General features: G+C 60.6%; 45 protein-coding genes and 2 pseudogenes. 29 read left to right on the top strand and 18 right to left on the bottom strand.

Going from position 1 to position 52,881, the window contains the following annotated elements:
• Both M729_RS1000000138590 and M729_RS0128235 read right to left on the bottom strand, forming a co-directional pair.
• A partial coding sequence (locus M729_RS1000000138590; RefSeq protein WP_156949348.1) for a DUF4347 domain-containing protein occupies window positions 1-1,280 on the bottom strand: 1,280 nt, incomplete at its 3' end.
• An 81-nt stretch (window positions 1,281-1,361) separates the two neighbouring features.
• The gene (locus M729_RS0128235; RefSeq protein WP_024505825.1) at window positions 1,362-1,676 is read right to left on the bottom strand and encodes a hypothetical protein; all 315 of its coding nucleotides are present in this window, start codon (window positions 1,674-1,676) and stop codon (window positions 1,362-1,364) included.
• A 1,078-nt stretch (window positions 1,677-2,754) separates the two neighbouring features.
• On the opposite strand from M729_RS0128235, the gene M729_RS0128225 reads away from it, so the two are divergent.
• The 3 genes from M729_RS0128225 (at window position 2,755) to M729_RS01000000135925 (ending at window position 7,842) form a co-directional block, all read left to right on the top strand.
• Window positions 2,755-5,556: a glycosyltransferase family 25 protein gene (locus tag M729_RS0128225; RefSeq protein ID WP_027163547.1), complete on the top strand. Its 2,802-nt coding sequence runs from the start codon at window positions 2,755-2,757 to the stop codon at window positions 5,554-5,556.
• A gap of 204 nt (window positions 5,557-5,760) precedes the next feature.
• Window positions 5,761-7,197, top strand: a complete 1,437-nt coding sequence (locus M729_RS1000000136660) for a glycosyltransferase family 1 protein (protein ID WP_050596365.1) — start codon at window positions 5,761-5,763, stop codon at window positions 7,195-7,197.
• A gap of 6 nt (window positions 7,198-7,203) precedes the next feature.
• Window positions 7,204-7,842 (top strand): class I SAM-dependent methyltransferase, encoded by a 639-nt coding sequence (locus tag M729_RS01000000135925; protein ID WP_050596364.1) that lies wholly within the window; start codon window positions 7,204-7,206, stop codon window positions 7,840-7,842.
• A 431-nt stretch (window positions 7,843-8,273) separates the two neighbouring features.
• Here M729_RS01000000135925 and M729_RS0128210 read toward each other — a convergent pair whose 3' ends face one another.
• Entirely contained in the window at window positions 8,274-9,062 is a 789-nt protein-coding gene (locus M729_RS0128210; RefSeq protein WP_027163546.1) for a TylF/MycF/NovP-related O-methyltransferase, read from the bottom strand.
• Between the two features lie 331 nt (window positions 9,063-9,393).
• Here M729_RS0128210 and M729_RS01000000135920 point away from each other — a divergent pair, with 331 nt between their 5' ends.
• The 14 genes and pseudogenes from M729_RS01000000135920 (at window position 9,394) to M729_RS0128150 (ending at window position 22,074) form a co-directional block, all read left to right on the top strand.
• Window positions 9,394-10,209: a hypothetical protein gene (locus M729_RS01000000135920; protein WP_032809479.1), complete on the top strand. Its 816-nt coding sequence runs from the start codon at window positions 9,394-9,396 to the stop codon at window positions 10,207-10,209.
• A gap of 376 nt (window positions 10,210-10,585) precedes the next feature.
• The gene (locus M729_RS1000000137825) at window positions 10,586-10,753 is read left to right on the top strand and encodes a DUF3606 domain-containing protein (protein WP_082827599.1); all 168 of its coding nucleotides are present in this window, start codon (window positions 10,586-10,588) and stop codon (window positions 10,751-10,753) included.
• 20 nt (window positions 10,754-10,773) lie between these two features.
• Entirely contained in the window at window positions 10,774-11,559 is a 786-nt protein-coding gene (gene xth, locus M729_RS0128195) for an exodeoxyribonuclease III (RefSeq protein ID WP_027163545.1), read from the top strand.
• A 268-nt stretch (window positions 11,560-11,827) separates the two neighbouring features.
• Window positions 11,828-11,935, top strand: a pseudogene (locus M729_RS1000000139425) (pyridoxamine 5'-phosphate oxidase family protein); the annotation flags it as partial.
• Between the two features lie 138 nt (window positions 11,936-12,073).
• Window positions 12,074-12,427: a hypothetical protein gene (locus M729_RS1000000139420; protein WP_245267643.1), complete on the top strand. Its 354-nt coding sequence runs from the start codon at window positions 12,074-12,076 to the stop codon at window positions 12,425-12,427.
• A 35-nt stretch (window positions 12,428-12,462) separates the two neighbouring features.
• Window positions 12,463-12,714 (top strand): type II toxin-antitoxin system Phd/YefM family antitoxin, encoded by a 252-nt coding sequence (locus tag M729_RS0128190; RefSeq protein ID WP_027163544.1) that lies wholly within the window; start codon window positions 12,463-12,465, stop codon window positions 12,712-12,714.
• A gap of 11 nt (window positions 12,715-12,725) precedes the next feature.
• Window positions 12,726-13,160: a type II toxin-antitoxin system VapC family toxin gene (locus M729_RS0128185; RefSeq protein ID WP_348626683.1), complete on the top strand. Its 435-nt coding sequence runs from the start codon at window positions 12,726-12,728 to the stop codon at window positions 13,158-13,160.
• A 513-nt stretch (window positions 13,161-13,673) separates the two neighbouring features.
• Window positions 13,674-15,311 (top strand): methyl-accepting chemotaxis protein, encoded by a 1,638-nt coding sequence (locus M729_RS0128180; protein ID WP_027163542.1) that lies wholly within the window; start codon window positions 13,674-13,676, stop codon window positions 15,309-15,311.
• 23 nt (window positions 15,312-15,334) lie between these two features.
• Window positions 15,335-15,802: a chemotaxis protein CheW gene (locus M729_RS0128175; protein WP_032809478.1), complete on the top strand. Its 468-nt coding sequence runs from the start codon at window positions 15,335-15,337 to the stop codon at window positions 15,800-15,802.
• Window positions 15,799-17,040: a protein-glutamate O-methyltransferase CheR gene (locus M729_RS0128170; RefSeq protein ID WP_013525367.1), complete on the top strand. Its 1,242-nt coding sequence runs from the start codon at window positions 15,799-15,801 to the stop codon at window positions 17,038-17,040. The genes M729_RS0128175 and M729_RS0128170 overlap by 4 nt, the downstream gene beginning before the upstream one ends.
• Entirely contained in the window at window positions 17,040-17,744 is a 705-nt protein-coding gene (locus tag M729_RS0128165) for a chemotaxis protein CheW (protein ID WP_027163540.1), read from the top strand. The genes M729_RS0128170 and M729_RS0128165 overlap by 1 nt, the downstream gene beginning before the upstream one ends.
• Window positions 17,741-20,014 carry a hybrid sensor histidine kinase/response regulator gene (locus M729_RS0128160; RefSeq protein ID WP_027163539.1) on the top strand — a complete coding sequence of 758 codons (2,274 nt, stop codon included), beginning with the start codon at window positions 17,741-17,743 and terminating at the stop codon, window positions 20,012-20,014. Before M729_RS0128165 ends, M729_RS0128160 begins: the two co-directional genes overlap by 4 nt.
• Window positions 20,015-20,036: 22 nt before the next feature.
• Window positions 20,037-21,056: a chemotaxis response regulator protein-glutamate methylesterase gene (locus M729_RS0128155; protein WP_013525364.1), complete on the top strand. Its 1,020-nt coding sequence runs from the start codon at window positions 20,037-20,039 to the stop codon at window positions 21,054-21,056.
• 64 nt (window positions 21,057-21,120) lie between these two features.
• Complete coding sequence (locus M729_RS0128150) at window positions 21,121-22,074, top strand: PleD family two-component system response regulator (RefSeq protein ID WP_275954888.1); 954 nt, start codon at window positions 21,121-21,123, stop codon at window positions 22,072-22,074.
• A 286-nt stretch (window positions 22,075-22,360) separates the two neighbouring features.
• Here the strand turns inward: M729_RS0128150 and M729_RS0128145 are convergent, their stop codons facing one another.
• A complete protein-coding gene (locus M729_RS0128145; protein ID WP_245267644.1) occupies window positions 22,361-23,365 on the bottom strand; it encodes a helix-turn-helix domain-containing protein in 1,005 nt (334 codons plus the stop codon).
• Between the two features lie 113 nt (window positions 23,366-23,478).
• Between M729_RS0128145 and M729_RS0128140 the strand changes: the two genes are divergently transcribed.
• Both M729_RS0128140 and M729_RS1000000139415 read left to right on the top strand, forming a co-directional pair.
• Entirely contained in the window at window positions 23,479-24,885 is a 1,407-nt protein-coding gene (locus tag M729_RS0128140) for an FAD-binding oxidoreductase (protein WP_013525361.1), read from the top strand.
• A gap of 178 nt (window positions 24,886-25,063) precedes the next feature.
• Complete coding sequence (locus M729_RS1000000139415; protein ID WP_027163536.1) at window positions 25,064-25,258, top strand: winged helix-turn-helix domain-containing protein; 195 nt, start codon at window positions 25,064-25,066, stop codon at window positions 25,256-25,258.
• A gap of 345 nt (window positions 25,259-25,603) precedes the next feature.
• Here the strand turns inward: M729_RS1000000139415 and M729_RS1000000139410 are convergent, their stop codons facing one another.
• Window positions 25,604-25,861 (bottom strand): hypothetical protein, encoded by a 258-nt coding sequence (locus tag M729_RS1000000139410; RefSeq protein WP_013525360.1) that lies wholly within the window; start codon window positions 25,859-25,861, stop codon window positions 25,604-25,606.
• A 122-nt stretch (window positions 25,862-25,983) separates the two neighbouring features.
• Between M729_RS1000000139410 and M729_RS0128125 the strand changes: the two genes are divergently transcribed.
• The gene (locus tag M729_RS0128125; RefSeq protein ID WP_013525359.1) at window positions 25,984-27,483 is read left to right on the top strand and encodes a winged helix-turn-helix domain-containing tetratricopeptide repeat protein; all 1,500 of its coding nucleotides are present in this window, start codon (window positions 25,984-25,986) and stop codon (window positions 27,481-27,483) included.
• A gap of 738 nt (window positions 27,484-28,221) precedes the next feature.
• On the opposite strand, the gene M729_RS0128120 is transcribed toward M729_RS0128125, so the two are convergent.
• Entirely contained in the window at window positions 28,222-28,620 is a 399-nt protein-coding gene (locus tag M729_RS0128120; RefSeq protein WP_027163535.1) for a M24 family metallopeptidase, read from the bottom strand.
• 186 nt (window positions 28,621-28,806) lie between these two features.
• On the opposite strand from M729_RS0128120, the gene asnB reads away from it, so the two are divergent.
• Genes asnB through nadE form a run of 4 tightly spaced genes read left to right on the top strand, consistent with a single transcriptional unit; the run spans window position 28,807 to window position 33,609 of the window.
• The gene (gene asnB / locus M729_RS0128115; RefSeq protein ID WP_013525357.1) at window positions 28,807-30,744 is read left to right on the top strand and encodes an asparagine synthase (glutamine-hydrolyzing); all 1,938 of its coding nucleotides are present in this window, start codon (window positions 28,807-28,809) and stop codon (window positions 30,742-30,744) included.
• A gap of 23 nt (window positions 30,745-30,767) precedes the next feature.
• Window positions 30,768-31,034, top strand: a complete 267-nt coding sequence (locus tag M729_RS0128110; protein WP_027163534.1) for an acyl carrier protein — start codon at window positions 30,768-30,770, stop codon at window positions 31,032-31,034.
• Between the two features lie 26 nt (window positions 31,035-31,060).
• Window positions 31,061-32,605 (top strand): class I adenylate-forming enzyme family protein, encoded by a 1,545-nt coding sequence (locus tag M729_RS0128105; RefSeq protein ID WP_013525355.1) that lies wholly within the window; start codon window positions 31,061-31,063, stop codon window positions 32,603-32,605.
• Window positions 32,602-33,609 carry an NAD(+) synthase gene (gene nadE / locus M729_RS0128100; RefSeq protein ID WP_013525354.1) on the top strand — a complete coding sequence of 336 codons (1,008 nt, stop codon included), beginning with the start codon at window positions 32,602-32,604 and terminating at the stop codon, window positions 33,607-33,609. The genes M729_RS0128105 and nadE overlap by 4 nt, the downstream gene beginning before the upstream one ends.
• 48 nt (window positions 33,610-33,657) lie before the next feature.
• On the opposite strand, the gene M729_RS0128095 is transcribed toward nadE, so the two are convergent.
• A complete protein-coding gene (locus tag M729_RS0128095; protein ID WP_013525353.1) occupies window positions 33,658-34,773 on the bottom strand; it encodes a hypothetical protein in 1,116 nt (371 codons plus the stop codon).
• Complete coding sequence (locus tag M729_RS0128090) at window positions 34,770-35,495, bottom strand: HemK/PrmC family methyltransferase (RefSeq protein ID WP_013525352.1); 726 nt, start codon at window positions 35,493-35,495, stop codon at window positions 34,770-34,772. The genes M729_RS0128095 and M729_RS0128090 overlap by 4 nt, the downstream gene beginning before the upstream one ends.
• Window positions 35,496-35,888: 393 nt before the next feature.
• Here M729_RS0128090 and M729_RS1000000138585 point away from each other — a divergent pair.
• A pseudogene (locus M729_RS1000000138585) lies at window positions 35,889-36,194 on the top strand (nucleotidyltransferase); the annotation flags it as partial.
• A 205-nt stretch (window positions 36,195-36,399) separates the two neighbouring features.
• Window positions 36,400-36,684 carry an Hpt domain-containing protein gene (locus M729_RS0128085; RefSeq protein ID WP_013525351.1) on the top strand — a complete coding sequence of 95 codons (285 nt, stop codon included), beginning with the start codon at window positions 36,400-36,402 and terminating at the stop codon, window positions 36,682-36,684.
• Between the two features lie 15 nt (window positions 36,685-36,699).
• Here the strand turns inward: M729_RS0128085 and M729_RS0128080 are convergent, their stop codons facing one another.
• The 8 genes from M729_RS0128080 to M729_RS0128040 form a co-directional block, all read right to left on the bottom strand.
• Window positions 36,700-38,124: a glycosyltransferase family 2 protein gene (locus tag M729_RS0128080; protein ID WP_013525350.1), complete on the bottom strand. Its 1,425-nt coding sequence runs from the start codon at window positions 38,122-38,124 to the stop codon at window positions 36,700-36,702.
• On the bottom strand, window positions 38,124-39,161 hold the full coding sequence (locus M729_RS0128075) for a HEAT repeat domain-containing protein (protein ID WP_013525349.1): 1,038 nt from the start codon (window positions 39,159-39,161) through the stop codon (window positions 38,124-38,126). Before M729_RS0128075 ends, M729_RS0128080 begins: the two co-directional genes overlap by 1 nt.
• Window positions 39,162-39,163: 2 nt before the next feature.
• Window positions 39,164-40,906, bottom strand: a complete 1,743-nt coding sequence (locus M729_RS0128070; RefSeq protein WP_013525348.1) for a YaiO family outer membrane beta-barrel protein — start codon at window positions 40,904-40,906, stop codon at window positions 39,164-39,166.
• On the bottom strand, window positions 40,906-41,298 hold the full coding sequence (locus M729_RS0128065) for a response regulator (protein ID WP_013525347.1): 393 nt from the start codon (window positions 41,296-41,298) through the stop codon (window positions 40,906-40,908). Before M729_RS0128065 ends, M729_RS0128070 begins: the two co-directional genes overlap by 1 nt.
• A gap of 263 nt (window positions 41,299-41,561) precedes the next feature.
• Window positions 41,562-41,945, bottom strand: coding sequence for a response regulator (locus tag M729_RS0128060; protein WP_174299098.1), 384 nt, complete (start codon window positions 41,943-41,945; stop codon window positions 41,562-41,564).
• Window positions 41,945-44,380 (bottom strand): ATP-binding protein, encoded by a 2,436-nt coding sequence (locus M729_RS0128055; protein ID WP_027163531.1) that lies wholly within the window; start codon window positions 44,378-44,380, stop codon window positions 41,945-41,947. Before M729_RS0128055 ends, M729_RS0128060 begins: the two co-directional genes overlap by 1 nt.
• 825 nt (window positions 44,381-45,205) lie before the next feature.
• Window positions 45,206-45,877 (bottom strand): hypothetical protein, encoded by a 672-nt coding sequence (locus tag M729_RS0128045; protein WP_013525344.1) that lies wholly within the window; start codon window positions 45,875-45,877, stop codon window positions 45,206-45,208.
• 10 nt (window positions 45,878-45,887) lie between these two features.
• Complete coding sequence (locus M729_RS0128040) at window positions 45,888-46,895, bottom strand: YadA-like family protein (protein WP_224673607.1); 1,008 nt, start codon at window positions 46,893-46,895, stop codon at window positions 45,888-45,890.
• A 640-nt stretch (window positions 46,896-47,535) separates the two neighbouring features.
• Between M729_RS0128040 and M729_RS0128035 the strand changes: the two genes are divergently transcribed.
• From M729_RS0128035 to M729_RS0128025, 3 genes are all read left to right on the top strand, one after another.
• Window positions 47,536-48,678 carry a helix-turn-helix transcriptional regulator gene (locus M729_RS0128035; protein WP_013525342.1) on the top strand — a complete coding sequence of 381 codons (1,143 nt, stop codon included), beginning with the start codon at window positions 47,536-47,538 and terminating at the stop codon, window positions 48,676-48,678.
• Window positions 48,679-48,752: 74 nt separating this feature from the next.
• The gene (locus tag M729_RS0128030; RefSeq protein WP_244507013.1) at window positions 48,753-49,862 is read left to right on the top strand and encodes a helix-turn-helix transcriptional regulator; all 1,110 of its coding nucleotides are present in this window, start codon (window positions 48,753-48,755) and stop codon (window positions 49,860-49,862) included.
• Between the two features lie 131 nt (window positions 49,863-49,993).
• On the top strand, window positions 49,994-50,620 hold the full coding sequence (locus M729_RS0128025; protein ID WP_245267642.1) for a LysE family transporter: 627 nt from the start codon (window positions 49,994-49,996) through the stop codon (window positions 50,618-50,620).
• 150 nt (window positions 50,621-50,770) lie between these two features.
• On the opposite strand, the gene M729_RS0128020 is transcribed toward M729_RS0128025, so the two are convergent.
• Both M729_RS0128020 and M729_RS0128015 read right to left on the bottom strand, forming a co-directional pair.
• Window positions 50,771-51,817: a hypothetical protein gene (locus M729_RS0128020; RefSeq protein WP_013525339.1), complete on the bottom strand. Its 1,047-nt coding sequence runs from the start codon at window positions 51,815-51,817 to the stop codon at window positions 50,771-50,773.
• 74 nt (window positions 51,818-51,891) lie between these two features.
• The coding region (locus M729_RS0128015; protein ID WP_156949347.1) for an autotransporter domain-containing protein at window positions 51,892-52,881 on the bottom strand (990 nt) is incomplete at its 5' end.

The raw sequence follows: 52,881 nt of genomic DNA, 5'->3' as shown, positions 1-52,881 counted from the left end.
GTCGATCCGGTCGAGCCAGTTGCTCCGGTATTACCGGTTGCACCTGTGGCGCCGGTCGAACCTGTCGAACCTGTAGAGCCTGTTGCTCCAGTCGAGCCAGTCGAGCCTGTTGCTCCGGTATCACCGGTTGCACCTGTGGCGCCGGTCGAGCCGGTTGCTCCGGTCGAACCTGTCGAACCTGTCGAACCTGTCGAACCTGTTGCTCCAGTCGAGCCAGTCGAGCCTGTTGCTCCGGTATCACCGGTCGAGCCGGTTGCTCCAGTAGAGCCTGTTGCTCCAGTCGAGCCAGTCGAGCCGGTTGCTCCAGTAGAGCCGGTGGCACCGGTCGCGCCCGTGGCACCTGTCGAGCCCGCACCCGTGGCGCCGGTCGCGCCGGTCGCTCCGGCGGGTCCGGTCGCGCCTACTTGACCTGTGGTGGCGATAAAAGAAGCGGTATCAAAGAAATTGCCATTATCGCCATTATTAGCAAGCACGGGTGTAAAACTATAACCTCCTACAACCGGGGAAAGCGTGCCGTATAATTTGAAATTGCTGTCATAAACGAAATAAATATCAGTAGTGTTGGGGATCGTTATGGTCGCAGAGAAGTCATTTATTAAACCGCCCTGGTTTGCAGATGGTAGCTGAAAGCTACCAACGACTGTATCATCCGCACGATTAAGCGCCGGATTAGTCGGCGGAGCCACGTGAGTATCCACTACATAATACGTGTTAACAGCCGAAGAGCTGCCGCCGGCAGTTATGTCCCCACTGAGTGTGAGATCAGCCGCAAGCACCCCCGAGTAGCTGGCCACGCCAGCCGAAGTCATTGGAGGCAAGGGCGTGGACGAGCCTACGCGTGAGGATATCTCCCAGGAGCCGCCCAGGGCGGCCGCGCCAATCAGCGACCCGGACGCGAGAACGTCCGCGCCTACTGCCTCTTCCAGCGCCTCTATGAAGGCTTCGCCCGTATCCCCCGATGCCGTTTCGCAGCTCCACAGCCGCAGCTCGCCGTCCTTGGCAAGCGCACGGCCGATTGCGGCAAGATCCTCGGCCTCTTCCTGCAATGTAGTTGATGACCACTCCCCTGCTGTGAAGCCGACACGCCCAGACCCACCATGTGCGATAACGTGCACCGCATCGAGCCCTGCGTGCCCTGCGAGCGCGGCAGCGATCTGCCGCGCCGCCGGTCGGCGGCCGTTGAGCACAATCGCTTGAACCTCGGGTCGCACGCTGCCGAGAATCGCCTGGAGGTCGGAAACTGAAGGATCGACAAAAAGAACTTCAGAGGCACGGGCCATGACTGGCTCCTGTTGGCTTCGAACTCAATTCACCGGCAGCCACTCACTGGCCTAGCCGGCAAGTGCTGCGACCAAAGAGATTTACCTCCCGGACGGCCCGACGGCGCCGTGGGGACGTTCCACGACTGGCGTCTCCACGCGGAGGAAGTTGGCGACCTGGAAGTTCCCGCCTTCATCAAACGTCCCAATGGCAAGCGAGCCGGCGGTGCTTGGGACTTTGACGGTGAGGGCGACAGCGAGGCTTCGCTTGGCGGCTCTGGGAAGAACGACCTGACCGACAATAGCGCTCTTGGCCGTGTCCAGAATGAAATAATTTACATTTTCAATCGTGTCGCCGATCGGCAAAATGCCTCGAACGGTGACTTCCATAGCCGCAAATCCTGCCGTGAAGCTCATCATCTTCTCCTTGGTCGCCGGCGGCCGGGCCGCAGCTTCTCTTGGTCGTACCTTAGATTTCAATCGCTGGTTCAATGGCTGCAGAGCGCGGGCGCCCGGTGAGGCCGGTCGCGCGCATTGCCGCATTGCGGGCAGGTCTAAGAGACGGGTGCGCAAGGCTTGGCAGCCTCTGCGTGCCGCTCGATCGGATGGCGCCCCAGTTGTCTTCGCCCAGGTGAGTGAGGCGTCCAAAGGACACCGAGGAATACCCATCAATCGCTGGGTAATCCGTGCTGTTGGCCAACTGCGGGTAATTCAGGCGTTGTTCTACGCCTAAGCCTGCGTCACGGCCCCATCGACTCGTACACGGTATCACCCCAACCATGGTCACTCCCGTCACGCGTGTCGCCGATTTCTCGACGACGACTAACGAGGGAACCAACTGCTTGCGGGGGGAACATCAGATTTGGGAAAACGCCGGCCTTGAGTTCAAGGCCGTACAACGTCTTCTCTTGCACGTCACCACACACTTGCCACGCCCTCACGCACGAAGTGACTTGCTCCAGACACTCTCCTGGCTTCGCAGACGCAGCCCAACAGGCCCTCTGCCCGGTTCGCGGGAACCCTCTCAACACAAGACATTAGTAAAATCTAAAATTAGCAACTTGTAAATAACCAAGTTAACAATTTATTAATTGTGGACCATGAGTAACTACTTTCGGTCGACATCAAATGGCGCGCATGGGCCAAACGCATCGAAAAATCCGAGGCTTAAGGGTGCCCTCTGGTCCGCGTCGAACCCTCGATGTCGCGGCGGAATTTGCGCCTCAGCGATTGGGTCGACGGGAAATTCTGTTCTTAACCCTCTGGTCCCGAGCGACCGCAAGACCCTTGCTGCGACGGAAAGCGCTGGCTAAACAATGGACGGGTTGAGGCAGCACTTGGCTGTGAAGGAGCAGTCGTTCTTTGCAACAAAGGTCATGCAAATGGCCAAGGCGGCGGGGTGATGCATGAGATATAAAGCCGGACAAAGGCGCAGGAATTCCCTTCAACAATTTCCAGCAGCGTGTAACGAACGTCGCTCCGCCAAGGGATTAGCATGAGCACCATCGGCCTGTGCATGATCGTCAAGAACGAGGCAAAGGTCATCTTGCAATGCCTCGCCAGCGCCCTTCCTCTCGTTGACTACGTGCTCGTCATCGACACGGGTTCCGAGGACGGCACGCAGGACGTCATCCGTACCTTCCTGACCCTTCACAATGTCAAAGGCACAGTCATCGACGAGCCTTGGCGGGACTTTGCGTACAACCGTACCTTTGCCCTTGACCGCCTGCGTGAAGTCGAGACGGTCGACTACGCCATGATCATCGACGCCGACGACGTCGTGGTCCAAGACGCTGACTTCGATCCGATCGCGTTCAAGTCGAACATGGAACACGATCTCTACGACGTCGAGGTGTCCCATGGGGGCATTTCGTTTTATCGCCCGCAGATTTGCCGCAACCGGCTTCCCTTCTCCTTCAAGGGCGTGCTGCACGAATATCTCGAGGCCCCTCCCGGCCATCTCACACGCGAGACCGCCAAGGGTTTTCGCGTGGCGACGGGGCGTGGCGGAGCACGCAGTCAAAACCCGCGAAAGTACCAGGACGACGCGGCGGTTCTTGAAAACGCGCTTGCTACGGAGACCGACCCGTTCCTTATTTCGCGATACACCTTCTATTTGGCGCAGAGCTATAGGGATTCCGGAGAACGTGAAAAATCGCTGGCAACCTATCTGAAGCGCGCCGAGCTGGGCTTCTGGGACGAGGAAGTCTATGTCAGCCTGCTCGAAGCGGGCAATCTCATGACAGCGCTGGGACGGCCATTCGACGAGGTCGTTGCAATCTTTGAGCGTGCGACCCAAGCCGTTCCCGCCCGCGCTGAAGCTCTTCACGCCGCGAGCCTCTATTGCCGCACCCAGGGCCGGAACGCGGAGGGAGCGGAATTTGCGCGTCGAGGGCTCGACCTTGCGCAACCCCCCGGACTTTTCATACAGCCTTGGGTCTACGATTACGGATTGCTCGACGAGTTTGCCGTCAATGCCTACTGGACAGGCGCTTACCGGGAATCACTCGACGCCTGTCTGAAATTGCTCGCCAGCGAAAAATTGCCGGCGGAAATGGCGAAGCGCGTGGTGGCCAACGCGCGTTTCGCCACGGACAAGCTTCCGGTGCATGAACCGCCGAATCTCGGGGCGTTCGGGACAGAGAGCTTGATCGATCAGCACAAGCTTATCCGGCAGCGTTCGCTGCGGTCGCGCCTGAAGGGTTCGCCGCGCATCCTGATTGCAATCCTGGCAAAGCAGAAGGAGCCGGCACTGCCGCTTTACCTCGAGTGCATCGAGGCGCTCGACTACCCGAAGGCATCGATCGTCCTATACATCAGGACAAACAACAATACCGACAGGACCGAGCATATACTGCGCGAATGGGTAGAGCGCGTGGGTCACCTCTATGCGGCGGTCGAAATCGACGCCTCGGACGTCGTCGATCGTGTTGAGCAGTTTGGCGAGCACGAATGGAATGAGACGCGCTTCAGGGTGCTTGGCCGAATCCGCAACATAAGTCTGCGGAAAACGCTCGAGCACGGCTGCGATTTCTATTTCGTGGCCGACGTCGACAATTTCGTACGATCGGCCACGCTGCGAGAACTTGTCGCGCTTGATTTGCCAATCGTCGCGCCTCTGCTTCGCTCTATCTCGCCGGGCCAATATTATTCGAACTATCATGCCGAGATCGATGCCAACGGGTATTATCTGCAGTGCGATCAGTATGGTTGGGTGCTCAACCGCCACGTGCGCGGCGCCATCGAGGTGCCGCTCGTGCATTGCACATATCTTGTCCGGGCTGACGTGCTGACCGAACTGACATACGAGGACGGCACATCGCGGTACGAGTACGTTGTCTTTGCTGCCAGCGCCAGGAAGGCCGGAATCGTCCAGTATATGGATAACCGACAAGTCTATGGCTACATCACCTTTGGCGATGGCCAATACCATGTGAGTGATGGCATCGAGCGGGCTCGAGCGCTGTTGCATGGTGCGGGCGATACCTCCGCATTCACTGCCGCCACGCCCTCTGTCTCCGGGACGATGCCAGCCCGGCCTGTCGAGCCGACGGGTTCCCCGAAAATTCACCTGATAAACCTAGACCGCAGCGTCGAGCGCTGGAGCAGGTACCAAAGTAACAACTGGCATTTATTGCACAATACCGTTCGCGTATCAGCCGTTGACGGCACTTCTCTCGACAGGGAGGCGCTCATCAAGGAAGGTCTGATTACCAGTGATTGTCCGTATCCCCCGGGCACGTTGGGGTGCGCTCTATCCCATATCAGCTTGTGGCAGCTGTCGGCTTCAGAAAACAAGACAATAACGATTTTCGAAGACGACGTTCGGTCATCATTTCGGTTCTTGGAGGAATCAGATCGTATATCTCAAGAATTAACAGAATGGGACATTATACAGTGGGGGTATATATATAGTCCATTGTTTCTTTGGTTAAATTTCGGCTTCTCCAAAGCCAAGCTTGAATTTTACGACCATCGATACATCAATAAAACTGCTTTGTTCCAGGCCGAGAAATTCTCACACTCCCTCATAAAAGTGGAGCACTCTTTTGGGATTCAAGCCTACACAGTAACACCAAGAGGTGCACGAATGCTTCTTGAAAAATGTCTGCCGCTACGAAGTAGACAAATCCCCTTTCCTGGAACTGCCGTCGTCCTCGACGATACGGGTATCGATTGCGCGATGTGTGCGGCATATGGATCAATGCAAGCGTTCGTTTGCATGCCGCCGCTGGTCATCCATGATGACGAACTGCCGTCAGACCGGGCAGAGGCAGATCACCGAGAGCCGAGCTAGTTTGTCATTGGAAGCACAACAGACCACCAATGGTGTGGCGCGCATGGCGCGAGGGAAGATACTGACAAAGACCGCCTGGGCGGCACTGGGGTCTTGATGCTGTCGCACGCCGACGCGTCATAGTCCATCAGTTGCTAAGGGGCCTACTCGCCTGGGGCCACAGAAATTCTAAGGGTCATGTAAACCAGCCCTCGGGAGAACGGCGTGAAAATTGCAAATCACATCACACTTCTCGTTCACCCAGGGATGGTGAAGGTGCTCGCAAGCTTGATTCAGATGCTCGCCGATGGGCTGCATGAGATTTCCATCGAAACTGACATTGTCCATGAACTGCCTCAAGGATTTACCGGGCAGGCAATCGTACTAGGTGCCAACCTGTATGGAGAGGCCGGCTTAGCCCATCTGCCAATTAATTCTGTCATATTTAATGTCGAGAATCATACGTCTAACTGGATGTCGAACGAATACAAAAACATTCTTCGCCGATTTCCCGTTTGGGATTATAGTGAGTCAAACTCACTTTTTTTATCGAATTCGATATCTCGGCAAGTACATTATCTTAGATTGTTCTACGTGAGAAGTCTTTCCAGAATTCTTGACGAAAACGAGGACATTGACGTTCTGTTCTATGGCTCTTTTAATGACCGGCGGTCCAAAGTGCTTGATGAAATGCGCGCACGAGGGCTGCGCGTTGAAGCCGTGTATAGCGTATTCGGCGACCAGCTTGACCGACTTATCGCGCGCTCGAAAGTGATACTGAATTTGCACTTCTATGACAGCGGACAGTTTGAAATTATTAGAGTTTTCGATCTTTTGGCGAACAAGCGTACTGTAGTAAGCGAAGTAAATTCAGGCGAACTGGTGGACGCCGATTTGGCCAGCGCCTTTGTTGCAGCGAACTACGAGAACCTTGTCGATGTGACCGAGGCGCTAGTTAAGGACCCAGATCGACGTCATAAAGTAGCAGCAGCAGGCTTCGAGGCATTTCGCCAACGCAGCGCCAAAAAAATACTTCCTGAAGCGCTAGCCTGGAGTGATTCGCCACGCCTCCCGGGCGATATGGTGATTGGCAGTGGCAAGATGTACGATCCGCACCTGCTCAATATAGACATTAGAAGCCAATGGAACCCCGACATTGTCGCCGATATATCAGATCCGCAGCTATTGACCCGTGAATTTACATCAACGCGCTTTGGTGCCGTCCGCCTCCGACGCGGACTATTTACAAGTATAACTTCTGCGAACACGCTTGAGAAAGCTTCCAATCTGGTTGTCGCTATGACCAACTGCCTGAACTTACTGGCAGACGGCGGACTTCTAAAGATATCTGTTCCGCACGATCTGTCCTACGGCGCCTGGCAAGACCCTACCAACGCGCATGGCTTCAATGAACGGAGTTGGCTCTACTATTGTGAATGGTACTGGTATCTCGGCTGGACCGACGCTCGATTCGATTTGATTGAGCAGAGCTTTCACTATAGTTCCTTGGGGCACGAGTTGGCAGCACGGGGCGTTTCACATGACGAGATTTTGCGTAGCCCGCGGGCGGTAGACGAGATACATGTGGTGCTGCGCAAGCGGCAACTAACTGAGGCTGAGCGTACCCATGGGGGCCAACTGCGAGGCGACATCCGTGCGTGAAATTCGATGCAAGCTGTCGATGAGGTGCATTCGATGACGCAAAGCACGCCGGATGGTTCCCGCGAAGCCTTCGCGCGCATCTACCAAGGCAACGAGTGGGGTTCCACGGAATCGCGCTCCGGACTCGGTTCAGCGTACGCGACGACCCATCGCGTGCGAACCGTATTGCCGATGCTTTTGCGCGCACTGGATGTGACATCCATGCTTGATGCGCCCTGCGGCGACTTCAACTGGATGCGTTTCGTCGACTTGGGCAAGACGCACTACATCGGCTGCGATATCGTGCCGGAAGTCATCGACATGAATCGCTTGCGATACGCGGATCGCGAATTCCACGTGCTCGATCTGGCTGCCGAACCGCTTCCGAATGTCGACCTTGTTTTTTCGCGCGACTGCCTGCAGCATCTGACCGAGCCCGACATCTGGCGCGCGCTGCGCAACTTCAAGAAATGCGGCGCACGCTGGCTGCTCACCTCAAGCCATTCGACCTCAGCTCAGGACATTGCGTCGGAACCGGGCGGATTCGGATTTCTCAACTTACAGCAACCGCCATTCTCGTTTCCCGTACCACTCCTAGTCATGCCGGAGGAACACTACCCATCGAAGGCGATGTGTCTGTGGGACATGACGCAAATCGGTGCATGAGAACGATTATGGAGCATCGTCTGACGAATAGGCTATAGCTTGGCATACCAGCTGCCGTCTCATTGGCTACGAGTTTGGCTACGCGGGGATCATTCGCGGAAAGGCTACGCGGTCATGTCTCGAAATCTCCCTTGGCCGCCCATCGCCAACCCTCTTTACCGTCCCGTCGAGCTTGTACAGAGGCCGCATGCCTGAGAGCGCGGCTAATCAGGTCATCGAGCTCATGGGGAGCATGCATGCCTTGATGGGTCCGCCAAGAGCCCGCAACTAGACGCAGCAGTGCGGAGCGTTCCTTCACAAAGGAAGCGACAGCAAAGCCGTGTCGCTAAATCAAAGTAGTGAGCGTTTGGGCTTTCGGTTCTTGTTCGCTGGAAGCTGAACTCCGCGCCGGTATTGATTACGGCGCCGGTTTCGTCTGATGAACGACCTTGTCAATCGTGAGTTGCAGCCTCGGAAGCCCTCCACCACACCGCACAGCCGTCGATTGGAATTAATGGCGAGGTAATACCTTCTCTAGTCCGAAATTCGTTTACAGCTTGAGCGCACGGGGCGAGAAAGTAGTCGTCAACGATTACGAATCCACCATACGAAAGCTTGCGATAAAGCGAGTCAAGAGCTTGAATTGTTGATTCATACATGTCGCCGTCGAGCCTGAGAAGCGCCAATTTTTGTATCGGAGCATCAGGGAGTGTGTCCTTGAACCAGCCTTCAAGGAAGACGACTTGCTCATCAAGCAAGTCATATCTGCGAAAGTTTTCTTCTACGTCCTTCCGTGAGATCGCCAGTTGCGAATGTGTGTGGTGGGTGTCCCCAGCGTCCGCCGCATAGATTTCCGGACTTGGGGAAGGAAGGCCAGCGAAACTGTCAGCGACGAAGACGCGACGTTGAGTATCGGCGTAGGAGGCAAGAATACCTCTCATAAAAATACACGCCCCGCCGCGCCAAACTCCGGTCTCGATGAAGTCGCCTGGAACATCATCTAAGATTACAGTTTCGCATAAATGCCGTAGATTGCGCATCCTCGCTGAGCCAATCATGGTTTGCGCTAGTCCCGGCCAGTCCCGCCCAAGAGCACGCTTGTTCGGATCGTATTTTCCACCCGTCCACGGATCAATGGGCGCGTCGCCATATAAGGTTCCGGTCAGCGATGCTTCCAGGAGATTTAGGTATCTATTCCGCATCTTCATTGCGGCGATCATGAAGTCATGACTGTCATTCAACGCTCGTCTCCTTTTGGGAGCTTGACACGAACCAACGCTTCCGCGCCGAATTCGGATGACGCGAGTGCGGCTCGTTGAACGGCTACGCTGTCACCGTAGCAGATAGCTTTCGCCATCGTTTGCGAAAAGACAGCTTCCCCAGCTAATGCCATAACAGCTTCCCGGATCTTCGCCACGGTGGATTTTCGTGGTAGTTAGACTCCGGCGGTCGGACACGGGAATCAAAGTGCGACGACGGGATTTCGTTACGCTCTTGGGGCGCGCAGCGGCTGGGAGCTTTTTTCCTCCCGCATTGACCGGTCGCGACGCCCTCGCGGAGAGCTATGCAGCCATGGCGCCACCGACCACCTTGCCTTCGTCCCTCCTCACCGTGCCCATCGAGCTTGCCGGCGACTGGGGCCACATGCTTGAGGGAGCCGCTGATCAGGTCGTCGAACGCATGCGGCATGCATGCCTCGACGGTGTCCGCCTGCTGTCCGACCGCCAGCCAACGCGCCTTCGTGTCGACGAGCACACTTCCGGCGCGCCGGCAATCTGGCTACATCCAGACGGCAGCAGTATGGCCTGGATCATCGTCGATATCGGCGAACGTGACTGGTCGAAGCTCGCCTACCAGTTCGGGCACGAACTCGGACATGTGCTGTGCAACAGCTGGCAGCCGGACGCCAAGCCGGCGCCGCCTTGCCAATGGATCGAGGAAACCATGGTGGAGGCTCACTCGCTGCGTGGGCTCGCACGTCTGGCGAAAAACTGGAAGGAGGCGCCACCCTTCGCAGGCGACAATGCCTTCGGCGATGCCATCGCCCGGTACCGCCAGGACATCATCGATCGTTATGCAGCGCTGGCTGAAAGCCAGGGGCTCACGCGCGACGCCGCTGCGTGGTTCGCCGACCACCGCGGCGAGATCGAAATGCCCGCTCTTAATCCGTTCGCCCAGGCAATGTCGCTGACCATCCTCGCCGAATACGGCCGCGCGCCGGACTGCGTAGAGGCTTTGGGGGCACTCAATCGCTGGCCCGGCCGCACCAGCATGCCGATCGCCGAGTACCTCGGACACTGGGAGGCGAGTTGTGTCGAATTGCGCGCTTCGCCCAGATTGCCGATCCGCCTGCGTGATCTGCTGCATGTTCAACAGCGGGCCAAGTGAAGAGCGCTTAGGGCGGTAGGCAACGGACTGGCTTAGCCAGCGCGATGAACGTGCGTCCGGTCAAGGACATGTGGTCGTTTCCTTGCTCGCGGGCTCACACGCACATTGGCGCTATGATATGGCATCTCGGCTCGCGGCGCTTTTCGGCGCCGAGTCCGCCATCGTGAGCTTTGGCAGGACTGGTCAGGCCGCGCGACATGCAACATGGGCCGGAATCGCGACCTGAGCGCGATACCCATCGAACTTGTCGAACTCGAATTCATGGCTCGATTCAATCGTGTGCGTGGAATTCGGTTCCAAGCGGTAGTCGACAGATTGAACCGGAAGAGTCTGGCGGCGTTATTGGGTCTGGAATGGCAATCCTTTGGAGGACGAAATGGCCAGTACTGGAACAACCCGTGGACGCAATCAGGACCGCGCGAAGGTTGCTGGCGGGCAGGATAATGAAGTGAAATACGAGGCAGGAAAGACCGGCGCGAGGAAGGCTGACGTGAAATCGGTCGGCAACAGCCGCAAGAAGATTGAGGACAAGCTGAAAGAATAGGCCACCGTTCGCGTGCGCAAATGATCCGCTTAGCCACCTTCAATGTGAACGGCGTTAATGGCCGGCTGCCCGTGCTCCTTAGGTGGCTGACGACTACGAATTACGACATCGTCTGCCTGCAGGAACTGAAAACGTCCGACGAGAAGTTTCCAATTGGGGCGATCCGCGAGACGGGATACCGCGCGATCTGGCATGGCCAGAAATCCTACAACGGCGTCGCTATCCTGGCTCGCGCAGTAGACCCGATCGAGCGCCGACGCGGGCTTCCCGGCGACCCTGACGACAGCCATAGCCGCTATATCGAGGCGGAGATCGGCGGGCTGGTTGTCGGCTGTCTTTACCTGCCAAACGGAAATCCCGCGCCTGGTCACAAGTTTGACTACAAGCTGCGCTGGTTCGACCGTCTGATGCGCTACGGCCGAGCTCTTCTCCAAGAGGGCGCGCCGACCGTGCTGTGCGGCGACTATAATGTCGTCCCAACTCCGATTGATGCGGTGGTGCCGCGACGATGGATTGGCGATGCGGTTTACTTTCCCGAGAGTCGCCAATCCTATGCCGATATGCTTGAGGACGGCTGGACCGATGCGCTCAGGTGCATCCATCCGGACAAGGGTGTCTACACCTATTGGAATCACTCCTATGGGGGCGGTTACGACAGGAGTTCTGGCCTGCGAATGGACCATCTGCTGGTCAGTCCCTCGTTGTCGTCCCGGCTTCGCGATGCGGGGGTGGATGCAGAGACGCGAGGATGGGAGAAGCCGAGCGATCATGCGCCTGCATGGATAGAACTTGCTAGCCCGAGTTGAGACTTGAAATGCCGTCCGATTCTGGCTGCTCCAGACTTCGCCCCCTTTGTCTGAAATTTGTAGTCATTCTTCGGACCACGTGGCGTCGCGCATTACTTTTGCCACCGAGCGGGAATATTGTGTTTGGATCTCCATACAATCTGCACGAGCAGGTACTTGGAAACGACAGGATCGAAGGCGTGGGAACTAGCCACGTTGCGTCACGCGGGCAAACGCGTCAGTCTGTAGATTCGAGGCTTGTCTCGGCTATGTACGCAATGGACGACAGGAGCCCGGCGCCCTCAAGCCAGTCATGCCTCCGGTGTCGGACAGCGCACCCCACGTTTTCTTCCGTATCATGATCCAACAGGTGACGGGCCGTGAAGCAAGTGAATAGCTTTCTTCACTGTGGCGACCAGCGCTGGACCGATTCAGGTGGAGCGGCTCTAGGTAGTTTCCCGTAGGGACATAACCGAATTTCGCGACCCGCGGATTCGCGCGATTGCTGTGTCACGGATGAACCGGGAAAACAGCCATGCACGCCTACACCTCCTCCAGAATTTCGCTGCCGTCACGGTCTGCCCAGCCCAACTTGCCGGAGGCTTTTGAGCCCGCACTGCTGCAACCACTCAGCTTCTATCCCGCAGGCGCGGAAATCTACGCCCAGGGCGGGAAGGCCTCTCTATCTGCCGTCGGCGGTGTCAGCTGCTGCGTGTTGCTGGCTAATCGCGATTGTGTCCCGGTCGATCGCCGTACTTTCCAGATCAACGGGAAGACGTGGTTTTCCGGATTAGACGTGATGGGAGATGTCAGCCTGCCAGCTGGCGGCAGTTCGAGCGCCGTAGGCCCACCGATCCGTCCTGACTGCTTGCGAAAACTCGCTCCATAATTTATATGACCACTTTAGTCACGGGAGCAATCATGATGAAAGAGATTCAGCTCAAAGACGTCAAGGCTACGTTCTCACATGTGGTCGACGAAGCGGTTGCGGGCGCACCGACGGTCGTCACCCGTCACGGCAGAAGAGAGGCTGTCGTAATCAGCTATTCGGACTACGAACGCCTTTCCCGTGTGCCGTCGCTGGGTTGGCTGCTCACAAACTCGCCCCTGGAGGAAGCTGACCTGCCAGCGCGAAGGCGAAAGCCCGCACGGGCTCTGCGCGATCCGGCGTTCTGACATTGTACCTTTTGGACACGAATGTCGTCAGCTTGCTCGCCCCTTCGAAACGCAGGACGCCCTCCGATGAGAAACTAGCGGCCTGGATAGTCGAGCGATCGTCCGACCTTTGGCTCTCCGTAATCACCTCGGCCGAGATCGAGGACGGCATCGCGAACGCCAAGCGAACCGGTGCCACCAAGAAGGCGGGCGCGCTCGCTGAATGGTGGGGAGAAATCCGTCACTACTACAGTAGCCGAATCCTCCCTCTTGACCTCGAAACGGCAACAATAACTGGGCAACTCATAACAGTCGCTCGGGGTGCTGGCATCTCACCTGGTTTCGAGGACATCGCTATTGCTGCAACAGGCATGCAACACGATCTGATCGTGCTCACCGACAACGAGAAGGATTTCAGACCGCTCGGCATTCGGTATCAGAATCCGTTCATCGGGCTTCCAGAATAGGCGGACGGCGACCAATGGGCGCCTCCAGCATGACCATGCAATGACGTAGGCGGGGTTATGCGACGCTGGGCGAATCTGACGGCGGTGCACCGGACTTCCTGATCGACCAGCGGCCAGCGTATATTTGTGCCCCTTCAGGTTGAGGGGCCTTGTTGCCTATGGGCTGTCCAGGTTGTTTGCTTGAAAGGCCCAACGCTGACAGGGCCTTGGACGTGAGGTAAGAGCTTCATCGTCATTGAATACCTTTCTCGACGTCCAACGAGACGGTAACAATCAGTCATCCAGCCACCTTGACGCGGGCGTGCCGCCCAGCGGATGTCGGGCTGATGTGCGCCGACGGAAGGACGTGTCCTCGACCGTCACTTCTGGCGAGCGGCATCGCCATCATTAGTGATGGAACGGAAAAGAAACCATTCAGCGTCAGACTACCGCTTTTCGACGCACCTTTTTCGAACACGTCGGAACGAGCGCTTGTCGCGCAGCCCACGATGCCCCCATTGGTGAATCGGATCCATGAAGAGTCTGACAATACGCCACCGCATCCTCGTCAGTTTCGCTGCCGTTCTGGTGGTCATGTCCGTGATCGCCGTCATCGCGTACGCCTGGTTTCTTCAGGCGGGGCAGGAGGCGACTGAGGTCGAGAAGGGCATCCTTCCAGACCTCTATCACAGCACCGCGATCATGATGGGCCAGATGACGGCCCATAGTCTGCTTCAGGAATATGCCCTTCAGGACAACCCATCGGATAGAAGCACGCTTGAAAGCGCGATCACGACCAATCGCGACCAAGTGCAGCGGTCGATGGGCGACTATGAAGCAACAATCGTCTCCGACATCGACAAGCAGAATTATGCAGTCGTCAAAGAACTCGCCAACCAATTTCGTCTGGCTGAAACTGCTGTGCTGGACACAAGCCGGGCTGCCTTGTCGAAAGGTGAAACTCCCAATGAAAGCCTGGCCATCAAGAACACCGTAGAGCCGATCTTTGTAAAGTTGCAGTCCGCTCTGCAGGCCATGGTTGAGGATCACAGAGGCGAGGCAAACAGCGCGACGCAGCGGATCAGCTCGATCGTTAGAACGGCCGAAGTCGGTTTGAGCGTTGGCTTGTTGATAGCCCTCGGACTAGCCCTTCTTTTGGGTTACCAGCTGTTTCGCGCCATTACAGGTCCGCTCACTCGTTTGGTCAACGCGGTTCAATTGATGCGGCAAGGCGACTTCAGCGAACGCCTCGATCTGAGGCGCCGAGACGAATTCAGCGTGCTTGCCGACGGCTTCAACGCAATGGCGGACGATCTCACAACCCTCATTGGTCAGGTTCAAAGGTCCAGCATACAGGTCGGCACATCGATAACTGAGATCGCCGCCACCTCCAAGCAACAGCAGGCAACTGCGACTGAAATCGCAGCGACCACAACAGAAATCCGCGCGACAGCCAAGGAGATCTCCGCCACGTCAAACGAGCTCGTCCGCACGATGAACGAGGTCTCGACAGTTGCCGAGCAAACTGCTGCCGTCGCCGGCGGAGGGCAAGCGGGGCTAACCCGTATGGAAGAAACCATGCAGCAGGTCATGGAAGCGGCCGGCGCGATCAATTCCAAACTCGCGATCCTGAGCGAGAAAGCCGGCAGCATCAATCAGGTGGTGACGACCATCACCAAAGTGGCCGATCAGACGAACCTTTTGTCGCTCAACGCTTCCATAGAGGCTGAGAAGGCCGGCCAATATGGCCGGGGCTTTGCAGTGGTGGCGACGGAAATCCGAAGGCTCGCGGACCAGACGGCTGTCTCCACATACGATATCGAGCAGATGGTCAAGGACATCCAGTCGGCAGTCGCGGCCGGGGTGATGGGCATGGACAAGTTTTCCGAACAGGTCCGCCGGGGTATGCAGGAAATCCAGCAGGTCGGCGGGCAACTCTTCGAGATCATTCAGCAGGTTCAGGGGCTGGTGCCACGTTTCGAAGTCGCCAATGAAGGCATGCAAGCGCAGGCGACCGGCGCGGGGCAGATCAGCGACACGCTAACGCAGCTGAGTGAGGCAGCTCAGCAAACAGTCGAATCCCTTCAGCAATCGACGCTCGCGATCGACGAGCTCAATCAAGTCTCAGGCGGCATGCGAAGTAGCATTTCGAGGTTCAAGCTGAGAGCGTAGCGAGCCGGCAGTAGGGGGTGACAATGCTATTTCTCGCCTTCAGCATGGGTCCGGATCGCTACTTGATCGATGTCCACCAAATTGAAGAGGTGCTGCCTCGTCTCGATGTGAAGGTCCTGCCGGGTGCGCCAACCGGTGTGGTGGGTCTGGTCAGCTACAACGGAATACCCATCCCGCTGATCGATGTTACTCTTCTTGCGCTTGGCCGGCCGTCGGAGCGCCTATTGAGCACCCGGATCGTTGTGACGCGCTATCACGCGCATGATGGCGAGCAGCGCCTGCTGGGACTGATCGCGGAACGGGTGACGGATACGCTTGAGCGAGACCCTGCCGACTTCGCGCCGTTCGGACTTGAACCAGGAACCCCGCCCTATCTTGGGCCGGTGGCTTCCGATGGTTCGGAGATCATTCAGTGGGTCAAAGTGGCATCGCTGCTTTCGGAAGAGATACGTACCGCATTGCTCCGCCAGGCCGCGAAGGGTGATCAATGACCGGCGCAATTGAAAAGCTCCTGACGGAAACCATCGGACTGGACAGTGCCAGCGTTGGTCCGACAGTGGTCCGTCAGGCGGTCAGAGATCGGATGGCAGCATGCCGGATAACCAACCCTCAGACCTATAAGGAACACTTGACCGGTTCCTCGCAGGAGTTGCAGGAGTTGATCAATGCGGTGGTGATCCCGGAGACCTGGTTCTTTCGCGACCGAGAAGCGTTCACCATGCTGGCGCGGCATGCGCGCGTGCACAAGCGTGCTCAGCCGATTAAAGTCCTGAGCCTGCCATGTTCAACCGGCGAAGAGGCCTATTCGGTCGCCATGGCCATGTTCGATGCCAGCTTTGAGGCGCACGAGTTCAAGATCGATGGTGTGGACGTCAGCAGCCGCAATATCGCGACGGCTGAACGCGCGATCTATGGGCGCAATTCGTTTCGCGGCAGCCATCTCGAATTCAAGGATCGCTATTTCGAAGCGGCCGAGAGCGGGTTGCGTCCTACAGCTGCGGTGCTGAAACAGGTTCGGTTCAGGGTAGGAAACCTGTTCGGCTCTCGCGCGTCTTTCGGGCAAGAAGTCTATGACATCGTGCTTTTCCGCAATCTGCTGATCTATTTCAATCGAGAGCTGCAGGATCGCGCGTTGATCTGCCTGAAGGACCTACTGGCCAAAGACGGACTCCTCCTGGTCGGTCCGGCGGAAGCAGCTCTTCCAAGGTTGCATGGCTTTATTTCCGCTGAATGGCCATTGGCCTTTGCCTTCCTGAAATCGGAGCCCGTCAAGACCACGGCGCCGACAGTTTCGGCCGCCATCCCGGTGCCGACGCCAACCCCGAAGGTCAACAAGAGCAAGCCTCTTCTTCGGCCCCGACCGACAATTGGCAATGAAGCCCGTGGACAGGCGCCGGCCAAGCCGCTTGCACAGGCCTCGGAAAGCCTCATCGCGGTTGAACGGATCGCCAATGCAGGACGGGTAAAGGAGGCACAGGAGGTCGCCCTGGCGCATCTCAAGGAATTCGGTCCTTCCGCGCAAATCTTCTACTTGCTGGGCCTCGTCCAGGATGCGGATGGCGCAGCACCCCAAGCCGCGCAAAGCTATCGCAAGGCGCTCTATCTGGCGCCAAATCATCGAGAAGCTCTCATCCATCTGGCTTTGCTGCTTCGCAAGCAAGGCGACCATAACGGCGCCGAGGCCCTGGCTGGCCGGCTAGGCCGGGTCCAGAAAAGGAGCGGCAGCTGATGGCGGCTTCGACAGGGATCGCTCAGCCGTTGGAGCAGATTGAAATCGACGACTGCTGGCGGCAAATAGGCGTACGGGGTGACAAGTCATGTGCGCTGCTGGAGCAGCATCTCCACTGCCGGAATTGCCCGACCTATAAGAAGATTGCACGACACCTCCTCGACCGTGCGGCTCCCTCGGTATATCGCGACGAATGGCCTGGTAACGCTGGCCGAGCAGGGATCGATCCGGCCAACGACGAGGCGCTGCAGACGGCTGTTCTCTTCCGTTTGGGGGAAGAATGGCTGGCACTTCCGGTCGGTATTTTTCATGAAGTGGCTGAATCTCGCCGCGTTCATTCACTTCCACATCGCAGAAACCGTGCACTGCTCGGTATTGCGAATGTCCGTGGTGAATTGCTCGTTTGCCTGTCCCTGGCTGAATTGCTCGGGATAGACGAGCGCAAGGAGGGGGAGCAAAGCACGCGAACCAAGGTATTTCGCCGCCTGGTTGTTGTGGGCGAGCGCGACAAGCGGGTTGCCTTTACGGTTGATGAGATCCACGGCTTACATCGCTATCGGGCGCGCGACACTCTCGCTGTGCCAGCCACGATCGACAAGGCGCTGTCTGCGGCTACTAATGCCGTTCTGCCCTGGCAGGGACGGGCCGTTGGTTGTCTCGACCCAGAACAACTGCTCACGATGCTGGATCGGAGCATGGCATGACAGATGAGGACTTCAGCCAGGTTTCGATGCTCAGCCTCTTCCAGGCCGAACTGGAGACGCAGTCACAGGCACTAACGTCTGGGCTTCTGGCACTGGAACGCAATCCTGTCGCCGCCGATGCCCTGGAAGCATGCATGCGTGCCGCACATTCCCTGAAGGGAGCTGCCCGCATCATCGACCTGATGCCCGCGGTCAAAGTTGCAAATGCGATGGAAGATTGCCTGGTCGCCGCGCAACGTGGGCATCTGAGAGTGGGACGGGATCATATAGATGCGCTCCTGCAAGGCTGTGACCTTTTGAAATTGATCGCATCGGGATCATCGAGCGAGCGCGCCAACTCAGAAATCGAAAGCTTTCTCGCGAAGTTTGAGGAATTGTCGCCCCCCGAGGCGAAGCCCGGGGCCCAAAATTTTGCAGCTGATTTCGCCACTCCTGATCATGCCCAGGATCAGCTGGCGACGACCTCTTCAGCGAATCTCCTCGTTGGGACGCCACCGCAAACCCACGGCAGCATTGGCTCAGATAGAATGGTTCGGGTGACGGCAGACAGCCTGAACCGATTGCTCGGGTTGGCTGGCGAGTCGCTGATGGAAGCTCGGCGGCTCAGGCCATTCGCTGACGGGCTACTGCGACTGAAGCGACTTCAATCGGACCTCGCAAGTGCGTTCGACAACCTTCACGCAGTGCTGCCGCCGGGTTCAAATGATGCGGCCGTAGTGGAGGCGCTGGCTGAAGCCCAGCGAAAGCTTCGGTTGAGCCAAGCGTTCCTGGCGGAGCGTCTCGATGAATTGGATTCAGTGGATCGCAAAGCGACCGATCTTGCCAACAGATTGTACGACGAAACGTTGGCGAGCCGGATGCGGCCTTTCGAGGACGGCGTGAGACACTACGCAAGAACGGTCCGCGATCTCGGCCGTACCCTTGGCAAGCGGGCGCGACTGGAGATCGTAGGCGGCTCGACCGGCATCGACCGCGATATCCTCGAACAGCTCGATGCCCCTTTGGGGCATCTTTTGCGCAACGCTGTAGACCATGGGCTTGAACCGCCTGAGGAGCGCCTCGCGATGGGGAAACCCGAAGAGGGGCTGATCAGGCTCGAAGCGAGGCACAATGCCGGGCTGCTGCAGATAGCCGTGGTGGACGACGGCAGGGGGATCGAGATCTCGAAGCTGCGCGAGGCTGTCATCGCCCGACAGCTTGCGACCAGGGAAAGTGCTGACACACTCAGCGAAACCGAATTGCTCGCATTCCTGTTTCTGCCAGGCTTTTCGATGAAAGCGGGCCTTACCGACGTGTCCGGCCGTGGTGTGGGCCTCGATGCGGTGCAGGCGATGACGAAGGAGGTCCGCGGAATCACGAGCGTTTCCTCGGAATTTGGTCGTGGAACCCGGTTTCAACTGCAGCTGCCGCTGACGTTGTCAGTCCTGCGCACACTACTCGTCGAAGTCGATGGAGAGCCCTATGCGTTTCCACTCGCCGCCATCTCCAAGACAATGAGATTGCAGCGGATGCAGATCAACCTGCTGCAGGGCCGACCGCATTTTCGCTTGAACGATCGACAGATCGGGCTGGTGACCGCGCGCGAAGTGCTGGATCGAGGAGAGTCCGGATCGGAACCGGACGAACTCTCGGTCGTCGTCGTGGATGCAGGTCGGGGCGATGCATACGGCCTGATCGTTGACCGTTTTCTCGGGGAACGCGAGCTGGTGATCAGACCTCTCGATCCACGGTTTGCCAAGATCAAGGACATCAGCGCAGCGGCCCTGATGGAAGACGGTTCGCCAGTTCTGATCTTCGACGTCGATGATCTGATCCGATCGGTGGAAAAACTTGCATCGTCTAGCGGATTTAGGGCTGTTCGGCGCGCTGCGGGCGGTCCCGAACCGAGCAGACGCAAGCGCGTGCTCGTGATTGACGATTCACTCACGGTCCGCGAACTCCAGCGCAAGATGTTGGGCAATCACGGTTATGATGTCGAAGTGGCGGTCGACGGTATGGACGGATGGAATGCCGTCCGGTCTGGTCCTTTCGATCTTGTCGTCACTGACATAGATATGCCGCGCATGGATGGCATCGAGTTGGTGAGCTTGATCAGAAAGGACGCCCATCTCAAGAACACACCCATAATGATCGTTTCATACAAGGATCGGGAAGAAGATCGCTCGCGCGGGCTTGACGCCGGTGCGGACTATTATCTGACCAAGAGTACCTTTCAGGACGAGGCGCTGATCCATGCGGTCGTGGACATGATTGGCGAGGCGACTGAATGAGATCGAAATTGGAAGCCAACGAATGAGAATCGGCGTAGTCAACGACATGCCGATGGCGGTTGAGCTTCTGCGCCGGCTGGTCTTGTCGACCGGCGAACATCAGGTCGCATGGGTCGCGACCAATGGGCGTGAGGCGGTCGAGGTCTGCAGACGTGATCTGCCGGATCTGATACTCATGGATCTAGCGATGCCAGAGATGGACGGCGTGGAAGCGACGCGCAGAATCATGGCGGAAACCCCGTGCTCAATCTTGCTGGTGACCGCCAGTATCGAAGCCAACCTCGCCGGTGTCTACGAAGCAATGGGTCATGGCGCGCTTGACGCGGTCGATATTCCGTCAGTAGGCATCGAAGGTAACGCGTCCTCGCAATCCGCACGGCTTCTAACGAACAAGATTGCGACGATCGGCAAGCTGATCGGTGATGCGCCGGCCAAGACAAAAAGGCGGATGTCACGTGACGCTGAGCCGACACCTCGACGCTTAATTGCAATCGGCGCCTCCGCGGGCGGGCCGGCCGCCGTTGCCGCAGTCCTGAGTGCGTTTCCCGTTGATTTTGACGGCGCGATCGTGCTCGTCCAGCATCTCGATGCTCAGTTCGTGCCGGGGCTTACTGATTGGCTGGGACAGCATACGCCTCTCCCGATCCGTCCGGCGCGGGAAAAGGATAGTCCTCAAGCGGGCACTGTTCTCGTAGCCAGTTCTGCGGATCATCTGGTTTTCAAATCAGCTCAGCAACTTGGCTATACGCCCAGCCCCAAGGACAATGTTTATCGGCCGTCCGTGGATGTGTTCTTCGAAAGTGCGGCGCAATGGTGGCCTGGCTCGGTGATTGGTGTCCTGCTCACAGGCATGGGCAGAGATGGTGCGCGCGGGCTAAGACAGCTCCGCGACAAGGGGCATCTCACAATCGCGCAGGATAGAGCAACGAGTGCCGTCTATGGCATGCCGAAGGCCGCTGCCGACATCGGCGCGGCTGTTGATATTCTTCCTTTGAGTGCGATCGGCTCACGTATAATCGAAGCCTGCGAACGCTCCACGTGAAAGGGCTCGTCAGATGACGCAAGAACCAGAGCTGGTCCCGCCACTCGCAGATAGCTATTCATCCATGGTTCTGCTCATCGATGATCAGATCATGGTTTGCGAGGCGGTCAGGCGTGCTTTAGCCAACGAGCCCGATATTTCCTTACACTTCTGCACCGACCCGTTGAGAGCAATGACAGTCGCGGATGAGGTAAAGCCAACCGTTATCCTGCAGGATCTCGTCATGCCCGGCGTCGATGGGCTGCATCTGGTGCGAGAATACAGGAAGCATGCGTCGACGCGCGCGGTCCCAGTCATTGTGCTGTCGAGCAAGGAAGATCCAGCCACCAAGGGCGAAGCCTTCGCTGCGGGAGCGAACGACTATCTCGTCAAACTGCCGGATCGTATCGAGCTGATTGCACGTATTCGATATCACACGCGGGCTTATCTGGATCACGTCCAGCGAGACGCGGCATACCGAGCGCTGAGGGAAAGCCAGCGACAGCTGATCGGTGCAAATCTCGAGCTTGAACGTCTGACGCGGATCGATGGCCTGACGGGCCTCGGCAACAGGCGCTATTTTGATGAATATCTGGCGGCCGAATGGAAGCGCGCTTTTCGCGCACAGTCCCCATTGTCGCTGTTGATGATTGATGCCGACAACTTCAAACGATACAACGATACCTATGGCCATATGGCCGGCGATGAGGTGCTCAAGCAAATCGCCCGCGTAATCCAGAGCGGTTCCGGCCGCTCCACCGACCTAGCTGCGCGGTACGGAGGCGAAGAGTTCGTGGTCGTGCTGGTCGACACTTTACTGGAACAATCCAGTGCGATCGCAGAGCGGCTCGTCCAGGGCGTGCGGGAGTTGAACATACCCCACGGCCCGGATCGTGTGACCATCAGCGTCGGGGTTGCAACAGCGGTGCCCACCGCGGACGAGACGCCAAATGATTTCGTCAATGCTGCCGATTTGGCCCTATTTCGTGCCAAATCGGAAGGACGAAATCGTGTCGCGGTTCATATGTCCCGCAGCTAGACAAGCTGAACGTACTTCTCAGGCTAAGATGGAACTTTCTGAGCGTACGTTGAACGCGCCTGGGCTCGCCCGGGCCTTCAAGAAGCTCTATGCCGACCAGCTCGCTTACTTTGCGGCTGGAGCTCGAACCCATCGTTAATGACCGCTGGGCGTCCGGTTCTGGGTGGGAACGTGCCGGTTCGCCTGATCGCTCGAATTTCTGCTTTTGGGATTCCGCTGGGGCCAGCTCAACGGCTGACTTGAGGCGCAAAGCGGAATATCAGCATCGCGCCGCGATGGTTGAGATTCAATCGCGGCTCAATGCTCGCCGGAGAGCACCGAAGCGAATGCGATATTGCGCCGGCGTCACCCCGACCTTGCGGCGGAAGAGACGCCCGAAAAAACTCGCATCCTCATAGCCGACTTCACTCGCCACCGCTTCGACCGGGAGATCGCCGGTCTCCAGCATCTGCTTGGCTTGCTCGAGCCTGAGCGCGTGGATGTAGTCGATTGCCTTCATTTCCGTGGCCTTGGCGAAGCGGCGCACGAAGGAGCGCTCGGACAGGCCTGACAACTTGGTCATGGCGGCGACGGGCGAGGGCGTCCGGTAGTTGCCTTCGGCCCATTTCTGGCAGCGGTTGATCACCGCGTCGTCGGTCTGGCGAAAGCGCATCAGCGCGGCGAAGGGCTGTTGGCCCATGTCGTGCCACTGCAGCATGTAGACCTTGGCGACCTGCATCGCCTCCTTGAGGCTGACGAAGCGCGCGATCAGATAGAGGGCGAGATCCTCCCAGCTCGAGCCGCCCCCGGCCATGACGATGCGGTGGGCCTCGCCGGTCAGCACGAGAGACTGGCCCGGCTTCACCTTAACGCCGGGATAGTTGTTCGTGAGCGTCTCGACATAGCCCCAGTGAATGGTGGCATCGCGATTGTCGAGTAGCCCGGCCTCGCCGAGCAGCACCGCGCCCGAACAAGCGCTGGCCAGCATGGCGCCGTCGTCATGCGCTCGCTTCAGCCATGCGGCTTCGGCGTCATACTGCCCGGCGACGCTTTCTCCCGGATTGACGAAGAAATCTGGAATACAGACGATGTCGGGTGGCGGGCAATCGGCAAGGCTGTGATCTGGGCGCATCCAGATGCCGTTTGCAGCGCGAAACGGGCTGCCGTCCCCAGCAACCACATAGGGCCGCATGCGCGGCGTGCCCGCCGCACCGCTGGTTATGAACAGGAAATCCCTGCCGGGCGAGGAAAACAGGTCGAACATGCCGTAGATCGTGGAGGCGGTAGCCTCCGGAACGGCAAGGATCGCCACATTCAATGGGCCGATCTGTTCAACCCTGGCAGAAATGACCGCCTTTCAGCATTTTCGACTTTAGCGGCCCTGCCCGCGCCGCGCTAGCGTGTGTGAAACGAGGAGACCGCCACATGGCCGCCACCGCTACCCTTGCAGCATCGAGCATCGAAAGCTTCCGTTCCATCATGCGCGGCGAGGTGCTGGAGCCGTCGAGCCCATCCTATGACACGACGCGGATCGTCTGGAACGGCATGATCGACCGACGTCCCGCTCTCATCGCGCGCTGCCGGAGTTTTGCCGATGTCGAGGCGTCGGTGAATTTCGCGCGCGAAGAGCGGCTGGCGATCGCGATCCGCTCCGGAGGCCACAATGTTGCAGGCTACGCCGTCTGCGACGGCGGCCTGATGATCGACATGTCGCTGATGAATGGCGTGCGGGTCGCGCCCGGCCTCGATCGTGTCTTCGTCGAGGGCGGCGCTATTTGGGCCGATGTCGATGCGGCCACCACCCCGCTTGGTCGCGCCACGCCGGGCGGCCTGATTTCGGCGACGGGCGTTGCCGGCCTGACTCTTTCCGGCGGCATCGGCTGGCTGCGCGGCAGCCACGGCCTCAGCGTCGACAATCTGCTGGCGGCCGATCTGGTGACCGCCGATGGCCGCCTCATCCATGCCGACGCGACCCAGAACCCGGATCTCTTCTGGGCGCTGCGCGGCGGCGGCGGCAATTTCGGCGTGGTGACGAGCTTCGAGTTCAAGCTGCATCCGATCGAGCCGGAGCTGATGTTATGCGGTCCGGCCTATCCCGAAGAGCGCGCCAACGAGATCATTCCACTCTGGCGCGACTTCATGCAGACCGCACCCGATCGCCTGAGCGGCCTAGCGGAATTCTCCACGCTGCCGAACGATCCCTCGATTCCCGAGCGTGCAAGGGGCCGGCGCGTCCTGGCGCTTGCGCATGTCTATGACGGACTGGCCGACGAGGGCGAGCGGGTCGTGGCGCCCTTACGCAGTTTTGGAGCACCGATTGTCGATTTCAGCGGCCGCATGCCGTATCGCACCATCCAGTCGCTCTATGACGGCCTGTTCCCGAAAGGCCGCGACCGTTGCTACTGGAAATCCACCTACCTCTCGCGCCTCGACGACGAGGTTATCGGGGAGATCACCGCGCGGATGGCGAAGCGGCCCTCCGAAATGACCTTCGCCTCGATCTGGAAGTTCGGCGGTTTCGTCCAGCGCGTTGCAGCCGATGAGACTGCCTTCGGTGACCGGTCCATGCCCTTCATGCTCAGCCTCGACGCCATCTGGCCAGGCGCTGATGAGGACGACGCGAACATCAGCTGGGTTCGCAGCTTCTGGCAGGACGTGCAGCGCTACTCGACCGGCCGCCTCTATCTGAACTTCCCCGGCCATGGCGAAGGAGCGGACCTCGTACGCGACGCCTTGGGAGCCGAAGCCTATGGGAGGCTCGCCAAGATCAAGCACAGATACGATCCGGACAATCTGTTCCGCCTCAACCAGAACATCCTGCCAATGCACTAACGCACAATTCAAGTCGGCGTACGGTAGCGACTCTCGCCTGGGCATTTGCCAAGTCACGAACGGCTTACGATCATTCGCCGAAATCCGAGCTCCCCGCACGCGCTGGATGATGATCAGTCTTCGCAGCGCGAAACCGTGCTAGTATTGGACTGCGGCTTCGTGCTTGAGGGGAACCGGCTTGAATAGCTCGCCGCCTGCAACGTTCGTACTCAACGGCGTGACCGCCGACGTGAGTAGGGAGACCTTGCGCGACCAATTCAACAGGACAATCGCAGTTCGCCACCAGACCTTCGCGGTACTTCGCCACCTTCTGGAGAACGCTGATCGCGTCATCACCAAGGACGAGTTGATGAAGGCGGTCTGGACGGGCTAGCCGTCACCGATGACAGCCTGGTCCAATGCATTCACGAGATCCGTGCGGCGCTCACGACAGTCGCCAGGCCGTCGTGCAGACAGTGCCGACGCGCGGTTACAGGTTGGTCCTTCCCTCAAATGCCGGACCAAGAATGATTACAATTCTGGCGGCAGAATTGGCCGCCGAGGTCCGGCCGGCAGGCCAGGATGAGCGGAGCATTGCTGCACCTACCCCGGCCTACAGGCAGGTCCTTGATCGGCTACTGATAGAACATGCCGGTCGTGTCTTTGCGGCGTCGATGAGACAGTACTTGCGGAGTTTGCTGGCCCTGTGCAGACAATCGTTCACAGCTATGGATGCAAATCACGCCTTCCAGAACGGCTTTTGAAGTTCCGCCTCGACGGCAGCCAGGGTGAGACCGACGTCGTCGATCCGCTGAGGCCCATCTTCCGCCAGTCGCTTCAGTTCCTCGCGATAGTACTTGCGCTCGCGCCAGACCGCGACCAGGCCGCGCAGGGCGAAGAGTCTCGCCCAGACCGATACCGGTTCAGTCGTCCACGTCGGCTGTTCGCTCCAGAGAGACTGGTAGAGTCTTGAGGTAAGAGAAAGCTGCGTGCTCATTTGGCTCGTCCTTTCTTGGTGCTGCTAAAATCGATAACGCTACTTTGGCGGATGAGCGGACCTGCGTACTAAAGCGCGGCCGAAACTGTTCCGAAAAATTCCGAAACGTTTAATATGGCGGGATGCAACGGGTTCACCTCACCTTTGGTCCGTTCGTGCTCGACCCTGAGAAGGGGACGCTCCTGCGACATGAAATACCGATCTCCATCGGGCATCGCGGCATCACGCTGCTCGCCACGCTTGCGGCCCGGCCCGGCGACATCCTGACCAAGGCCGAGCTGATGGAAGCTGCCTGGCCGGGCCTGGCGGTCGAGGAAAGCAATCTCACCGTCCAGATTGCGACGCTGAGGAAGGCGCTCGGCCCCACCGACCAAGGTGGCGACTGGATCGCCACCGTGCCTCGCGTCGGCTACCGCTTCACCGCGCCTGTCGAGCGCGTGGAAGGTTCAGTGCAGCGACCAATCGCGCCGTCCGGCAAACCCACCATTGCCGTGCTGCCCTTCGCCAATTTGAGCGGCGATCAGGACCAGCATTATCTGAGCGACGGCATCACCGAAGATATCATCACTGAACTGGCGCGTTACCGGTCGCTCGTGGTGATCGCGCGTAATTCATCTTTTCAGTTTCGTGGGCCAGCGCCGGAGGGCGCGGAAGTCCACCGGCAACTCGGCGCGCGCTACCTCGTCGAGGGCAGCGTGCGACGGCTCGGGAGCCGTATCCGGATCACGGCGCAGCTGATCGACGGCGCCAGCGGCTTCCATTTGTGGGCTCAACGCTACGACAGGGCGCTTGAGGACATCTTTTCGGTTCAGGAGGAGGTGGCGGCCCTCGTGGCTTCAACCGTCCAAGGCGCCGCCGAGGCAGATGCGACTAGCCGCTCGCGGCGAACGCCGCCGGCCGATTGGGCCGCCTACGACTACTACTTGCAGGGTCGCGCGCACTACCATCAGTATGAAATGGACAAGGGCGAATCCATGTTTACCCGGAGCGCCGAACTCGATCCGACTTTTGCTCAAGGGCATGCCTATCTAGCGCAGTGCCTGGTTGCGCGATTCTGGTACGACCGCGATCCTCGTACGCTGCAAAGTGCCTTGCGGTCTGCGCGCACAGCGCTCCTGCTCGACCGGAATGACGGCATCTGCAACCAGAGCATGGGTCTCGTGCTTGTACATATGCGCCAGCATGGGGATGCCGGACTGCATTTCCAGCAGGCCCGTACGCTCAATCCGCACGACGTCAACATTGCCGGAGACTATGCAAGCTGGCTCAACTACGGCGGCCAGCCTCAGCAGTCCTTGGCGGTCCTCGAAAGGGCCATACTGCTCGACCCGTTGCCCCCGGTCTGGTTCTGGGAGGTGAAGGGAAGCGCGCTCTTCCTGCTCGGCCGATATGCCGACGCCATCGACGCTTATCGGAAGGCCGGCGACCAGTTCTTCATCCATGCCTTTCTCGCGGCGGCCTACGCCCATCTAGGCGAGATGGAAAACGCGCATGTCGCAGTCGAAGCCACACTGAGGCTGCAACCGGACCTCTCGCTTGGCTACCTTGCCCACCTTCCCTTCGCAGACCCATCTTCCTCCGAACACTTCCTCTCCGGCTTCAGAAAGGCCGGCTTTTTATAGGATCCAGCCGGTCCGACAACTCATCGCCGCAGTTGCGTGCATGTGAGCAGTAAGAAGGACGACGGCAATGATATTCGACAGGACAACCTCCCATACTGTTGGAACCTGACATACGGGGTCATTGCTGGATCAGGCCCGTCGTCCAGCAACGCAGTCATGTTACCTTTGGCAGACCGTCCGCTTTCGGGCGAAGGTAAAGTTTGCCGAACTCCGAGATCAGGCGCATTGCTGCCGCCAGCCGGCAACCGCTGCGAGGGTGAGGAAGGACAATGGGATTGTGCCTGGCGCCAGGTCGCTCGCATCGAGAAGAAAGACCCGCCATGTGGAAGCTGCCGGACCCGATCACCACGGTCGGGCGTCACGGCATCCTGTTCGGGACCGCCATACTCCCATGAGTGTCAGCGACGGCTGGTTTCGACCTTCGGCAACAATATCTGGTTCGTCCTCGTGCATGTAAAACTGGAAAGAAACGCGCAGTCGCGACGTTCTCTACATTGCGGTACTTGACATGGACTCGATATCGCTCGCGCAGTATCCTCTCGGCTTGACGCGTGTCCACGGTGCCCGGAATGTCAGGCGCACGCGTGAGTTCACCAAGTGGGTTCTCTCGCTACCCGGCAGTGAGGCAGCCTCGCCTGGTCCGCTCGGATTGCTACCAATACCAGCTGTGTTTTGGGCATGCGTTTGAGGGCAAGTCTTCAGAGCCTCGCCGGACAGGTGGAAATGAGCTCGGTGCGATCAGGATGGACAATTGTGCTCGAACTTGACATAGCCGACGTCTTCGCGGCCCGCCATGCACTCGACGGCGATGGCCATCCCGGCTCCAACCTTGAAGCTGTTATCTGGCACTAACCATGGTCCGCCCCAGCCCAGTCCGAAGGAATGGCCATGGATTGGGTAGCCGCAAAAAATTCCGCGGCCGTCAAGAACATCGAGGACTGCCTTGTACAGATCGCTTGCCGTTACGCCAAGGCGGCATGCGGCCACGCCTGCCTCAATTCCGGCAATGGCACCGTCGTAGATTTCATTCTGCCGCGCGGACCACTTTCCCCGACAACGACAGACCTTGAGAAGTCCCAGACCTAGCCCTCGACAGAAGGCGATGAGGGCCTGCCCCTCAGACCCCGTGAACATCATGCGAACACGACGCCAAAAGCTTCATTGCCCTCATCTCGCGGCAGATCCAATGCTCACGCAAGGAATCAGCCGTCGGCGGCCGCTCAAAATTTACCATTCTCATGAATAGTCCCAAATATTTAACACCTACCGATATCTTGGCGGCTATAGTCCGGGCCGCGCTGGTGGACTTGGAAATATCTCGGCATGTGCGGTTTTAGCGGCTATTTCGGCACTGTCCGGGATGGGAGGGCGCTCCTTGAAAGGATGACGGCTGCCATTGCGCATCGCGGCCCCGATGAGCAGGGGTTCTTCACCACAAAGGCGGCCGGCCTCGGCCATGCGCGGCTGTCCATCGTCGGTCTCGGGGACGGCCAGCAGCCGATGTCCGATGCGACGGGCGATCTGACGATCGCCTTCAACGGCGAGATCTTCAACTATGTGGAATTGCGCGAGCAGCTTCGCGCGAAAGGCCGCCATTTCCGGACAACCAGCGACACCGAAGTGATCCTGCATCTCTATGACGAGATGGGGGAGGATTGCGTCTCCGCGCTCAATGGCGATTTCGCCTTTGCGCTCTGGGACGGCCGCCGCCGCCGCATGGTTCTGACCCGCGACCGCATGGGGGTCCGGCCGCTCTTCTATACAAGGCAGGGCGAACGGCTTTACTTCGCCTCGGAGGTCAAGGCGCTCCTCCAGGCCCCGGGCGTCGCGGCCGAGATTGATCCGGTCGCACTCGACCAGATCTTCACGCTCTGGGCCCCGATCGCGCCGCGCACGCCCTTCCGCAACATCTACGAGATCGAACCCGCAAGCCTGATGATCGTGCAAGAGGGCAGCGTCTCGACCCGGCCCTACTGGAGTCTGGAGTATCCCGACCGGGACGCGCCGCCCCGGCAGGGGGACGAGCGTGCCGCGGCCGAGGAACTGCGCGCCCTCCTGACGGAGGCGACCCGCATGCGCATGCGCGCCGATGTGCCAGTCGGCGCCTATCTGTCTGGCGGCCTCGATTCCTCCATCACATCGGCGCTGGCGGCGGGCATGGCGCCGGGTGGCCTCAGGACCTTCTCGGTCACATTCGATAGCGCCGAACATGACGAGAGCCCCTTCCAGATCGAGATGGCCCGTGCGCTCGGCACGCATCACAGCGCCGTCGCCTGCGGGGAAGGCGATATCGCCGCCGTCTTCCCTGACGTTATCCGCTTCACCGAGCGGCCGATCCTGCGCACTGCCCCTGCCCCGCTCTACAAGCTCTCGAGCCTCGTGCGCGAGGCCGGTTTGAAAGTGGTGCTGACGGGCGAAGGCGCCGACGAAGTCTTTGCCGGCTACGATATTTTCAAGGAGGCCAGGGTTCGGCGCTTTTGCGGGAGACAGCCCGGCTCCCGCATCCGGCCGCATCTGTTCCGCAAGCTCTACCCCTATCTTCCCGGCCTAAGGCAGCAATCGGCCGAGTACCTGTTCTCCTTCTTCGGGGCTAGCGGCGCGACGCTTGACGATCCGCTGTTCTCCCATCGGCCGAGGTTCGACGGCACGGCGGCGACGAAGCTGTTCTACTCGGGCGATCTGCGTGCCACATTGTCCGGATATGACGCCGCCGAGGAGCTCGCCGCGCGGCTGCCCGAGGCGTTCGCCCGCTGGCATCCCTTGCATCAGGCGCAATATCTGGAAGCCCGCTTCCTTCTCCCTGGCTATATCCTGTCCAGCCAGGGCGACCGCATGGCGATGGCCCACGGCATCGAGGGCCGCTTTCCCTTCCTCGACCATCATCTGGTCGAGTTTGCCGCCGGCCTTCCTCCCGAGATGAAGCTGAAGGGGCTCGTGGAGAAGCATATTCTGCGGGAGGCGACCAAAGACCTGCTGCCGGCCGCCATCGGCCGGCGGACCAAGCAGCCCTATCGCGCACCGGATAGCCAGTCCTTCGTTGGGCCGGGCACGAGGGACTATGTCCAGTCGGCCCTGGGCGACGCCGCAGTCAGCGCCGGCGGGCTCTTCAATCCGAAGGCAGTGGCAAAACTACATGAGAAATGCAGCCGCCAGCCGGCCTCCGGCTTTCGCGACAACGCGGCCTTTGTCGGCATCCTGTCGACGCAGCTGTGGCTGACGACTTTCACCGGCACAGGCATTTGCAACGCAAAGGCCGCCTGACACCACCAAGGAAAGCGAACGACATGACCGATACGATCCAAGACGCAGTGAAGGCCTTTGTCATCGAGAACTTCCTGTTCGGCGACACCACCCACGCCCTCGCCGATACGGACTCGCTGATCGAGAACGGCATCATCGATTCGACCGGCGTTCTGGAACTGGTGGCCTTTATCGAGGACCATTGCGGAATCACAGTTGCGGACGCCGATATCGTGCCGGCCAACCTCGATTCACTGGCGCGCATCACGGCCTTCATCACAGGGAAGACCGCATCGCTCGTCGCGGCGTGACGGCTGGCAGCGGAAGGCCCGAGCTCATGCGGGTCGAGCAATTCCTCATCACGAACGCGGCCGCGCATGGCGCGAAGACGGCGCTTGTCACCGACCGGGAGCGGTTGCGCTATGACGAGCTCGACGATCTGTCGAACCGGCTTGCGACCGCTCTCGCCGAGAATGGCGTGCAGCGCGGCGACCGCGTTCTCGTCTTCATGGACAATTGCTGGGAAGCCGCCGTCTCGATCTTCGCGGTTCTCAAGGCGGGCGCGACCTTCAGCCCGATCAACGCCTCCACCAAGGCCGACAAGCTCGCTTATGTCATCGACGATTGCGAGGCTGCGGCGATCCTGACTCAGGCCAAGCTGATGCCTGTCGTGATCCAGGCGCGTGCGCTGTCGGACCGGCCGTTCTTCGTCGCGTCGACGCAAGCGCCATCCAGCCATACGCCGGATGGCGCTGCCTCCTTCGAGGATTGTCTCAAGGTCGCGCCCGTGCCCATTCGCCATGGCGGGATCGATATCGACCTCGCCATGCTGATCTACACCTCGGGCTCCACCGGCCGCCCCAAGGGCGTGATGATGACGCATCGCAATATCGATGCCGCGGCCGAATCCATCACGACCTATCTGCGCAACACCCGTGACGACATCATCCTCAATGTCCTGCCCCTGGCTTTCGACTACGGCCTCTATCAGCTGCTGATGGCGACGAAGCTCGGCGCGACCCTCGTCCTCGAAAAATCATTCGCCTTTCCGCAGGCCATTTTCGAGCGCATCCGCGCCGAGAAGGTCACCGGTTTCCCGCTGGTGCCGACGATGGCGGCGCTGATCCTGCAGATGCGCGATTTGGCGCCGGGTTTCCTGCCGAGCCTTCGCTATATCTCGAACACCGCCGCCGCCCTGCCGCCGGTGCATATCGCCCGGCTGCGCGAGCTGTTCCCCGGCGTACGGCTCTTTTCCATGTACGGTCTGACGGAATGCAAGCGCTGCACCTACCTGCCCCCGGAGGAGCTGGACCGCCGGCCGGGTTCCGTCGGCATCGCTATTCCCAACACGGAAGCGATCGTCGTCGACGATGAGGGCAACCGCATGCCACCGGGCGTGGCGGGCGAGTTGGTCATCCGCGGCCCGCATGTCATGCAGGGCTATTGGCGCAACGACGTGGCCACGGAGCAGATGCTGCGTCCCGGGCCGCATCCCTGGGAAAAGCGGCTCCACACCGGTGACCTGTTCCGGACGGACGAGGACGGCTTCCTTTATTTCGTTGGCCGCAAGGACGACATCATCAAGACGCGCGGCGAAAAGGTCGCCCCGAAGGAAGTCGAAACTGTGCTGCACGCCCATCCAGGCATCGTGGAAGCCGTGGTGACCGGCGTGCCGGATCCGGTGCTCGGCCACGCCATTGCCGCTCTCGTCGTTCTCTCGGACGAGACCCTGAGCGAGCGGGACATCATTCGCTACTGCGCCGTTCATCTCGAGGATTTCATGGTGCCGAAGCTCATCGAGTTCCGCCGCGAGTTGCCGAAGACCGATACCGGAAAGGTCAGCCGAAGGCTGGCGGCCGAAACGTTGGGGACTGCACAATGAATCTCTCCCTCGCCCCGAGCCGTCCCGCCTTCTCGGCCGACGCGCTGACGCTCGACAACGCAGCGGAAACCGATCGCATCGTCGCCGGGTTGCGCGAGCAGCTACGCGGCATGCGCAAGCGCGGGCTCGTGCTCGGCCTCTCTGGCGGCATCGATTCCAGCGTCTCGGTCGCGCTCGCCGCCCGCGCCGTCGGCGCGAAGAACGTCTTCTGCCTGTTCATGCCGGAAAGCGACTCCGATCCCGACAGCCTCCGCCTCGGCCGGCTGGCCGCCGAAACCTTTGGCGTCGAAGCGATCGTGGAGGATATCGGCCCGACGCTGCACGCGATGGGTTGTTATCAGCGGCGGGATACCTTCATCCGCGAGCTGGTGCCGGAATACGGGCCGGGCTGGGCCTCAAAGATCGTCATCGCCAATTCACTCGCCGGGGAGGGCTACAACATCTCCTCGCTGGTGGTGCAGGACCCCGAAGGCCGGCAGACGAAGCTGCGCATGTCGGCGGCGGTCTATCTCGGCATCGTCGCCGCCACCAACATGAAGCAGCGCACGCGCAAACAGATCGAGTACTATCACGCCGACCGGCTGAATTTCGCCGTGCTCGGCACGCCGAACCGGCTCGAATACGACCAAGGCTTCTTCGTGAAGAATGGCGACGGCGCGGCTGACGTCAAACCGATCGCCCATCTCTACAAGAGCCAAGTCTATGCGCTTGCCGCCCATCTCGGCATTCCCGAGGAAATCTGCCGCAGGGCGCCGACGACCGACACCTATTCCCTCGAGCAGACGCAGGAAGAGTTCTACTTCTCCCTGCCCTATGACCGCATGGATATTTGCCTCTTCGGCCTGAATAACGGCCTTTCAGCCGCGGACGTCGGCGCCGCCGCGAAGCTGACTGCGGTCGAGGTCGAACGCGTCTGGGCCGATATCGCCGCCAAGCGCCGGGCGACGCGCCATCTGCACCTTGGCCCGCAGCTCGTCCGCCCCGTCGAGGAAATCGCCAGCTGAGATCGGCGCGACCATCGGGATTACGTCGCCGCGCGGGCAAATGACGGCCTATTCGAACTGCTCCCCGGCCAAGCGATTCCAGCGCTCGCCGGCCAGCCCGTTGAAGAAGCCTTGCGAGCTCAGAAACGCGTTCACCAGCTCCTCGTCGCGCGAATGCACCACGGTCGAGGCCGGTTGAGTGAAGGCGACCCGCCGGCCCAGCATCGCTGCGAGCAGAGCGGGTTGCGTCCGGCCGCGCAGGCCGGCGGCGCCGCGCCGCGCCGCATCGCCAATCAAGCAGTCGACGACGGAACCAGCTTGCCCCGGCAGGGCCAGAACCTGCAGCACGCGCGCCATCCTGCCCGGGCGGGTGTGATAGAGGAAGGCGCCGACCAGCGCCCCGCTGGGGGAGGAGACGGACGCGAACACGGCATCACCATAGTCCGGCTTCTGGGAAGCCTCCGCGAGGATATGCGCAAGCTGCTCGGCGCTCCAGTCGGGGCGGAGCGGGAACTGCCGCGTCAACGGGTCCAAAAGAGCCGCAAAACCGGCTTGATCGATTTCGGCTACCTTGAGGCCGCCCTTGCCATTCCAGAGTTCCGGGACCCCGGACCAGCGCATCTCGTTCTCCTGCATCCGTCCGCGAAGATAGCGATCGAGTCCGCGCGCGAGCGGGTCAAGCAAGCGCACGGCGCCGGCTCGCCGCGAGGCTAGATCGAGCAGGAAGGCCGAAGGCCGGATGACCCGGATCCAGTCCAGGCTGTATTGCGGCAGGGCGACCCCGCGCAGTTTCGTCCACATCTGCGTCGAGAGGGCATTTGCGGTTTCGCTGAAGGAGATGTCCTGCGGCCCGGCCAGGAATGTCCTGAGCAGCCTTGCGCCGGCCATCGGGTCGTTCGCCCGCGGTTCGACCATGAGCGAACCACAGATGGCGGCGCGCAACTTGCACTGGCCATGCCTCATCGGCAGCACATTTACGCCGACAAAGCCTGAAATGTCGCCTTCGCTCGCAATATGGACGAGAGACGCGATCTCCGGATCGCAGACCGGGCCTTCGAGATAGTGCCAGCGCAGATAAGTCTCGAGCGCCGGAGGCGGCGGCTTGCCACCGTCCCGGAAGGTTCTTTGAAAGAGCCCGGCGACGGCCGGAATATCCGCAGCCTGCAGGGGACGAATCTGGCTCATGCCAAACTCGCGGAGGATGAGATCGCGGGCGAACCGTTCCCAAGCTTGCGGAGGAGTGCGACACGCGGCATTCCGACCTCATCCTTGGCGAATGTCACGGGTTCATAGGCCTTGGCTCTGGCTATCAGGGCAGCCACCTGGCGGTCCTGCCCCTGCCCGAACTCGAACAGCAGCCAGCCATCAGGCTTGAGGAAATCGGTTGCGTCCCGGATCAGCCGCTGTTGGATCGAGATGCCGTAAGGCCCCCCGTCGAAGGCCTCGCGCGGCTCGCCCTCAAGCAGATGCGCGCTCTCGCCTTCGAGGCGCGCGGTCGAGATATAGGGCGGATTGCAGACAATCATGTCCGCTGCGCCGATAAGCCCATCGCCCTCCAGCGCACCGAACAGATCCCCTTTCCGGATGGTGACCCGGTCCTGAAGGGCCAAGCGTTCGGCATTGCTCCGGGCGAGCGCGACCGTGCTGTCAGTCACGTCCACCCCCCAGACGCGGGCCGACGGAACTTCCGCGGCGATCGCCAGAGCAAGGTTGCCGGAGCCGCAGCACATGTCGATCACCATCGGGCCGGGCGCGCGATCGCCAAGAATCGCAAGCGCCCTCTGTCCGAGCAACTCCGTTTCCTGACGCGGCACGAGAACGCCCGGAGCCAGTTCGAGCATCACGCTCATGAAACGATGCAGGCGGGGCGTAGAACGGCCGGCTAGGGCTGCTGCTCTGTGCGGCACGGCGGTTCCTTACGTCATCCGACAGTATTGCATACACAGGACCTATCGCGCTCCGGTAAACGGCTGCTAAAGATATCGCCGCCGATACTGCGCAGCGCACCAACTCGGCCATATAGATGCGGCGTTGGTGCGCGGATATGAAATCGAACGCATTTCGGTCTTTGAAGTTGCCGATTGTAGCTGCCGGACTTGATGTCGGACAGACTCCGGGCGTGCGCACGCCAGCATGCGGTTGAGTACCGCTGCAACCGACGGCAACCTCGGTCTGCTGAGCGGCGAACGAATGAGCCAGCAAGCTCCACATACTTCAATTGCGTCTGCCCGGGGAGGCAGTCTGTGGATTCGAGGCGTAGTCTCGGCTAAGCATACCCGATGGACGACAGATCCTCGTTTATGAAATCCAGCATAGACCATCTCCCGCCGCCAAAGCAGCGCGAGCTGACAAGAACGGTGGAGGTGCTGCTTCAGGAGTTCGACGACGCGCTGAAGGCTGGTGATGGTGAACAATCGCAAGCTGACCGATTCCGCCGGCTATTGGCAGTCTGCGGCCGACCGCCTGATGCGTGAATGGAGACACCCGTCAGCGTCACCGTCCACTCCCGCCGGGAGGTGAACACTGCACTCAGGGAAGGTCAGTACTTCTTTGTCGACATCCGCCGTGAGGGAATCGTTCTCTACGAGCTCGACGGGGAGCCGCTCACTATTCCGGTCCCTACAGGCCCCGTGGAGGCCTTTCGGATGGGAGGGGACTATTTTGCGGGCCGCCTGCCCCAAGCAAGAACGTTCGCTGAGGGTGCGGAGTTCTTCGCAGCCAAGGGCAGACTCAAAGGGAGAGCCTTCGTTTCACTCCACCGAATTTTATGCTTGAATGTCTCTGAAACCTGGTCGCGGAGCGCCTCCCACTTTGAACGATCCCTTCGCCCCCCTACGGCAACGTTTCCTGGCCAGGTGCGCCGCTCAACTGGCGGAGTTGAAGGCGGCGCGGCACACAGTCCTTTTCAAGGGTTCCAACGACTCACTGATTGCGACCGCGCACTCGCTCGCCGGAGCCGCGGGAACGTTCGGGTTTGCGGAGATCAGCGTACAGGCATCGGCGCTGGAAACACTGCTGATCGAGCAGCCGGATGACGGGGCCGTGCATGCCGCACTCGACGGGCTTATCGAACAACTCGAGCATACGTTGAAGTGACTTAACCGAAAGGGCTCACTTCTTAGGTCCAGTCAGGCCGGTCCTGGTCATCTCGCCCCAGCTCTGGTCGGCGCGTAGATACTGCCACCAGCCCTTCACGCGCCATAAATTGTTGAGCTGGCGGTAGCCGAAGTTCTCGATCACTGCCACGGCCGTGAGCACGGCGAGGTCCCGCGCGCGCGGAAAACGCTGAAGCTCGGCTTCTTCGAGGACCAGCGAACACACGCTCACGCAAACGCCGTAGGTGAAAACCAGCGATGTGAACGCCAAGAGATACTCGGTCGAAAGAATGCCGAGCAGCCAAAAGGTCGGAATGAGCACATAGCCCAGGACTTCCGAAATCGGCCCCAGCACATCAACAACCAGTATGTGACCAAAGCCGAGGAAGCCAACACGCCCATAACGGGGGTTGAAGAGCATGGAGCGGTAACGGAAGAAGCATTCGAGCGCACCGCGCTGCCAGCGCGTGCGTTGTCTGGCAAGAACGCGGAGTGACTCGGGCGCTTCGGTCCAGCACACCGGCTCAGGAATGAACTGGATGCGGTATTTGCGTTTGGTGTCCATCATGTGACGGTGCAGCTTGATCACAAGATCGAGGTCCTCACCCATCGACCCACCGGTGAAGCCGCCAACCGCTACCACTTCGGCGCGGCGGAACATGCCGAAGGCGCCGGACACCAGCATCAGCGTGTTGATGCGGCTCCAGGCAAGCCGCGCCATGAGAAAGGCCCGCAGATATTCGACCACCTGAAACAGGGGCAGCAGCCGGTTCGGCAGCCGGACCTCACGCACCCTGCCACCTTCGATCCTGGACCCGTTGGCGATCCGGATCGTGCCGCCCACAGCGATGGTGCGCTCTGGATCGTCGATGAAGGGCTGCGCGGCACGCATTAGCGCATCGGGCTCGAGGATGGAATCGCCGTCGATCACGCAAAACAGCGGCGCGCGGCAGACGTTGACGCCGGCATTCTGGGCATCGGCCTTGCCGCCATTTTCCTTATCAACCACAAACAGCCGTTCGGTCATCGGCGAGGAATAGAGACCGCGGATCGGCTTGTGCGTCAGGGCCTCCTCATAGGGCCGATGGAATTTCACAAGCTTGAAGCCTTCGATAAGGCGCTGCAGAGTCTGGTCCTTCGAGCCGTCGTTTATGACGATCACCTCGAAATTCGGATATTCAAGCGCCAGCATCGAGTGCACGCTCTCGACTACGTTCACTTCCTCATTGTAGGCGGGTACCAGGAGCGCGATTGGCGGCGCGACGTCCCCATAACGGCGCCATAGCAGCGCCGAACGCGCGACTGGCGGACGCTTGGACAGCGCGTAGGCGGCAATAATAAGCTGCAGCAGGTATACCGCCGTCTGCGCCAGCCCTGCCCCAATGATGAACCAGGACAGGATGGAGGCACCCAGGACGATCTCTTGGCTCCAGTCGAACATCAGGCGGCCGGCCCCTCGGCAAGGATCAGCGAGGCGGTGCGCTGGCGGCGCGAGACCTCGCTGGTGGCGATCTCGCGCAGCACCTGCTCTCCCTTCTGGCCGAACGAGCGGAGCGCGTTGGCGGCGGCATAGCGCACAGTCCATGCCTCGTCGTCCATAAGCTGCGCGAGGGGCGCGGCGAGTTCAGACAGGCCGAGGCGGCCCGCCGCATTGGCAGCGTCTGCACGCACATTCCAGCCGCCAATTTCCATCGCCTTGGTCAGGATGGCCGTCGCATTGGCATGTCCGGTCAGCCCGAGTGCCCGCAATGCGGCTGCGGCAACCTCCGATGACGGATCGCCGGCCGCGCGGGCAAAGAAGTCGCCAAACCGGAACCCGCCGTTGCGGGCAAGTGCATCGATTGCGGCCGCTCTAATGAAAGGCACCGCGCCCTGAAGTCTGGCGTAATCCTCAAGTTCGTCGAGCCGCTTCGGCGGAAAGCGCCTGAAAAGCTCGATCAGGCGTCGCGAGCGCTGTCCCGCCACGCCGATCTTGCGCAGCGTTATGACGAGCGGCGGCAAGGCGCCGAGATCGCAGAGCGCGATCGCGACGGCGATCCTGACCTCGCGTGATCCGTCGCGGTCGAGTGCCGAAAGCAGGCTTGCCACTGCGTTTTCCGAACGCAGCGCCGCCAGCATCTCGGTCGCGTGGATGCGTTCGGCGGCGTTGCCTTTTTCCAGTTGGGTACTGACAAGCGCCGGCAGGCCACATTCGTTGAAGGCTGAGAGGAGCTCGTCGTGCTCCTCGCCGCGCAACAGCGAAATAAACTCGAAACCGGCATCGACCGCCACCCTCGCCGGCACCGCAAGCAGCGCCGTCTTCAATGCCTCGCGATCGCGATTTTCGGTGAAGGCGATCAGCGCCGTCAGAAGAAGGCGCCGCTGATCGGCGCCCGTCGTCCCCCGGCGCTCCTGCAATACCCGACGCACGATCAGTAGAAGCATGATCGCCAGGGAAAGGGCACTGAGCAGGATGGATAAGTGCCAGATGTACAACATGATCAGAACCGCGTGGTTAGGCCGAGCCCGAATGTGGTTCGGTCGAATGTCGGGCGCTGCTCATGGGCGAGGCTGCCGCGCAGCGTCAGCGGATCGGTGACGTCCCAGGAGATGCCGCCAAAGACGGTACGCGTCGGCACCAGCGTGCCGTCGGAGATCTCGGGGGCATCTGCATAACCACCAAAAACGTTGACGGCCGGGGTGACTGCAAGATCGGCCCGCAGCACATAGCCATCGGCGCGCGTGCCGATATCGTCGGCTGCGTGAACCCAACGTGCCGAAAGCCCCAGCCGGCCGTCCAGGACATAGGCCTGCACCCAGGGCGAGATTGTGGTGACCTCGGCGGTGACGAAATTGTCATAGCGAGCATCGATGTTGAGCGAGAACGGACCGAGCGCTTTCGCGGGCGCCATGATCTGCCACGAAGCGCCGGCGCCGATCGAATATCGGGCCAGGAAATCGGCATCCGGCGTCGCCGCTGCCAGCACATAGGCCGAAACCGTCGGCGAAAAGGCCTGGTCGATGCGGCCGTCGATCTGAACATCGGTGCGACCGTAGCGGGTCGCCATCCGGGTGTGGCTTGAAATGGTTGTCTGCGGGGTGAGTTGATAGGCAAGGCCAACCGAACTGTCGGTCCAGTCGCCAAGCCCCTCGGTGAGATCGCTGACTTCGCTGCCCAGATCGAGTCGCCATTTGCGCGGCGGCGGCGCAGCCAGCCTTTGCACGATATCGGCAGAGCCCGGCTCGATGGCGAGCGCTTGGCGGTAGGCTTCCCGCGCGGCGAAGTCGTCGCCACGCGCCCGGCGCAGGTCGCCGATCCCCACCAGCGCCTCGGCATTGTGCGAATCTACCGCCAGCACCCGCTGAAACGACTGCTCGGCCCGCGTGTAATCCTGCTCGAGCAGGGAAATTCGCGCGTCGAGAGCCATCGCCTCGACATTGTCAGGCGCGGTGCCAAGCACATCATCGATCATCGCGCGGGCGCGCGGTACGTCGCCCTGCCAGATCGCCAGGCGCACCTTGCCGAGGCGGGCACCGAGAAGGCGGGGCCTAATGGCCAGCGCCTGGTCGAAGAACTGCCCGGCCTGGTCGAATTTCTGCTGGGAGCCAGCCACCAAACCGATGGCGACCAGGATATCAGTGTTTTTCGGCGCCAGCCGAAGGGCGCGGCGATACGCATTCTCCGCCTCCGGCAATTGTCCCGCAGCCCGCGATCGTCGGCCCTCCTCCATCAGGCCGGCGACGGGATCCGGCCGCGGCGGGCGCGGTATCTTCCTCGCGGTCGCAGGTTTCGCCTTGCTGCTGCCGGCCCGCTGGGCTTTGCGGATGTTGGCAACAAGGGTACTTGCATCGGCATTGTCGGGCTCGGCACGCGACACCTCTTCGGCGAGCGGCAAGGCGGCGTCCGGATTGCCCGAGCGGAACTCGACTTCGGCCATGCCGAAGCTGGCGTCCCGATAGGTTGGGGCAAGGGACAGTGCCTTGGAAAAGGCTTCGCGCGCCGCCGGCAGATTGTTGCGGCCAAGCTCGGCGAAACCGAGTTGCACCAGGGCGTCGGCATTGTCGGGCCTGAGCGCCAGGGCTCGCCGGAAAAGACCCGCCGCCGCCTCGAAACGCTGCGCTTGCCTGGCCTTGACGCCGAACTCGTAAAGTTCATCCACCGTCTGCGCCAACGCCGCGCCCTGGGGCGCAGCGATCGTCAGGACCAGCCATGCGGCAAGGGCTGCGCGCCGGCCGCGCCGCATCAGCGCTTCCCGCTCTTTCGCGCGAGCAGACGCGCAAGCCGGGCCAGCAGCTCCTCGGGAATGAATGGTTTCACAAGATAGTCGTCCGCTCCCTTCTCCAGGGCCGAGACGATATCCCTTTCGCCCTTGCGGGCGGTCAGCATGACGACCGGAGTTTCGGACAAAGCCGGATCGTTTTTGATGCGGGCAAGCACCTCCAGGCCGTCGGCCTTGGGCATCATCGCGTCGAGCACGATGATGTCCGGCGCCTCATGCTCCGCCTTCAAGAGCGCTTCCGCCCCGTCTACTGCCTTGATGACCTCATATCCCTTTGCCCTGAGCCTGAATTCCATCAGCTCGATCAACAAGGGATCGTCGTCGCAAATCAGAACTCTTGCCTTCGATCCGTTCACCAGCCTTGCTCCGGTTCCGTCGCCCCCCGGAGTGATCAACCCATGAACCGACATCCGCCAATGCGGTTCATGCAGACAGAAATATTCTTCTCAGCTCTCTCATCGACGTCCGCCGATGCCACCGCGATTATAGACAACCTGATTCGCTGCGCCTGCACCCTCGGCACAATCAGTAGATGAATAAGGCGACATGGTATAGGAGCCCTGAACGGCATCGCACAGTCTGCAGCCAGAACGCGCTCGGTGGCCAGTCAATCGTCGACTCAGGCGCGCGACAGAAGCAATCTTTTGACTTCACGGGCAAGCGCAAGCGGGTCGAACGGTTTGGCGATCACCCCTACCGCGCCCATTGCCAGATAGCGTTCGACCTCATGCGTCTGGGTGCGCGCGGTGATGAACACCACGGGTATCGAGGCCGTCGCGCCAGCCTCGGCCAGACGCCTCAGCGTCTCCGGCCCATCCATGTCCGGCATCATCACGTCGAGCAGAATGAGGTCGGGTTGCCATTCGGCGGCATCGGCCAGTGCCTGCATGCCCGAAGAACAGGACCGCACCTCGAATTCCGGCTCGAGCTCCAGCGACATCTGGGCGATTTCGCGGATATCGTCCTCGTCATCCACATAGAGGATCCTTGCGCGCATCAGCATCACTCCTTGGCGTTCGCGGCAAGCCGGGTTCGGGACGTAACCAACATGCTCCTGACCAGCTTTGCCACATCGATCTCCGACGCCTTGGTCTTGGTCATGATCGCCTGCACGCGATCGCCGAGTTTCTGGTCGAGCTCCGCCGCCGAAAACACGATGACGCCGGTCTCCAGCGGCAGATCGACGAGGAGATCCAGGCCAGATCCGTCGGGGAGTGCAATGTCCAGGATGATCAGATCGAAGCGATGCTTCGCGACCGCCTGCCGAGCTTCCTGCAGCGTCTTTGCGGATGTGATCGAGACGCCCGAGCCCAGCCCCTCCGACATCACCGCGAGCACGCCCTCGTCGTCTTCGACATGCAGGACCTGTGGCCTCGGCTCGACCCTGCGGCCGACGATCTTGGCGAGAGCGGCGTGAAGCCGTTTCGAGTCCACCGGCTTCTCCAGCCAATCGATGATGCCGACGGCGCTGCCGTTCAGCGAGCGCCTGGCCTCGTCGGCGACGGCGGAGATGACGATGACCGCAATGTCGGAATTCACCGGTGATGCCCTTAAGTCGTGAAAGAGCTTGATGCCGGATTCCCCCGCCAGCTTGATGTCGAGCGTCAGCGCTACGTAGTCGCGGGAGCTCAGGAGCGCCTTGGCGGTGTCGATATCGGGCGCGACGTCGCTGGAAAAGCCTTCCGCATCAAGAAGTGCCGCGATCACCGCAGCGATGTCGGGCTCGTCCTCGCAGATGAGGACACGCAGGCGGCCATCGCGCTTGCGCGCCCGGCGCTCGACCAAAACCGGCTTGTCGGCCTGCCTGTGCGCCTCGGGAAGGTCGACGTGAAACGAGGTTCCCTGGCCTTCCTCGGTTTCGAAGGAAACGGCGCCCCCGAGCTTTTCGGTGATGGACTTGACGATGCTCAAGCCCAGGCCGGTGCCGCCAATTTTACGGGTGCTGGAGGCGTCCGCCTGCTCGAACTTTCCAAATATACGGCTGCGGAAAGCCTCCGGGATGCCGGCGCCCTGGTCCACCACGGAAATGCGCAGCATGTCGCGGTCACGACGCTGGAATTTCACAGTGACGGTCCCATCGGTTTGCGAGAACTTGATCGCATTCGACAGGAGGTTCGCCATCACCTGGTGCAGGCGATCCGGATCGATGTTGGCCTCGGCGCGCGGGGCATCGTCGACCAGAACGATCCTGATCCGACTGTCGGCCATGTAGTTGGAGCTGGCGGCAATGGCCTGCTCCAGGACCTGGCGGACAGGCATCTGCTTGATCTTGAAGGTGATCACGCCCGATTCGATCTTCTCCATGTCCAGAATGTCGTTGATGAGAAGAACCAGCCTTTCGCTATTGGTATGGGCGATGTTGACGAGATTGGCGGCCTTGGGCGGCAGTTCGCCGGCCACGCCGGCCGCGATCAGGCCGAGCGAACCCCGGATAGAGGTCAACGGTGTGCGCAACTCATGGCTGACCGTGGAAATGAAATCGTTCTTGAGCTGGGCGGTGCGTTTCTGCTCGGTGATGTCGCGATTGTAGGTGATGACACCGACGATCTTGCCGGACTCGTCGCGGAACGGTGCCTTGAGCGTGTAGAGCCAGCCTTGCCGGCCATCCGGCAAAAGCGCCGGCTGATCGATCCGCAGCGTCTGCCCTGCCTCCAGCGCGCCCATCTCATCCTGCCGGAACCGCTCCGCGACTTCTTTCGGATAGAAATCGAAATCCGTCTTGCCGATCAGATCGTCGACTGAAGTGGCGCCAACCATTTCGGCGGTGGCCGGATTGGCGGCGATGAAGCGGCCGTCGACATCCTTTATGTTCAGGCAATCGGGCAGTTCGCGAACCATGGCCCGGTAGGTCATGTTGGACATCAAGAGCTCCCGCCGGCGCTGCTGCCGATCGAGCAGGACGCCGATGATGATTGTGCTGAGGAAGCGGAACACGAGCGACGGGAACGTGCTCTGCTGCACCAGGCCGGCGACGGCTTGCGTGGGGATGACCAGAAGCGTGATCAGCCCGGCGAGAGCGACCGTTACGCCCAGACCGAATATGTCGTGCATGGTGCGCGAACGGGCCGCGACGATGTGATGCCACGCGATACCGACGATTGCGGTGATGAGGATACCCATCACCCCGGCGCTGGCGCCCTGCCCGCCGAGATGGACGCGATAGGCAATGGAGCCGACCGTGGCGATCAGCATTGCCGGCCATCCGCCGAAGAACGCGGCCGCAGCAATGAAGGCGGCGCGCAGATCGACGACGAAGCCGGAGACGGACAACGCCGTCGCCATCGAAATGATCGCGCCCACGCACATGACCACGCCAAGAAGCAGCGACTGCATCCGCTTCGAAAGGCGCCCGGTGAAGTCCGCCACAAGGTCCCAGGCGACCACGAGGATGGAGACCAGTGCAAGATTGGCGAGGAGTGACTGCCAGATCTCGATCATGACTTCGGCTCCTTTTTTCCGATAGATAGCGCCAAAACCTATCCGAGGTCTAAAGAAGCTACAGCCCGGTCGGCGGTGCGGTCGACCCCGCGATCAGGGCAGCTCGGTGGGGCCACCTTGATTGCTGCTGCATCTATGGCCGACATGAGGCGCAAAGCCGACGGTCCGGTTAGGGCAGTGAAGTCCGCGTTCCGCCAATTTTTGGCAGACAGTCGCCATCCATCCTTTTCACGTGAACTGCCTTGTTCGCCAAAACCCGTCCCCTGCCCCACCAGCCCTTGACGAAAATCGGCACGCCTGTGAGACACAGGGGTGGGAACATTTGCCCCGTGGGTACATCTATAGTCGAAACACGGGATCGCGCGGCAATTTTGGTGGCAAAGCCATACTTCTTATCGGCCGCGTAAAGATCGGCGGACTTCTAGCTCACCAACTCGCGCAGTCCGGGGCAGTTACAGCAGGTGGTCCCCTAGTCCTTGCCGACACTGACGATTTACGCAGGGCAAATCTGGGAAGGCATCTGCTGGGTGTGCCCTACCTCCACTACAATAAGGCGGAAGCCACCGCCGATCGAGCCGTATTGGTTATGACGACCGTTGCGAGCATCGTCCCGCCGTTGCCGCCATTGGGCGAGCCGCCAATGCCGCCCTGGCTTGCCGAGTCATTGCCACCCGAAGCTTGCCTGCGCCGCCGGACCCGCCGCCAAACGAAAGATGGATGTTGCTGGCCACGCCGCCCTTGGCCTCGTTGCCGGAAAGGTCGACATTGCTGATGGTAACGGTTGCGCCTTCATTGATGAACAGCGCTCCGCCTGCATCCACGTTCCTACGGCTTGACCGCTTTGGTTCCCTTCTTCGCTTGCACGGCGATCGAGGGCCCATCCGGCGGCGGGCCTGTAACGGCCCTCTTCGGCGGCTCGGCGGCGGGTGTGTCGGGCGCCTGCGGCCCGCCGGACGTGAGGTTGACCGACACACCGTAGACTTTCCACTGCCGGTTCACCGGTTCGAACAGCAGCTCGAAATTGACCTGCAGCGGTACCGATGGGAAAAACCCCGCTATGTGCAGCATACCGTTCGGCTCGATCTGCGGCAGCAAGGTCAGTTGCGGATCGAGCACCGCGACGGCGCTGAAATCGAGCGCCTGCTTGCGCTGACTGGCGAAGATGTCGCCGAGCCCCGCGGCACTGTTGGCTTGAAAATTCGGTGAGCCGAGATCGCGCAGCACGGTGTAGTTGCCGGTCTTGTTGGCCTGGTCGAGCGCCAGCAGCGTTGTCCTGGTGAGGATCAGCACGCCGTTGCGGTCGATGCTGGCGGGATGGGCTGCCTTTTGCATCACCCGCTTGTCTCTGCTTTGCGCATGCGCGGGCTGCACAGGCACCGAGACGACCATCAGCGCGACGGCCAACGCAGCGAAAAAACCGCGGGCGCCCGGGGTCCGCCAACCGGGCGCCCGCCACTGAAAAGACACGATCTGCTGAAGCCCCAAAACCCCGTTCATGCCGGCCGCGTCAGTTCAGTGTCCATGAGGCTCCGACGCTGACGCCGACATCGCCACGGCTGGTTGTCGCCGACACGGCGGCGTTGAGGCGAAAATCCTCACTGGTGTTGTAGCCAAGTCCCAGCGCCAGGCCCGATTGCCCCTTGAAATGACCAAAGCCGCCAGCGATCGACAGTTTCTCAGGCCTGTCATCGTAACGCAGTCCCGCCGTCGCCAGGGCTAGCGCCGTACCGCCACGGGCTTCCGTGCGGTTTGCGCTGATCTGCTTGCCAATATCCTGGAAGCCGGATTCAAGCGCGCCAACGCGGCCGTCGAGCGCAGCAATATTGGTGGCATTGGTCGTTACCCTGGTGTCGAGATCCGCGATCTGCGTGGTGTGCGTGGTGAGCGTGTTGGTGTTGCTGGTGATGCGCGTCTCGTGATCGGCGAGTTCGGTGGTGTTGGCCGCGATCTGCGTCGTGTTGTTGGTGATGCGCGTCTCATGATCGACGAGCTCGGCGGTGTTAGCGGTGATCTGCGTTGTATGACTGTTTACCGTGGTGCTCAGATTGGTGATGTCGGTGCTGTTCTGGGCGACCTGTGCCGGCAGGCCTTCGAGGGTCGCGACATCGAATGTTGAAGCCGCCAGATTGCCGTCGCCGTCCGTTGTCATCAGATAGGTCGTGGCGCCTTGCGCGTCCTTGCTCGCCTGCGAATTGACGCCGGCCAGCGTGTAGGTGTTTCCGCCCGTGCCGATGGCGACCTGGTTGTCGCGCGTTGTCGATGCGCCTTGGCCGATCGCGGTGGAAGCCAAGAAATTGGCGGTTGCCCCAGCGCCCAGCGCGGTGGCGTTCAAGGCATTGGCGGTTGAGTTGTGACCCAATGCAGTGGCTTCGTTCTGCCCATCAGCCGCTACGCCCGCCTCGGCGCCCATGCCGATGGCCGTGCCACCGCTGCTCAGAAAGCCGATATCAAGTCCCGCTTTTGAATAGGCGCCCAGGGCAGTGCCCTGCGCCCCTGCCTCCGCATTATAACCCACGGCCGAGCCTTCGAGTTCTCCCACATACGCGTGCGGACCGACGGCTGTGGCGAAGGCAGCAGATGTCTGTGCCTGTCCTATAGGGATACTGGTATCATTGCCGCAGGCGAGGCTGTTGGAATGGCCAGTGTCGTGGCCGCCAGCGCACTCACCTGCCAACGCATGCCCTGGAAATACCGAGATGGCCAAAACCATCGCGCCGGCCGAAGCGGTGACGAGGACCGGACCGCCGCGCGAGCTGTCTTGCTCAGTCGCTTTCGCGTCTCTCGATGCGAGACGGAACCGCCTCCCATCCGACGGTGCGGCTGTCTCTAGTTGGCGCGGCGCGCCCGCCTGCTTGATCATTCTTGCCACCACGCCCAAAAACCCCCGATCAAATTGCCGATGTGTCGGGAGAGTGCAGACAAGGCGATGAAGCGAACAGTCGTCATATGCCGACTGTTCCTCGCTTTGTGAGGCCGCTACCTCCTTGTTGGGTCGGGTTGTTGCCGCATGGTCACATATTCATTTTTGCTAATTATCGATGAGGGGAACCCGGTGGCGACATCATCGCCTTCAGCGACAATGCAACTTGCGCGAGAGCTTCCGTGTGTTAGGCTTCTTCACGAAACCTGATGGTCCCAAGGATCGGAAAGTTCCCATGGCTGACGTCACCATCGAAGCGGTCTCCGCCGTGGTCGGCCAGATTTATGAGGCGGCCTACGACCAGGAACGCTGGCTCGGTGCGGTAACCGGCCTGCGCGACCTGTTCAAGGCATCGCGAAGCTGTATCGCGCGGCTTGATCAGCGGGCGTTCAACGCGGTGGGGACTGTCGATGATCCGGGACTGTGTACTCCCGAGGCGGCGGCAGCACACATGCGGGATCCCATCAGCACCGTCGTGGCTGCGCTGCCGGTTGGCAACATCTATGACCGTGCACGGATAGCGGAAGACGGCGCCGACTTCCGCCGCCGTGAGCTTTGGCAGGACTGGATGAGGCCGCGCGACATGCATCATGGGCTCGCCTCGAATCTTCTCGCATCCAACGGCTCCTATTGGTTTTTCGATATTCACCGCGGCTCCAGGCAGGACGCGTTCGGTGCCGACGACATCGACCTGTTGCAGAAGATCGTGCCGCATATGTTGCGCGCCGGGCAGATCGGCCGGCGGCTGGAGAACACCTCGGCGTTGGCATCGGCTTTCTCCCACCTGCCCTTCGGCGTGTTCCTGGTCAACGGCCACCAGCGGATCGTTCAGATGAACGAGGCCGCCGAGGCAATGCTGGCGCGGCCTGACAGCCCGCTGAGGCTGAATGGCGGCACGATCGTCGCCTCCAATCCCCGGGATGCGCAGGAGCTTCAACAATTGGTCGCGGATGCCTGCTCGCTGCCGGACGGAGCCATGCCCGGACCCGGCGGAACGCTGATGGTGCCGTCGGATCACAAGCGCTCCGACCTGACGCCGCTGGTGCTGTCGGTTGCGCCCTTCGTCGACGCCCGCGCCTACGGTTTGGCCTCGGAACGGTGCGCGGTGATCATGGTCACCGAGGTCGCCCGGCGCATCCCCGATGGCTTCGAGACGCATGTCCGCAGCCTGTTCGACCTGACGCCGGCCGAAGCCCGGCTCGCAGCGACATTGGCATCCGGGCGGACGCTGAAGGAAGCCGCGGCAAGCTCGAGCATCACCGTGAAGACCTGCCGCACCTATCTCGAACGTATCTTCTCCAAGACCCGCACCCGGCAGCAGAGCGAACTGGTTGCGCTGCTCAAGAGCACCGAACCGCTTAGCGGGCGCGGCGGGTAGCCGGCTCATGCACAGCGAGCGTGCTAAGGATTTCGAGGCCAATGGCTGACGCAAACCTGGAAGCGGTGTCCGCCGTGGTCGGCCAGATCTACGAGGCTGCCTACGATCAGGAACGCTGGCTCGAGGCAGTGACTGGTCTGCGCGATCTCCTTGGCGGCTCGCGCTCCTGCATTGTGCGGCTCGATCCAACGACGAGCAACGCAGTTTCAACAGTTTATGATCCCGAGTTCGTTTCGTCCGAAGTAACCGCTGCGCACATGCGCGATCCCATCAGCGTAGTCGCGGCCGCCCTGCCTGTGGGCAAAGTCTATGACCGCACGCTGGTAACGGAAGGGGGCGCCGGCTTCCGCCGCCGTGAACTCTGGCAAGACTGGTACAGGCCGCGTGACATGTATCACGGGCTTGCCTGTAATCTTCTGGCCGCCAACGGCTCCTATTGGTTTTTTGATATTCATCGCGGTTTGAGGCAGGAAGCGTTCGGTGGCGACGACGTCCAGCTGTTGCAAAAGATCGTGCCGCACATGCTGCGCGCCGGGCAGATCGGCCGGCGGCTGGAGAATACGTCAGCGCTGGCATCGGCTTTTTCGCATCTGCCCTTCGGCGTGTTTCTGATCAACGGCCATCAGCGGATCGTGCAGATGAACGAGGCCGCCGAGGCGATGCTGGCGCGGCCCGACAGTCCGCTGGCGCTGAAGCACGGTGTGGTAGTCGCCTCCAATGCCGGAGATGCGCAGGAGCTTCAACGGCTGGTTGCCGATGCCTGCTCGTTGCGGAACGGCGCCATGCCAGGCACCGGAGGAACGCTGATCGTGCCATCGGATCACAAGCGATCTGATCTGACGCGGCTGGTGTTGTCAGTCGCACCGTTCGTCGATGCCCGCGCCTATGGCCTGGCGTCGGAGCGCTGCGCGGTGATCATGGTGACGGAGGTCGCCCGGCGCACTCCCGATGGCTTCGAGCTACATGTTCGCAGCCTGTTTGACCTGACACCCGCCGAAGCGAGGCTTGCAACGGCATTGGCATCGGGGCGGTCTCTAAAGGAAGCCGCGGCCCTTTCCCACATTACCGTGAAGACCTGCCGCACCTATCTCGAACGGATTTTCTCCAAGACCCGGACCCGGCAGCAGAGCGAACTGGTCGCGCTGCTCAAAAGTACCGAGCCGCTCAGCGGCCGTGGCCGGTAATTCCCGAACAAAAAATCTAACAGTCGGCATTTGCCGATTGTTCGGGGCCGCGTCTTTCGGCCAGATTTTGGCTAGGTTTGCAGTGGCCAGCCATGAAGTAGGGCAGGTCGTTGATGATGCGGGGCCAATCAATGATGGAAACCGGATACGTTGTCGCGGCCGGATTATTTCCGTTTGCCGTTTCCTATTCGCTCGTGGCAATGCTGCCGGGTGCCAATTTTGCCGTCGTTGCGCAGGCCGGGCTGACCGCGTCGCGTGCTACGGCGCTTTCCGCTGCCGCCGGTATCGCCCTTGGCGCAAGTTCGCTGGCGGCCGTCGTCGCGACGGGGGTCGGTTCATTGCCGCACGAGGGCATCGCGCATCAGATAGCCGCCAGCCTCTACGGCGCACTGCTGGTCCTCATTGGATGGAACTCGATGCGGCGAGCTTGGTCGATCAAGACGGGACCGGATGAGCCGAAACCGGTCGCAAACGTTCGGCACTTCCGGCTGGGTTTTGTCACTGCGGTGGCAAATCCCGCAACTGCAATATTTTTCGCCTCTTCAACGCTGAACTTAAATCTCCGCGGGGCGACTTACCTAACCGTGGTCGCATTGGTGTTTGCCATTGCGATCGCCTGGTTTGGTCTTCTTGGCCTTTGCATTTCCCAACCTGTAACACAGCGGTTCTACAGACGTTTCCGAAAGCATGCGGATATCGTCCTGGGAGGTGCCCTGGTGGCGCTCGGCTTCGCCGCGCTTGGGTCGTTGAAGGGCTAAAACATGTAGCGGTGTCTGGACTGGACAGGGTCGCGCTCACTGCAATTTGCTAGGACGGCAAGCGACGACCGGGCCGCACTCGCGCCATCGGCGATTAGCGACGCACTCCCGACGATCTCCAGTCCCCGAAGATCGGCTCGCCTGCGCGGTTTAATAGAACGGCGAATATGGCTCCCGGTCCGCTCGTGTGAAGACGGAGATGGGCTGGTCAATCCGCGCGACAACGCCCGCTCCGAAATTAATCCCAGTTCCGTCGCAGACACCAAATATGTTCGACCGCGTTCCGATCAGCACATTGACCGGTTTCCCGGCTTGGACGGGGTATGTGCTGTTGTGAATGAAAAGGACGCCGGTTGCCTGCAGCGTGTCATGCGCATTGCCGTTGCTGCTCGCTATCTCGACATAGTCGCGCCCTGCGAATGAATTTTGTGTCCAGATGCCGACAACCCCTTCCACCGAGAGCCAACCATTCGCCCAACCGTCCGCGTCGCGCGGAGAGTATTGTGTGAACAGGCGATAGGTAAGTGGGTCCGATAGCCAGAAAAGCGTTACGTAGCCGTCGATATCAGGCACATAGGTGAACCAGACGCCGGTTTCGCTCGCAGCCCACAGGCCATCCGCATCGTATGGGTCCAAATTGTTGGCGCTGACGAAATCCATTGACAGGGGTACCGGATCAGTCACGGCGTGATCGAAGAGTTGGGTGAGCGTCCAGCGCCCATTGTAGTTGAACCACTTGTCGAAGTAGGTTCCTCGAGCCACCGAGCTCAGGTCGATGATCTGTCGCTCCCCCCGTTCGACCGGACCAAAAGGAACGGGGTCGAAGTCCGGCAATTTGAGGCGCGGTATCATGACTGTGCTGGTCGCCGGTCGTGGCGACAACTTGCCCAGATCAAGCATGGATCCTGCTTCGCCAACCGCCGAACGCACGTTCCGCGCGATCAGATCCGTTCGATATTCTCGCCAATAGTGCCCGGACCGGATCTTGTCGAACGCGACCATCTGTTCGATCAGATCGTCGACGTCTTTGGCGGACCGTTTGGGCTTGGAAAGGAAAGCGTTCTGATGGCCAAGCAATTGCTTTCGCGCCTTGGCCTCACCTTCCAGAATGTCCGCGTCGAACGGCAGTTTACACCCCTCTGTTGGCGTAAAGCCGCTTTCATGCTTCGTGTGGAAATCGCCCATCGACTTGACCATGCTGCCTCCATCAGTCTCTGGCTAATCTTGCAACCAAGGTGACGGCGCTTCCTGATGATCGCCACCTCTCGCCGTCAGAATTTCACCGCGAGATCGAGCTTAGCGCCATTGTCGACAGCGCCACCGCCGAACTGTCCCGAATAGGACAGGGCGAGCGTCGCATTGGCCGACATTTTGAGGTCGATGCCGGCCTCGATCACGGCGCTGTCCGTGGCGATCGGCACGCCGGCGATGGTGAAGGCATCGCTGCCGGCAAAGGCGACCGTCGACAGCGGCGTGGTATCGCCGAAAGCGTGCCGCCAGCCGAGCATGCCGCGCGCTGTCGCATTGATGTTGCCGAGCGCAAAACCGGTCGAGCCGCGCAGGCCGAGCGTGGTGAAGGTGGCGTCGGTGGTGGAACCCGCGCTGGTCAACGCTGCCGCGCCGCCCTTTTCGGTAAAGCCGTCGGTGTGCACGCTGACATAGGCGAGATTGACGAAGGGCTCGAACTTGAAGCCCTCGGCATCGGGCCCGCTGCTACCGACCTTGTAGGCAAGTTCGCCGAAGATCTGCGCGGTGCCGGCGTCATAGTCGGCCGAAAGTTGATCGGCAAATCCGTTGAAGGCGACCGAGCGTTTTGTCGACAGGCTGCTCCAGCTGTAGGCCGCACCGGTTCGGAAAGCGATGGCGCCCCAGTTGGTGCCGCCATAGAGACCGAGATGGGAGTTGTCGGCGTCGCCCCTGGAGCTGCGATCATCGGCATCGAAGTTCGCATGGCTGTAACCGCCAAGCAGACCGACACGCCAGCCGCCCACCAGCGTGTCGGCGCCCGCCAGCAGGCCCCCCGTCGAACGATCGAAGGCAGCAGCGTTGCCGTCGCTGTCGGTNTTGCCCCAGGACCCGAAAGCCTGGCCCCAGACGGCAAAGCGATCAGTATCGGCGGCAACCATTTCAGGGCCACCATCGCCATAGGCCATGACCGGCAAAGCAGCGGTGCTGCCGTCGCCGAAAGCGGCGCGGATACGAGAAGTGGCCGCATCGCGGACGAAGCGGCTGTCCTCGACCAGCATGCCCTTGGCCGAGGC

Source organism: Mesorhizobium sp. WSM1293 (assembly GCF_000513875.1).
GTDB lineage: Bacteria > Pseudomonadota > Alphaproteobacteria > Rhizobiales > Rhizobiaceae > Mesorhizobium > Mesorhizobium ciceri.
This window is presented reverse-complemented; position numbering and strand designations above follow the sequence as displayed.

Coding starts and splice junctions, on each gene's coding strand:
- M729_RS0128235 (WP_024505825.1), bottom strand. CDS start 1,676: ATGAGCTTCACGGCAGGATTTGCGGCTATGGAAGTCACCGTTCGAGGC.
- M729_RS0128225 (WP_027163547.1), top strand. CDS start 2,755: ATGAGCACCATCGGCCTGTGCATGATCGTCAAGAACGAGGCAAAGGTC.
- M729_RS01000000135925 (WP_050596364.1), top strand. CDS start 7,204: ATGCAAGCTGTCGATGAGGTGCATTCGATGACGCAAAGCACGCCGGAT.
- M729_RS01000000135920 (WP_032809479.1), top strand. CDS start 9,394: ATGGCGCCACCGACCACCTTGCCTTCGTCCCTCCTCACCGTGCCCATC.
- M729_RS1000000137825 (WP_082827599.1), top strand. CDS start 10,586: ATGGCCAGTACTGGAACAACCCGTGGACGCAATCAGGACCGCGCGAAG.
- xth (WP_027163545.1), top strand. CDS start 10,774: ATGATCCGCTTAGCCACCTTCAATGTGAACGGCGTTAATGGCCGGCTG.
- M729_RS1000000139420 (WP_245267643.1), top strand. CDS start 12,074: ATGCACGCCTACACCTCCTCCAGAATTTCGCTGCCGTCACGGTCTGCC.
- M729_RS0128190 (WP_027163544.1), top strand. CDS start 12,463: ATGAAAGAGATTCAGCTCAAAGACGTCAAGGCTACGTTCTCACATGTG.
- M729_RS0128180 (WP_027163542.1), top strand. CDS start 13,674: ATGAAGAGTCTGACAATACGCCACCGCATCCTCGTCAGTTTCGCTGCC.
- M729_RS0128175 (WP_032809478.1), top strand. CDS start 15,335: ATGCTATTTCTCGCCTTCAGCATGGGTCCGGATCGCTACTTGATCGAT.
- M729_RS0128170 (WP_013525367.1), top strand. CDS start 15,799: ATGACCGGCGCAATTGAAAAGCTCCTGACGGAAACCATCGGACTGGAC.
- M729_RS0128165 (WP_027163540.1), top strand. CDS start 17,040: ATGGCGGCTTCGACAGGGATCGCTCAGCCGTTGGAGCAGATTGAAATC.
- M729_RS0128160 (WP_027163539.1), top strand. CDS start 17,741: ATGACAGATGAGGACTTCAGCCAGGTTTCGATGCTCAGCCTCTTCCAG.
- M729_RS0128155 (WP_013525364.1), top strand. CDS start 20,037: ATGAGAATCGGCGTAGTCAACGACATGCCGATGGCGGTTGAGCTTCTG.
- M729_RS0128150 (WP_275954888.1), top strand. CDS start 21,121: ATGGTTCTGCTCATCGATGATCAGATCATGGTTTGCGAGGCGGTCAGG.
- M729_RS0128140 (WP_013525361.1), top strand. CDS start 23,479: ATGGCCGCCACCGCTACCCTTGCAGCATCGAGCATCGAAAGCTTCCGT.
- M729_RS1000000139410 (WP_013525360.1), bottom strand. CDS start 25,861: ATGAGCACGCAGCTTTCTCTTACCTCAAGACTCTACCAGTCTCTCTGG.
- M729_RS0128125 (WP_013525359.1), top strand. CDS start 25,984: ATGCAACGGGTTCACCTCACCTTTGGTCCGTTCGTGCTCGACCCTGAG.
- M729_RS0128120 (WP_027163535.1), bottom strand. CDS start 28,620: ATGATGTTCACGGGGTCTGAGGGGCAGGCCCTCATCGCCTTCTGTCGA.
- asnB (WP_013525357.1), top strand. CDS start 28,807: ATGTGCGGTTTTAGCGGCTATTTCGGCACTGTCCGGGATGGGAGGGCG.
- M729_RS0128110 (WP_027163534.1), top strand. CDS start 30,768: ATGACCGATACGATCCAAGACGCAGTGAAGGCCTTTGTCATCGAGAAC.
- M729_RS0128105 (WP_013525355.1), top strand. CDS start 31,061: ATGCGGGTCGAGCAATTCCTCATCACGAACGCGGCCGCGCATGGCGCG.
- nadE (WP_013525354.1), top strand. CDS start 32,602: ATGAATCTCTCCCTCGCCCCGAGCCGTCCCGCCTTCTCGGCCGACGCG.
- M729_RS0128095 (WP_013525353.1), bottom strand. CDS start 34,773: ATGAGCCAGATTCGTCCCCTGCAGGCTGCGGATATTCCGGCCGTCGCC.
- M729_RS0128080 (WP_013525350.1), bottom strand. CDS start 38,124: ATGTTCGACTGGAGCCAAGAGATCGTCCTGGGTGCCTCCATCCTGTCC.
- M729_RS0128075 (WP_013525349.1), bottom strand. CDS start 39,161: ATGTTGTACATCTGGCACTTATCCATCCTGCTCAGTGCCCTTTCCCTG.
- M729_RS0128070 (WP_013525348.1), bottom strand. CDS start 40,906: ATGCGGCGCGGCCGGCGCGCAGCCCTTGCCGCATGGCTGGTCCTGACG.
- M729_RS0128060 (WP_174299098.1), bottom strand. CDS start 41,945: ATGCTGATGCGCGCAAGGATCCTCTATGTGGATGACGAGGACGATATC.
- M729_RS0128055 (WP_027163531.1), bottom strand. CDS start 44,380: ATGATCGAGATCTGGCAGTCACTCCTCGCCAATCTTGCACTGGTCTCC.
- M729_RS0128045 (WP_013525344.1), bottom strand. CDS start 45,877: ATGAACGGGGTTTTGGGGCTTCAGCAGATCGTGTCTTTTCAGTGGCGG.
- M729_RS0128035 (WP_013525342.1), top strand. CDS start 47,536: ATGGCTGACGTCACCATCGAAGCGGTCTCCGCCGTGGTCGGCCAGATT.
- M729_RS0128025 (WP_245267642.1), top strand. CDS start 49,994: ATGATGGAAACCGGATACGTTGTCGCGGCCGGATTATTTCCGTTTGCC.
- M729_RS0128020 (WP_013525339.1), bottom strand. CDS start 51,817: ATGGTCAAGTCGATGGGCGATTTCCACACGAAGCATGAAAGCGGCTTT.